This is a genomic window from Aerococcus sp. Group 1 (assembly GCF_000193205.1).
Classification (GTDB): Bacteria; Bacillota; Bacilli; order Lactobacillales; family Aerococcaceae; genus Aerococcus; species Aerococcus urinae_A.
Genome location: NC_015278.1, coordinates 346,029 through 403,699 on the forward strand (window position 1 = coordinate 346,029; position 57,671 = coordinate 403,699).

The following is a 57,671-nucleotide window of genomic DNA, read 5'->3' on the forward strand; positions in this document are numbered from 1 at the left end:
ACACAGGTGCCGCTGGAACAAATGGTAAAGACGGTGTAGACGGCAAATCCCCAGAAATCTCTACTACTGAAAACACTGATAGTAGCCACACCATCACCATCAAGAATCCAAATGGCACGACCAACTCATTTACTGTTAAGAATGGTGAAAATGGGGTTGCTGGAACTAACGGTAAGGATGGTATCGACGGCAAATCCCCAACTATCTCAGCCAAAGATAACGGTGACGGATCCCACACCATCACTATCACAAATCCAGACGGCTCAACCTCTACCGCAACCATCAATGATGGTAAAAATGGAACTAACGGTAAAGATGCCGCACCATTTACTGTCACCAAGACCGAAAAAGACAAAGATGGCAATACCATCGTTACCTTATCTGACGGCACAGTCCTTAATATCTCGAAAGGTGATAAGGGAGACCAAGGTCTTCCAGGTGAAAAAGGCGCCAAGGGCGAAAAAGGTGACACAGGTGCCGCTGGAACAAACGGTAAAGATGGCAAGGACGGCAAATCCCCAGAAATTTCAACCGCTGAAACGCCAGATGGTCACACCATCACCATTAAGAACCCAGATGGCAGTACCACTTCATTTGAAGTGAAGAACGGCGAAAAAGGCGATAAAGGAGACCGTGGCGAAACTGGCGCTCAAGGAGCCGCTGGTATTAACGGTAAAGATGGCAAGGACGGCAAGACCTACCTGCCAGTTGTAGAAAGAACCTCCTATGGTAATCTGATTAAATTTTACCCAGTAAACCCAGGAACGGGTAAGGTGGACACCAGTAAAGAACCGGTTGCCAAAGCTATTGTGAAGGATGGTCTCGATGGTTTAGCGCCTAAGGTTACAGCCCGCCGCAATGCAACTAACGATGGGGTCATCATCACGGTAACCCCACAAGTTCGTGGTACAGATCGTGCGGTTTCTGATGCGACACCAGAAGTCACTGAAGTGAAAGACGGCAAATCTCCAGACGTCGATTTGACCACAGACACTAATGGCAACCATGTCCTTACCATTACCAAGACAAACGGCAAGCAAAAAACAGTCACCATCACTAACGGTAAGGATGGCAAAGCCCCACTTGTTGAAACTGTGTCAGACAAAGATAGCGAAGGAAACAACGGAACCAGAATCCTGGTCAAAAATCCTGACACTGGGGCCGTCATCTCTGAAAGCTTTGTCAAAGACGGTAAAGATGGAAAAGACGGCAAGGATGGCAAGGCTCCAATTGTTGCGACCAAGCCAGGCCAAGACCGAGCAGGACAACCAGGTGCCTACATTCTTGTCAAGAATCCAGAGACCGGAGCAGTGATCAGCGAGACCTTTATCTCTGATGGTAAGGATGGCGAGTCACCTAAGGTTGAAACCACGCCAGCGGTCAATGAAAAAGGTGAAAAGGGCCATGACATCAGCTTTATCAATCCAAAGACTGGCCAAGTAATCAGCAAGGTCTTCGTCAAAGACGGTAAGGATGGTCAAGACGGTAAAGATGGCTTAACTCCTGATATTAAAGCGGTCTTCGATAAGAAGGGTAAACAAATCGGAGTTGAAATTTCCTTGACCGACCGTCATGGTAAGCTCTTAAGCCGAGAATTTATCTATAATGGTGAAGATGGCCAAAGTCCAATCATTGAGACCGAACCGAGCGACAATCCAAATCAACCAGGCACCAAGATTATCTATAAGAATCCTAAGACTGGGGAAGTGATCCGCCAAGTCTTCGTTCGTGACGGCAAAGACGGTAAAGATGGCAAGGATGGTCGCGACGGTCGTGATGGTAGAGACGGTAAGGGTGGTCAAGGAGTTGAGAAGATCACCGTCAATAATAACGGCGATCTTGTGATTATCAACAGTAACCACACCACTCAAGTGATCCCTCGTCCAAATAATGGCGGCATTAAAGAGGCCAAGGTTGACGACGCCGGCCACTTGATCATCAGCCTTGAAGACGGCCGGACCATTGATGCCGGTCTTGTCCGTGGCAAAGATGGTAAGGACGGTCGCGATGGCAAAGACGGCAAAGATGGTCGCGGCATTAAGAATGTGAAACTTACTGATAATGGCGACTTCATTGTGGTTTATACCGACTACAGTATTGAGATTGTGGGTAATGTCTGTGGGACCTGTCCAAACCCAAGCAAGCCAGTTCAACCTGACCATCCAAGTTCAGATCAACCGGGGAACTCAGAAAAACCTGGTAAACCAGTCCAATCAGAAACCCCAGATAAACCATCTGACCAACCAGGCAAGTCTGATAAGCAAGAAAATCCAGAACAACCAGGAAATCCAGATAAGTCTGGTAAGCATGACCAACCAGGAAATCCAGGTAAACAAGATAAACCAGAGAACCCAGACAAAGCATCCGATCAAGGCGACCAACCAAAACTTGAGGACAAGGAAAAAACGCCAGAAAGTCCTCAAGAGAAGCCAAGTCCAGCAGCTCCAGAAGGCCCTCGCCCAAGTGATACAGAGGAACCCAAGGGGAGCGAAGTCCAAGAAGAAATTCCTGTTGAAGCTTCAGGCGAAGTGAAGACTACCAGCCTTCACAAGAAGAATGTTGCTCCAGTGAAAACCTATAAACTCAATCATCCAAAAACTCTTAAGACTAGTGAAAATGCGCCAGTAAGTGGTCAAGATTTCAATGCATTGCCTAGTCAAGAAGCCAAGCAAGAAGTGGCTAAAGCTAAGGGCCAAGCAGCTAGCTTACCAAAAACAGGTTCACAAGCTGACTTTGCTCTTCCAGTCTTATTAGCAGTTGCCTTGCTAGTCACTGGAACAGGACTAGTTACAATCAGTAGGAAAGATGAATCCCTACAATAAAAGCGGTCGTGCTTAACTAGTTAAGAATTGACCAGTAAGAGAAAGCTACCATGTCCTGTAAAAGAGGCCAAGACAAAAGTCGCGGCCTCTTTTTTAATGGGGAAAATCAAAATTTCCAACAAAATCCCAAATAACTGGTATAGTAAATAAGTAAAGTCTATTAGAAATGAGGAATTCAATGAAAGAAAATAAGTTATTCTATGGTTGGTGGGTCGTCCTCGGCGCCATTATCATGCTAGCGGTCATGGGACCAGCTTCAGTGGCGGTGGCCAACCTCTTCCAACCTTACGTCGTTGAAGAATTCGGTATTGCCAACTCGGCCTTTGCTATTGTGAACTCCATTGTGCTGGGGATGGGGATCTTTGTCTCACCCTTTGTCTCCCAACAATTTGCTAAGAAGGGTAACTTCAAGCGCTTTTACCTAATCGGGGTGCTTGCTTATGCCATTTCTTACGGTTTATACGCCTTTGCCCCTAATATTTATGTTTTTTATTTGCTCTCTATTGGGGTAGGTTTTGGTTATACAGCGACTACCATTATTCCAGTGTCCATGCTGGTCAATAATTGGTTCGTAAAAAGTCGGGGGACAGCTCTCAGTCTTTCCTTTGCCGGACTAGGGATTGGGGGGATTATCTTCAGTCAATTACTAACCTGGTTAATTGGTGACATGGGTTGGCGGATGGCCTACCTGGTTTACGCCATTATCATGTTAGTGGTCGGGATCCCAATTGTGATGATGCTCTTTGTGGAACACCCTGAAGCGAAGGGTCTCCATGCCTTGGGAGCAGCTGAAGTGGATGACACGGCTGACCATCAAGAAGAGGACCAGACGGGGGTGAAATTACCCACCAAAGCAGCCTTCAAGAAGCCTTTCTTTATCATGTTATTAATCGGTACCGTCTTTATCGGTATCTCGAATAACGGGGGCTTGGGCCAATTCCCACCTTACGTCCAACAACTCCACGGCGCTGGTAAGATGGCCCAAATGGTGTCGATCTATTCTGGGGTCGGTATTCTCGGTAAGTTAGTTCTAGGTGTGGTTAATGATAAGTTTGGTGTTCGGATTGCAACGCTATACGCTTCCTTACTCTGCGCTTTAGCTTACTTCTTGATGCTCTTCAGTGGCAACTACACCTTTGTCTTCCTGATGGCCATTTTCTTTGGTTTAGGGAATGCCATTGGTACCGTCTTACCGCCATTGATGACCTCATCAATCTTTAACGCTGCTGACTATCCTAAGGCCTACGGTATCGTCCAAAGTGCCTTGATGTTAGGAATGACTTCTGGCTCACTCCTGGCAGCCACCCTAGCGGATGTTTCCGGAACCTATCAAACCGCCTGGGTCTTCCTAGCAGTCCTCTCAGCCTTAATCGCTGTCTTCTGGATCGCTGCCCACAAACAAGCAGAAAAATATATGTAGGATTAGTTAATTCCTTTACCTCTTGGTCTCTTGATGGGAGACTAAGGGGTATTTTTTATTTCAAGCTTGAGGCAATGTTTTTAACACTAAGAGAAGACCAGAGCACGCTTGCTATTCCTTAAAAATTATATTCCCCCAGTCAAGGGGATGAGACCGCTTGTTTTAGGAGAAAGGGGAGCAAAGCTAGGGTAAATTTGGTACAATAGAATTACGAAAAATGAAAGAGGAGTGATCCCATGACTTGGAAAGATGCTTATGAGCAATGGAAGAATTTTTCCGATTTAGATGCTCAGGTTCGTGCTGAATTAGAAGAATTAGAAAAAGACGAAGACGCCCTCCAGGAAGCTTTCTACAAAGAGGTAAACTTTGGGACGGCGGGCATGCGTGACTTAATGGGTCCCGGGACCAACCGTTTGAATATTTATACCGTACGCCAAGCCACAGAAGGTTTAGCCCGGGTGATGGAAGAGTACGGCCAAGAAGCTGTTGACCGTGGGGTAGCCATTGCTTACGATGGTCGTCACCATTCTCTAGAATTTGCCCAAAATGCGGCCCGGGTGCTGGGCCAACATGGGATTAAATCCTATATCTTTGAAGGGGTTCGCCCAACGCCAGAACTCTCCTTTACCGTCCGTCACTTAGGGACCTTTACCGGGATCATGATTACAGCCAGCCACAATAATGAATACTACAATGGCTACAAGGTTTACGGGGAAGACGGCGGGCAAATGCCTCCTCAAGATGCTGATGCCTTGGTCAACCACGTCAAAGACGTGAATATGTTAACCATCCCGCTGGCTGATTTGGATGAAATTAAGGACAAGGGGCTCTATCAAGTGATTGGTAAGGAAGTCGATGAGGCTTACTTAAAGAACCTGGAAACCGTGACGGTGAACCCAGACATTATCGACAAGATGAAAGACAAGGTCACCATCGTCTACACCCCTCTCCAAGGGACGGGACAAAAATTGATGGAAGAAGCCCTAGACAAGGCTGGTTTTGAAAACATTGTCTACGTGGAAGAACAAAAAGAACCTAATGGGGACTTCTCCACCTTGGATGAGCCCAACCCCGAATACCCGGAAGCCTTTGAATATGCTATGCGTTACGGCAAGGAAAGCCATGCGGACCTCCTGATTGCGACCGACCCGGATGCGGACCGTATGGGCGCTGCAGCCTTAATGCCAGACGGGTCTTACAAGATTATTTCTGGTAACCAAATTGGGGCACTATTAACCCACTATATCCTTACTGCTCGTAAGGAAGAGGGAACCCTACCTGAAAATGGTGTGATTGTGAAATCTATCGTGTCCAGTGACCTGCCCGCTAAGATTGCAGAATCTTTTGATATTGCTACCGAAAACACCCTGACTGGTTTTAAATTTATCGCGGAAAAGATCCAAGAATACGAAGAAACTGGGGAACACAGCTTCCTCTTTGGTTTTGAAGAAAGCTATGGCTACTTGATTAAGCCTTTCGCCCGTGACAAGGATGCGGTCCAAGCTGCTCTCTTATTTGCTGAAGTGGGGGCCTTCTATAAGGACCAAGGTAAGACCGTTTATGACGGACTCTTAGACCTCTACAAGGAATATGGTTACTACCTGGAAAAAACCATTTCCCTTAAATTCGAAGGTCAAGCTGGAGCTAAGAAGATTGAAAGCATTATGGCTAACTTGCGCCAAGAACAACCCCAAGAAATTGCTGGGCAAAAAGTCCTATTAACGGAAGATTTCCAAACTGGGAAACGGATTGATGACCAAGGTCAGGTGGAACACTTTGACATGTCCCGGTCCAATGTCTTGAAGTATCAATTAGCAGATGGGTCATGGATTGCTGTACGCCCAAGTGGGACGGAACCTAAGATTAAGTTCTACATTGGGGTTAAAGCAGATTCTGAAGACCAAGCGGCTGAAAAAGTTGATCAATATGGCCAAGTGATGCAAGCTTTGGCAGAATAAAAGTTTTTAAAGACACAATTCAAAAGCCTACTGAATGCTCATTAAGGCTATATGGTAAAGATCATACAAAAGGCAATGATTTAAAAAAGGAGCTGGGAATGGATCCCAGCCTCTTTTGCCTTATTGACCAACTTGTGGAAGAGTCGCTGAGTTTATTTCCGTTTTCTTCAGCGCTTTCGTCCTTTGCTGTGACTGTCACACTTTAGATTTTTTAGGATTTATTTAATTGCTGGCCCGATTGATGCTTGCTATAATGAGAAGGATTAGGTCTGTGTTCAGACAAAAGGAGACATTATGTCAGAAAATAGTGAATTAAATATTGTAATTATTACGGGAATGAGTGGGGCCGGGAAGACGGTTGCCTTACAGAGTTTTGAAGATATGGGTTACTTTTGTGTGGATAACTTACCGCCTTCTCTCTTACCAACTTTTTCCGAGCTCATCAAGAAGTCCAAAGATATCAACCAAGTCTGTTTGGTGATTGACTTACGGTCACGGGAATTCTTTGATGAATTTGTCCATGCCCTCCAACTCTTGGATAATAACCCTAAGATTCATTCTCAATTGGTCTACCTAGATACCAGTGATGCGGCCTTAGTGGCGCGTTATAAGGAAAGCCGCCGTAACCATCCCTTGCAAAAGGGAGGCACGATTTTAGAAGGAATCCAACGGGAGCGGGAAGAGTTGAGTCCAGTTCGGGCCCTTTCTCACTTGACCATTGATACCACCTCCATCACGCCTAAAGAATTACGAGCCGCCTTGATCCGGGAATTCCATGTCTCTGATGCCTCAGGCTTCACCATCGAAGTCATGTCCTTTGGCTTTAAGTATGGGATCCCTATTGATGCTGATATCGTCATGGACGTGCGTTTCCTGCCAAACCCCCACTATATCGACGAATTGCGTCCCTTAACTGGGGAAGACGAGCCCGTTTATAACTATGTGATGGACCAGGACGATACCGAAATTTTCTACCAAAAATTTGTCGACCTTTTAGACTTTACCCTGCCCCTCTATGAAGCCGAAGGGAAGGCCAGCTTGACCATCGCCATTGGCTGTACCGGGGGTCAACACCGGTCCGTGGCTTTGACCCGCCGGATCGGTCAACATATCATGGACACAACCAATTACACCACCCATATCAGTCACCGTGACCAGAACAAGCGCAAAGGAACGGAGCGAAATCAATGAGTGAGTCAAGGAACTATTACCCTAAAATTACCGTGATCGGTGGCGGGACCGGCCTCCCCATACTCTTATCCGGTTTGAAGAGTGCCAACTGCGACTTAACCGCTGTGGTGACCGTCGCAGATGACGGGGGCTCTTCGGGCAAATTGCGGTCGGCCTTAAATACCATCCCCCCAGGCGACTTGCGTAACTGCCTGGTGGCCTTATCGGACTCCAATAGTCTCTATAAGGATGTCTTCCAGTACCGTTTTGCTCCCGAAGATCAGGAGTTTTCGGGCCATGCCATTGGTAATTTGATTATTGCCGCCCTTACGGAAATGCGGGGGAGTATCTATTCGGCCTTGAAATTATTATCCGTCACCATGGCGGTCAAGGGCCGGGTCCTGCCTGCCTGTGAAGAACCTCTCATCTTACAAGCCCACTACCAAGAGGGCGATATGATTGAAGGGGAGACCACCATCGTTGAAGAAAAACGTCCCATCCAGTCGGTCTCAGTTCGTTTGGCTAATCAGGCAAGGTCTGACCAAAGCGTCAAAGCAGGTCGGGGTGTGGTTGATGCCATTATGGGAGCTGATATGGTGGTCTTAGGACCCGGTTCCCTTTATACCTCGATCTTACCCAATATCGTGATTCCTGAAATCCGCCAAGCCCTACAGGAAACCTCGGCGACGGTGGTTTATATCTGTAATATCATGACCCAGCTAGGGGAAACAGAGGGCTTTTCCGATGCGGACCACTTACGGGTGATTAATGATCATTTACAAGGCCACTATGTGGATGCCTGTCTCTTGAACCGGACCACCGTGCCTTATGAATACATTGAAAACAACGAGGTCTTAGATTATCTCGTCCAAGTCAGCCACGACCGGCAAGGCTTGAAAGACCAGGAGGCTGAGATTATCGGCTGGGATTTCTTAAACCTCAAAGATTCTGGGGTTTACCACGATAAGGATAAGCTGGTCCAAGCCCTGATCCAGGTCTACCGTGACTACCACCAAGATTAATGATTAAGAAGAGAAAGTAGGCGATCATGTGGTTTCTTTTGCAGCCAGTGTCAAGAAAGAACTGACCCAATTAAAGCTTGACCAAGAGGAAGCGCGTGCAGAACTATCCGCCATTATTCGTATGAACGGTGCTTTGCAGATCGTTGAAGGCGAACTCTCACTGAATATTCAAACGGAAAATGCGGCCATTACCCAAAGAATTTATACCCTCTTAAAAACTTACTTCCAAGTCCACGGGGAAATCCTGGTCCGGAAGAAGATGAAGTTAAAGAAAAATAATGTCTATATTGTCCGAGTAAAACAAGCCGTTGACCTGCTCTTAGACCAACTGGGTATTCTCGGCGATTCCAGTATCTTAGAAACGGCTCCAGCTGAGATTATTTATAATGATCCCACACGGCGGGCGTATTTACGGGGAGCCTTTCTGGCTGGGGGGTCGGTTAATAATCCGGAAACCTCCTCCTATCACTTGGAGATCTATTCCAGCCATGAAAGCCATGCCCAACAGCTGGCAGAATTGATGAATCGCTACCATATGAATGCCCGAACCACCAATCGGCGCAAGGGGGTCATTACCTATCTCAAAGAGGCAGAGAAAATCTCTGACTTCTTGGCGCTCTTAGGGGCCTCTAGTGCTATTTTGCGCTTTGAAAATGTCCGGGTGACTCGTGACATGCGCAATTCGGTCAACCGCATGGTCAACTGCGAAAACGCCAATATGAATAAGACCATTGACGCCGCTGCCAAGCAAATCCGAAGCATCCAGCACATTCAAAACACCATTGGCCTTGATAAATTACCGGAAAAACTCCAGGAAGTCGCCCAAGCCCGCCTCGATAACCCCTCGGCTACCATTAAAGAACTCGGCGAACTCCTCCCCTCCGGCCCCGTCTCTAAATCCGGTATTAACCACCGCCTCAGAAGACTCAACCAATACGCGGAAAACCTTTGAGGATGTGAGGAAGGATCAGGGAGGGCGATTCCTTGGAAGAAAAGATGAAAAGGTCAGTAATCTGACCGTTCAACTTTTCTGAAAGGACATCCCCTACCCCTTCCGAACTCAACTTGTGATGTGAGCTGACAACAAAAAGTGAAACGCTGGAAGAAATATGCGGAAATCCTTGAAAAGGATTGACAAATATTTCTGAAGCGGAGTTCACTTTTGTCAGCGAACAGGTTATCTTTAAATGCGGCTAGCGCAAACAGAGGCAAGACCATTTTCTGAAGTGGACGCTTGTCTCGCGCTGGGAGCAGGTTATGATGCGACAGTCACAACAAAGGACGAAAAGAGCTCATTTTTATCACTACAAGCTGAAATAAAATCTTGGCAAGTTCCCTTTTAGTCACAGTTGACTAGGAAGAGCTTACCAAGATTTTTTATTTTCTTTGGCTGGCAACAGCTTGTGCAAGAACATACAAACCGTCTTATTTGTGCTAATATATGAGAAAAGAAAGGGGTATTATAATGGTTGAAAAGTGGAGCGGAACAGCAGCGGGCATGCACGGAGACATTGAGGTGGAAGTCGCTTTAGCGGACGACCGACTCTTGAGTATCGAAGTTTTAAACCAGCAGGAAACGGCCAACTTGGCGGACAAGGTCTATGAGACTATTCCCCAACGGATTATTGACCAGCAGTCTTTGAATGTTGATACGGTGTCAGGGGCCACGGTTTCCAGTAAGGCCATTATTAATGCCACAGCGGCTGCCTTAAAAGCAGCTGGGCTCGATCCTGAAAACTATCAAAAAATCACTTCAGTCCAAACAGAAAAAGTTACTACGGAGGTCATTGACGCCGATGTCCTGGTTGTCGGTGGTGGTGCAGCAGGTTTAGCGGCAGCCTTGGCCGCAGAAGAAGCGGGCGCCAAAGTAGCGATTTTAGAAAAACAAGCCCAGTTCGGTGGCTCGGCCAACTTTGCTGAGGGAATTTTTGCGGCGGAAAGTCGCCTGCAGGAAAATGATTATATCGACATCACGAAAGATCAGGCCTTTAATTTTATTATGGAGTATTCCCACTGGCGGGCTAATCCACGCATTGCCCGTGCCTTTGTGGAAAAGTCCGCTGACACCATTAATTGGTTATTATACCATGGGATCACTTTTGAAAAGGTAACGACCAATAACCCCGGTGGCTTAAGAACCTGGCACATATTCGATGGCCATGGGGCAGGTTATATCCAAAAAATGTCAGCCCTTATTAAAGACAGAGACATTGCCTGCTACTATGAAACAGCAGGAAAGGAATTGATTATGGAGGGTGACCGAGTAATTGGGCTCAAAGCCAAACAAGGTCAGAAAAACCTGGTTTTCCGCTGTTCAGCCGTCATTATTGCTAGCGGGGGCTATGCCAATAACGCTGAGATGATGGCCAAATACACCGGTCAGACCAATATCTATCCTGTGGGAAATTCCAATAAAACGGGTGAAGGCATCCAGATGGCCTGGGAAGTGGGGGCTGGTGAAGAAGGGACAGGCGTGCTCCAACTTTACCGTCCAGGAGTACCCGGTCAATCCTCAACTTCCCTACTCAATGCGGCAGCCCGTCAACCCCATTTGTGGATTAACCAAAGAGGGGACCGCTTCTGTAATGAAGAAATTGTTTCACTTTGGCCTTTTGCGGGCAATGCCTTGGCTAATCAACCAGACGGCGTCATGTACTCCGTCTTTGACCAAGCGACTAAAGAAAAGATGGTTGAGGAAGGCATTAAAATCGGTGTCGGGGTCCTCGTACCAACCGGGACAAAGCTCGTCGGGATCGATGACGAATTAAGCCAGGGCCAAGCCAATGGCGATGTCTTTATTGCCGATAGTATTGAAGACCTGGCAGAGCAACTGCAGCTTTCCCAAGCAGAACTCCGTCAAACCATTGCTGACTACAATAAGATCTCTGAAAGTCGTCAAGATAATCTCTTTGCCAAAAACCCTAAATATGCAGCGCCAATTGAGGCGGGACCTTTCTATGCCATTCGTTGTGCTAACCACTTCCTAGGGACTCTTGGTGGGATCAAGATCAATGAAAAGGCTGAAGTGGTTACTTCTGAAAACCGTCCCATTGCTGGTTTGTATGCGGCTGGCAATGACGCTGGCGGAATGTATGGGGACAGCTATGACCTCAACCTTCCTGGCGGGACCTTTGGCTTTGCGGTTAACTTTGGTCGAATTGCCGGAGAAAAGGCCGCTAAAGGCTTTTAAGTAAGGGTTGGAATATTAGAAGATCGTCGGACGTCTAAGTGAGGAGGGGGTAGTTAAACCATGTCAAGTCAATATCAAATCTGTGAAGTAACTCCTAGGGAGGACTATATTCCAGAGCTCCTGGCGATTTGGGAGGCGTCGGTAAGAGCCAGTCATGACTTTCTCTCGGAAGCTGCCATCGAAGCCATTAAAGCAGAGGTGCCGGGCGCTTTAATGGCGGTTGACGACCTAGTGGCGGTCAAGGCCCATACGGGAGAAATTGCTGGTTTCATGGGAATGGCTGGCGAAAACCTGGAGATGCTCTTTCTTCATCCGAGGTATTGGGGCCAAGGCCTGGGCCGGGCCTTGCTTGAGGAGGGGATGACTTCCTATGGGATTAGCCAGCTCACCGTGAATGAACAGAATCCCAAAGCGGTTGGCTTTTATCAAGAGATGGGATTTGTTCCTTATCGTCGGACGGCCATGGATACTGAGGGCAGGCCCTATCCTTTGCTTTATATGCACTACCAAAATGAAGCCGAGGGAAGGGAAGAATAAAAGGGCCAGTCGAGTGGCTGACTTTTGGAACACGTTTTGATTAGATAGTTCGTATTTTGAAAAGAGTCTGAGGCTTTTGTCCCAGACTCGTTGCTCCTCTATATTTCAAAAGTAGCCCGCCTGCTCACTAAGCTATTTGCTTAAGAAAACTATTTTTCCTTGAAACGAATGATTAAATCAATACAGCCAGCTGACTTTTCTAAAGGCTCAGCTGGCTGTCTATTTTTGGCTTTAAACCTTAGTCACTTCAATGTTAATATCTTGGACTGGCTTATCGCCTTGTTTCTTACGTAAGAAGAAGACTTCGCGGACAATGACTTCCAATTGGTAAACCTTCACTTGGTCTTTATTGGTATAGTGGTTCATATGTAAGTTACCTACAATGCCAATTTCATCGCCCTTGTCCAGGTATTTATCAATCAGTTGGGCGGTCGCATTCCAAGCTGTAATGGGAATAAAATCGGTCTGCTTCTCTCCACCAACAAAGCGGTTGACAGCCAGGGCATTGTTTAGGACTTGGTGTTTACTTTCCGTTTGGGTCATTTCAATGTCCCGGGCTAAGCGGCCAATCAGTTGAACTTGGTTCATCACTTCACCTCCTCTCTTCCTATTAAGCCGCAAAGGGGAGGTCATTTTCTCCTTTAAGAATTATTTATCTTTTGCATTCTTTGACAAATTTTTCCTAAAATTGCTTATAATAGGTAAGGAATAGGTCCTGCTGATGAGGCAGTGACCATCATCGACGCCTTATTAACAGGTGCATGAGAAAAAGGAGGGCCGTGGCGTGAAAATTTTGATGATTGAAGATAATACCAGTGTGGCAGAAATGCTATCCATGTTCCTTGACCAAGAAGCGGGTTGGGAGAGTCATTTTTCCTATGATGGCCAAGAAGGGTACGACTATTTTAAGGCCCATGAAGATGAGATTGATATTGTGATTTTGGATTTGAATTTACCGTCAAAGGATGGCATTAGTATCTGCCAAGATATCCGTAAAAGCAACCAAGATGTGATTATTATTATGTTAACCGCCCGGGATAGTGAGAGTGACCAAGTCTTGGGATTGGGATTGGGGGCAGATGACTATATCACCAAACCCTTTAGCCCCTTGACTCTGGTGGCTAAGATGCACGCGCTACTGAGACGGCGGGATGCCAATGACAACCGGGAAAGCCAAGACCAAGAAGAGAAGAGCCTGATTAAGACCAAGTACTTAACCATTGACCCCAATACTCGGGAGGCTTCCTTTCACGGTCAAGCCATTGCTAATTTGACGCCCAAGGAATTTGATATTCTGGCCCTCTTAGCTTCCCACCCTAAGCAGGTCTTCACCCGCGACCACCTCTTGACCAGTTTGTGGGAAGACCCTTTCTACGGGGATGAGCGGACCGTGGATGCCCACATCAAAAAACTCCGCCAAAAGATGGAAAAGAACGGCCCCCAAGCCATTCGAACTGTCTGGGGTGTGGGCTATAAATACGATGAAAGTGGGGAGAAGTAAACTTGCGTTACTTATACCAACAATTAGCATCCTTTGCGATTTTGGTCTTGGTGACGGTTTGCGGACTCTCCTTTACCTTTTTTCGTTACACGGAGAGTCAGATCTACCAACAGGTCTTTGATGATTTAGAGACCGTCTATTCCGAAATCCAAGGCCGGCAAGTGTCTCGCGAGATGCTAGAAGAGGCCCAGAATTGGTTTGAAGATTCCTTTCAGATTAAGATTTTCTGGTATAACGCGGATAACCAACGCATCTATCCCCAGTCCCTCACTGACAAGGATAATGGCGACTATGCCGAACAGGGCTTGCCTCAAGATGACATTGTTTCCATGAAAGAAAAGGGCCGCTTAGGCTTATTCGACTTCGACCTGGGCTTTACAGGGGATAGTCCCGATGCCTATGCCATTACCGTCCCCTTAGAAGACGGCGATTCGGGCGACTACTCGGGTTACTTGGTGATTGGCCAGGCCGCGGGTGGGATTCGCCAAACCATTAACAAGTTAAAGGCCAATATCTTCCAAGGTGTGGCGATTTCGGTGGTAGCCGCGGTAATCCTAGCCATTATGATGGCCCGCTACCAAACTTCGCGGATCAACCGTCTGCGTCAGGCCACGCGCTCGGTGACTCAAGGCCATTATCTGCAAATCCCTTCCGCCCACCGCGATGAGTTAGATGACTTGGCTGATGACTTCAACGACATGACGGCCTCTCTAGCCGAATCGGAAGTAGAGATCGAGCGCCAAGAACGCATGCGCCATCAATTGATTATGGATATCGCCCACGAATTGCGGACCCCGCTCACCACCATGAACGGTCTCTTGGAGGGCTTGCGCTACCATATCTTCCCCAAGGACAAGGAAGAACGGAGCTTGGAGCTCTTGCATAAGGAAACCCAGCGCTTGATCCGTTTAGTTAACGATAACTTGGACTATGAGAAAATCCGGGCCCATGAAATTGTCCTCAACCAGGTGACTTTTCCCGTTAAATCGGTTCTTGAAGAACTGGTGATCCAGGCCAAGGAACTGACCGATAAGAAAGATGACCGCATCGTCTTGCATTGTCCAGACCAATTGACAGTCTTTGCCGATATGGACCGCTTCCGGCAAATTATCTTTAACTTGGTCCATAATGCTATTCAGTTTACCGAATCTGGTACCATCACCATTGATGCTGACCTTGGCGAAGACCAGTGGACCACCATTCGCGTGCGTGACACCGGGATCGGGATGACCGAGAGCGAATTAGCCAATATTTGGGAACGCTTCTATAAGGTTGACCAATCACGTAAGGCTTCAGCTTACGGCGAATCGGGCCTGGGACTGTCTATTGTGAAGCAACTTATGAAAGTCCACCAAGCCGATATCCGGGTGACTAGCGAAGTGGATAAGGGCACCCAGTTTACCCTACGTTTCCCACCTGAAAGTCAAATCAAGGCTAAAAATGAAAAGCAAGAGTCAACGACCAGTGACTCGAAAAGCAGTGACGACGCCTCTGACCCGACTGATACCAGCTAGATCCTCAAGCGGGACGCGCCAGGGGCGATCAAAAAATTAACCAGAAGGAGACCTTCTACATGTCTACCTATTCCTATCCAGATAGGATGTCAAAAGCGATACTGATAAAGATAAGCTGTTTCCCTGACCCCCATAATAACCTGCTGGTCAAGAAAAGTAGCTGGATTAGTGGGGAGTGGGATGCCCGATGATTTTTCTTGGCCCCCTCTATCACTTACTCGCTTACTTACTGGCGGACCGGGTGAATCATTTTCCCCTGATCCGCCTCTTAGTTTTTTCTCTGGATAAAACCATCCTTTATACTTTAATTTTTCTGACTATTTCCGCCCTAATCGCCCATGTGAAAAAGCGCCGCCAAGCCCAGTGGCAGGTCGATTGGTCCAAGTACGGCCACATCTTAGCCCTCTTTGTTTACTTGGTCCTCCTCCACCTCACCGTCTTACGCTACGACTGGCAGTGGTGGCGTTTATCCCTAGTTCCTGGAGTAACTTTACGGGACTTCCACTGGCTGCCCTTGGTGGATACCATCAAACTGGCCTATGGGGATTCCAGTTTTTCCTATTGGTATAACTTTTTTGGCAATGTCTTGTGGTTTATTCCCTTTGGCTGGCTGCTGGCTTATTTCTTTTGCGGGCAACGGAGTTTCTTCCGGGTCCTCTTTATGGGGATGGGCTTTTCCTTTATGATTGAATGTGGTCAGCTCTTCCTGGGCACGGGTTTGGGCCATATTGATGACGTGATTTTTAACAGTATGGGCGTGGTGATCGGCCATTTTGCCTATGACTTTAAACATTTCTTCCTAATGAAACATGAAAGCAGGTAAAGTATGCGAACACTCACTCTGAAGAAACGCGCCAGTCAAGCGGCTCGCGCGGGACGCTTATTATTAAAAGAACAGGACTTCGTTAAGCCGCCTCACTTTGAAGAGGGCGACTTGGTCCAAGTCCAAGACCAAGCCGGTGACTTTCTTGCTTTAGCCTACTTGGCCCGGCAAAATAAAGGCATTGGTTGGATCTATAGCTATGACCGCCAGACCAAGTGGGGGCAAGACTTCTTCCAGGAAGTCTTCCAAGTAGCCAAGGATAAACGCCAGGGGCTCTTCCACGATGACTTGACCACCGCCTTCCGGGTCTTTAACGGCGAGGGCGATGGTTTAGGCGGTTTGACGGTGGACTACTATGCCGGCTACCTGCTCCTGCAATGGTATTCTCTGGGCATTTACCAGAACCAGGCAGCCATTATTGAAGCGCTAAAGACAGTCTACCCTGAAGCCATCGCCATGGAAGGGAAAAACCGCTTCAAGAGCCAAGCCGTCCCTCATAAAAATGAAAGACTCTGGGGCCAAGCGACAGACCAAGCAATAATGATTAAGGAGAACGGAATCAATTATGTGACCCGGCTGGCCGATGGCTGGATGACCGGGATTTTCCTGGATCAAAGGTTGGTCCGCGACTATCTCATGTCAAGACTAGCCCTAGGAAAACGAGTCCTCAATACCTTTTCCTATACGGGAGCTTTTTCTCTGGCGGCTGCTATGGGTGGGGCCTTGTCAACCACTTCTGTGGACCTGGCCAACCGAACCAAGGAACTGACTGCGGAACAGTTTGCCGCCAACGGGATTGACTTAGGAGATAGTCATAAGGTTTATGTTATGGATACCTTTGACTATTTTGCCTATGCTAAGCGCCATGACCTGACTTATGATGTGATCGTGATGGACCCGCCAAGTTTTGCTCGTAATGGTAAGCAGATCTTCAAGGTGACGGAACAATACCCCCAACTGGTCCACGATGCCTTGGAAATTCTCAGCCCGGGTGGGTATCTGATCTGTTCCACCAATGCGGCCAACTATTCGCCCAAAGCCTTTCAAGCGGATATTAACCAGGGAGCTAAGGCTGATGGACATCAGATTAAATTAGTAGAAAGCTTCCAGTTGCCGGATGATTTTCCGGTACCGCCGCTTAGTCCTGAGAGCGGTTATCTAAAGGTTAAGGTCTACCAAAAGCAGAAATAGACTGGTAGTTTGAGGAAAGTTATAAATAAGTAAATAGTTATGGTAAAAATTTCAAAAAAGTATATGTAAGCCCTTACATATGTTAGAATATCGTGTTACAATAGATGCGAAGCAATCGAGAGATTGCATCATCCTTTCATTTTTGTTTTTTCCTTTACAACCCACTCAGACTATGGTGACCCCAATAAGTTGGACTTTATATATAGTGAGTTGGCCTTTGGCCAGCTCTTTTTTGTTGCTTACAGTTCTTGCTTATTTCTTGCCGACACATTTACTCAGAAATTTAAACTTGTCAAGAGGAAGAGCGTAGCGGCTCTTGATAAGTTTAAAGTTTATGTGTAATCATTAAGCGGCGAAAGAAGCGTGATGAAGACGAAATTCTATAGGACTCCTAAAATCTAATTTTTCTTTGATTCTTTCACCATTGTAATAGATTATAAAATCTTCAATCGCTTGTGCTAATTCTTCAAAGGAATGATAAGTCCGACCATAGTAGACTTCTTGTTTTAGTAGACTAAAGAAATTCTCCATTGGCGAATTATCTAAGCAATTTCCTTTACGAGACATACTTTGAAAAATTCGGTGATCCTTCAAGAGCCGGGTGTAACTTTTCATTTGATAGGCCCAGCCCTGATCAGAATGAAAGGTTCTTCTGTATGGACATAATTTACTTGCTTCAATGGCAGCTTGTAGCCCCTCCAACATGCTTTGTCCATTAGGCTGATGTGTTATCTTAAAAGAAATAATTTCTCGATTAAATAGATCCATGTAAGGATCTAAATAGAGTTTTCCAGTTTGATAATTCCCAGAATCATCGGCATAGTAGTATTTAAATTCTGTTGTGTCTGTTGTTATTTTTTGATAAGGAATGGTCGAATCAAACCGCCGGTTGATACGATTTGGCGCTATCTCTCCAATCGTTCCTTTGTAGGAATTATATTTTCTTGTCTTTCTAGTATAGCTAGTGACCTGTATCCCCATAATTTTCATTAGGCGTTGAACTTTGTTTTTACTGACCTTATAACCACGGGAAAGCAGTTCAGCTCGCATTCTTCGATAACCATAATCCTTATGGGTTTCTCTGATGTCTTTCATTTCCTCTTTTAAATCGGCATCCTTATCAATTTCCTCATCTTTATTTTTCCAATAAAAGTAGGTCGATTTAGGAAACTTTAAAACGCTAAGAATATCTTTTAAAGCATATTTTTCATCATGGAGACGTGTGATTTCGGTCACTATTTCTTCTTTTCTCGCTTGACTCTTTGAGCCACACGTCTCCTCAATCCTTTTAAAAATTTGTTCTCAATTTCTAAATCCGTAATCCGTTGTTCAAGTTCCTTTATTTTTGCTTCACTTAACTGATTGGTTTCGCTGCTATCCTTTATTTGATTGATTTGTGATTTCTTTTTAGACACTTTAGGTGGCCTTCCTTTCCTCGCGGAAAGGCCATCAAGTCCTCTTTCATGATAAGCTCTTCGCCAATTAGCGATTAGACTTGGATTATTCATGTTTAATGAATTGGCCAATTCGCGATAACTCATTTCCGTACTTTCATACAATTCTATCGCATTTAATTTGAATTCAACAGTATAAACCTGTTGAGTCCGCCTTTTCTTTAAACCATCTACACCAAATTCATAATAGTTATTAACCCACCTTCGTAAAATAGAAGGATCTATTCCTGCTTTATTAGCTAAGGTTCGATAACTTCCTTTTTTCGCAATATAGTCTCCTACTAAATTCAGTTTAAATTCTAATGAATATTTAGACATAAAAATAACCCCCAAAAGTTGAATTCTTAGTCCAACTTTTGGGGGTCACTACAGACAGTGGGTTGTTTTTTGTACTTAATTTTTTATTTTCTTAGTTGGATTCCCTATAATAGGGTTAAGTATAAATTGTGAGGAGGCTAGTGATGCGGATTGTTGATTATCTCAAGGTGAATAAGGGCCAAAGTTTTACTGATTTGGCGCTTAATGAAGTGGATATTGCGGCTTTAACCGAGTTGAGTAATCTGCCTATCGCTGGGCTTTTGCCGAATGATTTGAGTGGGGAGGACTATTGGGATTTACCCACCCTCTACCAGGCTTTAAAGGACCAAGACTATTCCTTTCAAGGCTTGTGGCAGTGGATTATGGACGGCCGCTATGCGCTTTTGGAAGCCATGGTGGGTAGCCAGCGTTTTCAAGACATCCGTCTCTATGGCTTTGATTCCCAGTTGAATCGGGAGGCGGTGCTTCAGTTTGCGGCCTTGGTGGTGGAAGTGCCTGATCATTTTAAGATCATTGCCTTTCGAGGAACTGACGACCACTTAGTTGGCTGGCGGGAGAATTTCAAACTGGCCTATCAAAAAGCCATGCCCTCACAAAAGTCAGCCACAAACTACCTGCGTCAAGTGCTTGATTATACGACCGATTCTGAGCAAACCATCATCGTTTCCGGTCATTCCAAAGGTGGAAACTTGGCTATTGTTGCTTCTATTCAACAAGACAAGTCCTACCAAGACCGTCTGAGCGCGGTGTACGCCTTTGATTCGCCCGGTATTCACCGTGAAACTCTGGCCCAGGAAAATTTTCACCGGATTCAAGGGCGGATCCATGAATATGTGCCCGAGGATTCCCTGATTGGGATCATTCTCTATGCGGCGGTTAAGCCTGTGGTGGTGAGAAGTTCGGGGATTTCCCTTATGCAACATCTGATGGAAATGTGGGAGGTGGAAGAGACCCACTTTAAGCTGGCTCAAAGCACCACCCCAACCAGCCAGCTGGCCCAAGCCACCATGAATGTCTGGATGCAATGGCAGGGGCAAGAAAATATTGAGCGCTTCTTCTTCCTAGTTTTTGAACTTTTAAACCAAACCGGTATCGATAGTTTCAAGGATGTTGACCAGGATTTCTCCGGCTTTATTGGTAATTTGTATCGGGAAGGCAAGTCTTTAGACCGATCGACCCAGCGCTTTCTGATGTCAACCTTGAATGACTTGGTATTGATTGGGCGGGCCTTGAAGCGTAGACGTCAGACCAGTGAGGACTCTTACTATCCCCAATCTATCAAGAATGAAGTCCTCCAACAAGTTAGTCACTGGCATCAAGACCAACCCTGGGTGAGCGTCTTGGTTGGGGGTGCCTTAATTTTCTCGGGGCTGGTTCTTTTGGTTAAGCCCAGTTATGACTTAAGCTTTCTAGCAGGGTTTTTCCTTTTAGTCATCTTTATTTCGGGGCTCTGGGATCTGCGTTACTTTTGGACCCAGCCGGAGTCGCGCTTGCGTGGGACTTACTTATTGGCGGCTATTTTAGCCTTTGTCCTCTCAGGAGCGGGTATTTATTTTGGCGGCCGCTTCCTGCCTATTCAGGTAGGGGTGTGGATGATTGGTCTGAGTCTGATCCGGATTTGGCAATTTTACCGCATCCATACTGACCATTGGGATATTCCAGTGAGCGGGATTGTACTGTCGCTAGCGACTTTTGCCATGGGCATCCTCCTCATTGGCCACCCCCGGCTTTCTGCCTACCTGCCCATCCTGCTGGCCCTGGGTTTCATTCTCCTGGGCTTAGTCATGGTGGTGTCCGTAATTATCTACCAACGGGAAAGTGAACTCTATGACTTCATCGACCACTGGGAAGAAGAAAAATAGAGAGGAAAGTTTTTAAATTTGGTGGACTTGTGGCATCGTCAAAGTGCGGTAAGGTGAAAATTTCTGCTTTGAAAAGCATAACAGCCATCCCATGATCGTGGGGTGGCTATTCTTTACCTAGCTTAATAATCTTTTAGTAAAATGTTTTTTTATTATTTATATGAGCTAATTATTTGTATGCTATTTAAATACTTGTTAGGCTGAAAATGTCAAGAGCTGTTAATCAAAATTATCTATACTCGTAAGTGATAAGTGACATCATTATCGGAAAGAAGGATTTTTATGAATAAAGCAGTTAATGAAACCTTGACCGTTTTAGGTGGAGTCTTTTTACTTATCTTGTTACTCAATTTGTTTTTACCTATTGATTTCTTTAACTACGGCGCCACAATTACCTACTTTGTTTTTGCGCTGGTTTATTTTGGGGTGAGGACTTATATGAAGAAATAGCTCGCTTTTGTGGATAAGTTCTACCTATAGACCTTTAGCTTCTAAACAAACAAAAGACTTCCTGTATGGTATATTGAAAGTGCTCAGCTCTAGAGCAGGGGCCATTCATTTATCAATAGGAAATAGAAAAGCCGACGCTCTTCGAGAACGTCGGTTTTTTTGTTGGTTTATCAGCAGCTTTATTCTATTCGCCACCGGTAATGCCGATGGCTTCGCCGGTAATCTTAGCGGCACCGTCAGAAGCTAAGAAGACTGCCAAGGCACCGATTTCTTCAGGTTCAATGAGTTCTTTCATCCATTGAGCCCCTAAGATATGGGTTTCCAGGGCTTCTTGTTTAGAAGTGCCGTCTTTTTCGGCTAAGTCACCTAATTGATTTTGGATTAAATCAGTATTGGTGGCGCCTGGTAGGATAGAGTTAGCGGTAATGCCAGCTTGGGCGTATTCCATAGCTACGGTATTGGTGAAACCGATTTGACCATGTTTAGCCGCTACATAAGCTGACTTGTATTTATCTGGACGACGACCATGACCGGAAGAAATGGTAATGACCCGGCCCCATTCGTTTTTAGTCATGTAAGGGAGGGCATATTTGGTCATGAGGAAGGTTCCGGTTAAGATGGTGCCGATCACTTGGTTCCAGTCAGAAAGTGGGAAGTCTTCGACAGAGTGAATTCTTTGTAAACCAGCATTATTGACTAAGACGTCAATGTCACCAAGTTCTTTGGCGATCGCTGCGGTGGTTTCCTGAACTTCTTCTTCGACTTGGATGTCACAAGGGAAGCCGTAAAGATTTTCATGCCCCTCAGCAGCCTTGTCTAATTTTTCCTTGGTCCGACCGAGGATAGCTACCTTGTCACCATTTTCTGCAAAACTTTTTGCGATAGCAAGGCCAATCCCTGACCCGCCACCAGTAACAACAACAACGCGATTGGTATTTGCCATAAATGAGTCCTCCTTATGCATATTAAAAAATTATCTCTACAATACGATCAGATGGGGAAGTCGCTTACCTTTTATTCGTGGGGTTCTACGCGTTCCCATTTGAGTTGGTCTTCGGGGTGGAGTCCGTTATAGATGGATAGGATCTTGCCGTCAATTTGACCGACCCGGGGTTGGGCTTGGCCTTCCCAGGTTGGGTTCATGGAAACGTCCATGTGGTGGGTGACCTCTCCTTTTTCTTCGTCTACTTCAAAGCGACCGGAATAGGCCATATAACCATGGGCAGCTTCTGCCATTTCTTCTTTAGTTCCGGTGTGGATATCTCCCGATTCGTAGGGGGTCCGGCCAACTTTAGATAGTTGAGCAGACATATAGCCGTCAGGATTATACATAATGAAGCCCTTAGCGTCTTCGCCGAAAGGATAGACCTTTTCGCCGTCTTTTTCGGTTTCATAAGACAGTAAACGCCAGGTACCGATTAATTGATCTCGCATCGACATAGTTCTTCCTCCTCATATTTTATTCTTGGTGGCCAGATTTTGACCACCTGATAATTTTATTATAAGGGTAATAGTCAGAAAAAGCTGGAAATTCAACTTAAGGATTTATCGACGTAAAAAATAACAGAGAATAAAAAAGCCCTGACTGCCACTTTAACTAGGAGAGTGGCGGTCAGGGTTAACTTCTTCAGATTGTTCTAGTCTTTATCGAGGAGTTGGTTGAGTTGGTCTTGGAGTTTTTGGGCGACCTGGTCACGTTCTTGGTGGAAGCTTTTCTTATCCCCTTGGAAGGACACGGCTTGGCCGCAATAAATGGTATGGGTTTTCCGGTTGGCGTAGAGGGGGATAAACTGAATATGACTTTGATGTTTACGGTAGTAGAGTTTTTCCAAATGGAGGAAGCCTTCGTAGATTTTTCCCACAGGTTGGTCCTTACTTTGATAGTCCACATCAGGGAAGATAGTGACGGGGACGCGCTCTTCTAGGGCTTGGAGGCTAGTAGTGAAGGTTTTCTTAAGCTGGCGGCTCCCCCGATAAACGGGAATGACCCGAGCTTGCTTAAGGAAGAATGCCACGATCCATGCCGCTGGAAAAGCCAAGAGCTTGGCGAGGGCTTTAGGAAGATGGAAACGTTGGGTAAAGGTATAGTCCACAAAATGTTGGTAGCAATCCTTAGGGTCGGTCAACTTGGCCAGGACCCAGATCCGCATAAAAATGGTGGTCCAGATAATAATTTTAAGCGGGCCTCTGAGGTTCTCATGGTGGGAGACAAAGACGGTCGGTTGGCTCAAGTCGGGTATCGTGTCTTGGTCGAGTCGGTATGTGGGTATAAATAGGCGAACAATTCCTCTCAAAAAGCGTAAAACTGGACCAAATTCTTTTTCCATTTTCCTCTACTCCCCTAAAAACTGATAAAAAAACCATAATATAATTCGACTTTTTTGTCCAATAAAAGTTATTTTTATAAACTATAAAAGTCAGGGTGCGACAAGCGCGCCAAAGAGCAAGATCTCTGGAAGAAAAAGGCGTAAAAATTCTTGCAGAGAATTTGTCGCCATTTTCTGAAGAGGACGCTTGCTCTGCGCTTGGAGCAGGTTTGGTTAGAGTGCGACAGTCACACCAAAGGACGAAATCGCTGGAGAAAACTGGGATAAGCTCAGTAAAGCTGAGCTTATCCCAGTTTTTGAAGCGGACGTTCGTCCTGTGACTGGAGCAGGTTTGGTTAGTGTGCGACAAATGCGCCATAGAGAAGACCACTGCGCCTATCATTGCTCGCCTCTATGGTAAAATAAAGCCAACAGACCCAGTGTAAAGGAGATTATTTATGAAGATTATTTTTTCCCCGGCCAAGGAAATGTCCTTCGACCAGTCTCTTAAGGAAGACTGGCAACTTAGCCCTCAAAGTCAAGCAGTGGTCCAGGCCTTGAAGTCCTTGAGTCCAGAAGAAGTGGCGAAAACTTTAAAGGTGAAGGACAAGTTGCTAGAGACTAACTTAGCTTATATAGAAGATTTTGACCAAGGTAAGACTTACCCGGCCATTAGCCTCTACCATGGCTTGGCCTACCGGCAGCTGGACTTGGATTTACAAAAACCAGCGATCCAAGCTTATCTAGGCCAGCAAGTGCGGATTTTGTCCGCTCTCTACGGCCCCATTCCTGCCACCCAACCGATTAAGCCCTACCGCCTGGACCTGTCCATGCCGCTGAAAGTGGAGGGACAGTCCCTCAGAAAATTCTGGCAGGGGACTTTTGACCAGGCCTTTGCGGCGGGCGAAAGGATTCTTAACCTAGCCAGCCAGGAATTTGCTAGCTTGCTGGATGCGGACCGCTATGACTGGATCGATGTCGATTTTTACCAACTTAAAGCTGGCAAAAAGAAACAGCACTCCACGATTGCCAAGAAGGGCCGGGGCTTGATGTTGAACTACCTGGTTAACCACCAAGTCACTGATCTGAGTCAGGTTCAAGCCTTTTCTGAAGCGGGCTACCGCTACTTGGCTGAGGAGTCGGATGACAAGCACTTAACCTTTGTCCAAGATCTTGATTAATAGCTTGGGCAAGGCACTGTTTCTTTTCAGAAAACAAATCTTCCATAGTGTGTTCCAGTTGCTATAGCTGTTCGAAGCGCAAGCGAGTTACAGATATAGTATGCCTAGCTCTTCTGGGCTCTTTTGACTTTGTCACACTCTCTTGAAAATTAATCGAAAAGCTCTGTTATTCCCACATGTTCATGGTAAACTATCCCTAAAATGAAATGCTGGTTGACTAGCCAAAAAAGGAGCAGAAAAAATGTTTGGATTCTTAAAGAAAAAAGCAAAAAACACCTCAGTAGAACTTGAAGCCATTGCTAATGGACAATTAGTGGCCTTAGAATCAGTCTCTGACCCCGTATTTAGTCAAAAGATGATGGGAGATGGCTATGCTATTGAGCCGGAAGACGGAGTGATTCATGCCCCAGTCAATGGAACGGTCACGACCGTTTTCCCTACTCAACATGCCATTGGGATTGAAAGTGATGAAGGCCTGGAGATCCTCCTCCACTTAGGGTTTAATACCGTTGATTTGGACGGTAAACCCTTTACCTCCCAAGTAGCTGCGGGTGACCAAGTCAAAGCCGGCCAAGTCTTGACCCAAATGGACTTAGACGCTGTTCGCCAATCCGGCGCAGAAACTACCTGTGTGGTGGTCTTGACCCAAGCGGACCAAGTTGAAAGCTTGGAAGTGGAAGACCCTAAAGTGGTTAAAGCCGGGGATAAGGTCGCCCAAGTGACCTTAAAGGGCTAAAGTGAAGCTTTGATGGCTTGATGAATCACTTTAGGCAGCTTGATCTAGCCTGAAAGACAATTTTTACCTGCATTTTGGCCCATTCGTTTTAATGCGGGGGCAAGTTATGGTAGAATAGAAACGATTGAAATCTTTACAGACAAGAGGAGATGGCTAAATTTATGTCCGATAAGATCAGAGTGCGCTATGCGCCAAGTCCAACAGGCTACTTACACATTGGGAATGCGCGTACCGCTTTGTTTAACTACTTATTCGCCCGTCACGAAGGTGGCGACTTCATTATCCGTATTGAAGACACCGATAAAAAACGGAATGTGGCTGATGGTGAAAAGAGCCAAATTGACAACTTGAAATGGTTAGGTTTGGATTGGGACGAAAGCCCAGAAAATCCAGGCCAATACGGTCCTTACCGCCAATCAGAACGTTACGATATCTACCAAAAATATATTGACCAATTGATCGAGCAAGGCGATGCTTACTATGCCTTTGATACCGAAGAAGAATTAGAAGCAGCTCGCCAGGCTCAAAAGGAAGCCGGTACCATGCCTCACTATGAAGGCACCTGGCGTGATCGTTCGGATGAAGACATCCAAGCTGCCCGAGACGAAGGGCGTCCTGAAACCGTCCGTTTCCGGATTCCAGAAGGGGAAACCTATACCTTTGATGACATGGTTAAAGGTCAAGTCAGCATCCATTCTGAAGATATTGGAGGCGACTTTATTATCTGGAAGAAAGATAAGTCTCCAACCTATAACTTCGCTGTGGTGGTTGATGACCACTTAATGGCAATTACCCATGTCTTACGTGGAGATGACCATTTGTCTAATACGCCAAAACAAATCATGATCTACCAAGCATTAGGCTGGGAACCACCAGTATTCGGCCACATGTCCTTGATTACCAGTGCCGAAACCGGGAAGAAATTGTCCAAGCGTGATGGGTCCATTATTCAATTTATTGAACAATACCGTGCCCTGGGTTACCTCCCTGAAGCGATCTTTAACTTTATCGCCTTACTGGGCTGGTCACCAAAAGGGGAAGAAGAAATCTTCTCTAAGGAAGAATTTATCGAAATCTTTGACCCTAACCGCTTAAGCAAGTCACCGGCGGCTTTTGATAATAAGAAATTGGAATGGATCAATAACCGCTACATGAAGGCAGCCGACGAAGAAACCGTTGCCCGCCTTGCCATTCCTCACCTGCAAGCGGCTGGTCGGGTATCAGACGACCCCAGTGAAGAAGAATTGGCTTGGACCAAGAAATTAGTCTCCTTATATAAGGATGAAATGTCCTACGCCAAACAAATTGTCGACTTGTCCGACATGTTCTTCCACGATTCCCTAGAAGTGGACGAACGCGGTAAGGAAATCTTGTCAGCGGACACCGCCTATGAAGTGGTCAATGACTTTAACAATAAGTTGGACGCTATCCAACCTTTCGATGAAGAACACATCATGGCGACCATTAAACAAGTTCAAAAAGACACCGGCATCAAGGGTAAAAATCTCTACATGCCACTGCGTGTCGCGACTTCCGGTAAGGAACACGGTCCGTCCATCGGCTTAACTATTGAAGTCATGGGTAAGGAAAAGACCAAACACCATCTCGAAGAAGCCTTAAGTAAGATGGGAAAAGCTGAATAAGAGAATTTAGTAAAAAACTTAGCTGCCTGATGGGGTAGCTAAGTTTTTATTTTGTTTAGCTGCTTTTGTTATACTATATTTATAATATTGATAAGTTTAGAAATGAGCGTGTGTTTGATGGAAATTGCAATTAAGCGGGCTTATGCCGATTATGATCCTAACGATGGGGAACGGATTTTAGTGGACCGTTTGTGGCCGCGTGGGGTCAAGAAGGAAGATGCCCATGTGGACGAATGGGAGAAGGATGTGGCGCCAAGTGACGACTTGCGTAAGACCTTCCACCAACACCCCAACCACTTTGACCGCTTTAAGTCAGCCTACAAGCAAGAACTCAACCAAAACCGAGATGCCCATGAGGCTTGCCAGCGTTTGTGTCGCAAGGCGGCTGACCATAAGATAAGCTTAATCTATAGTTCCAAAAATGAAAGTGAAAATAATGCTGTTGTGTTACGTGAGCACCTGCTAGCCATGCGGGTCTATTAGAAAGAAGTGAGGCCGATGAAGCGATGGCTTAGAATAGCCTTAATTGGTATAGTGATGTCTGCTTTACAGCTGGTATTTGACCTGTTTTTACCCAACCCCTCCTTTCAAGGGATCCTCCCGCCTTCGCCCTTATTGGAGTCGGGAAATTATCCGATCCTGGCTTTTCTAGTGGGTTGGCTGGTGTTTACTTTGATGACGGCGGGCTATGAGCTGATCGACTTACGCTTGCCGGGAACCAAGCGCTATAAAACTTGGGTCTACCTGGCCTGTGAGCTGGTCGTCTTCATCCTTTACCTGTGTGAACCCTTGCCCCACCGCCTGCCGGTTGATTATTTCTTAAATTCGCTCAAGGCGGTTCTGGTCTTCATGGTCCAAGGGGCTCTGATTGAGAAATTATTGGCCACCAAACGTCAACATTACCAACGCAAGCCCTTTATCTATAACCGGGCCCTCTTGGTCTATACCTTGTCCATGGTGATTTTTCGTTTCTTTGCCTACCGGGGTTTGGATATTTATAGTTTAGGCGATGACAACCTAACCATTTCTCTAGTCTGGTCAGCCATGTTGGGACTGACCATGGGTGGCGTCTTTTGCGTCTTGCAACGTTATCTCAGGCGCCAAGATAAGAAAGGCAAAAACTACCAGTTTACCTGGGGCTTTTTTGCGCCGGCCGTTTTGGCCTACCATGCCTTCTTTGCCTTACGCTATGAGATCGCCCTGGTTGATGTAGTGAGCCGGGCGGGAGTGGATATTATAGCGGTCTTCTTGGCCACCTGGATTGTTCTCCACTGGCAAATCGATGAATTAGCCGGCGTCAAGCAAAATCCGACCGTGTCGGGTGAAATTTAATGAATCAGAAAGGGGAAGGCCATGGAAGCCGTAAAATTAGTTGAATTAATGGGAACTGTGATTGAAATGAAAGTTGGCCACCCGGAGGCAGAGGCTCTCTTGGAAAAGAGCGAGGCCAAGTTACGCGATTATGAGTACCGCTTTTCCGCTAACCGTGATGACTCCATGTTGATGCAGGTCAACCAGGCAGCGGGGAAGGCGGCTGTTGCGGTGGATGATGACCTCTTTGATCTGATCCAACTAGCTAAGAAAGTCTCGGTCTCAACAGAAGGCCGCTTTAACTTAGCTATTGGCCCCTTGGTTAAGCTCTGGCATATCGGCTTTTCCGATGCCCGGGTGCCTAGCCAAGAAGAAATCGACGAACGTCTGGATTTGGTTGATCCCCATAAGGTCCAGCTTGATCCGACCACCCATAAGGTTTATTTAGAAAAGGAAGGCATGGAGATTGACCTGGGTGCCATTGCCAAGGGCTATTTTGCTGACCAGATTGTGGCTGACTGGCGCCAGGCCGGGGCCGACTATGGTTTGATTAACCTGGGCGGCAATGTCCTAGTCATGGGAGATGCTCCCAACCGCGCGGACGGCTTTTGGCGGATCGGTATCCAACGCCCAGACGCCATTCGAGGTGAAATTATGGCCACGGTCCCGGTCAAAAACCAGTCCGTGGTCACTTCAGGAATCTATGAACGCTCATTTAAGCAAGAAGGCCAGTCCTACCACCATATCCTGGATTCAAAGACCGGTTACCCTATTGAAACCGACCTGGCTTCTTTAACTATTATCGCGCCCCAATCAGTTTTTTGTGAGATTTGGACCACGGCGCTCTTTGCTTTGAATTCAGAAGAAGCAGTGGCTGCCATTGATGACTTAAAAGGGATTGAGGGCTTAGTTGTAACCCAGGCTGGTAAAATATTGGTCAGCCGGGCCTTAGCCTAGTGGTAGAGAGAAATTAAGCGCTTTTTTAGGCCCTGATGTGATATGATAAAAGCGACTTAGGAGAGGTGTAGGCACTTTCAAAAAAGGAGCGTGACATGAACCGATGGCTAAGGTAACCAATTTGACCTTAAGGCATAAGTTAGCTTATAAAATTTTTATCCGAAATTATACTGAAGCAGGGACTTTTCAAGCAGTCATCCCTGACTTAGCCCGCCTCAAGGACTTGGGCGTGGATATTTTAATTTTGGCGTCAATTTTTCCCGTGACCGACCAACATCCAGAAGGTGAGGTTGGCAATCCGAACTTTGTCAAGAATTTTATGGATGTGGACCCGGCCTATGGGACCATGGAGGATTTCAAGGACTTGGTTCATGCCGTCCACCAGGCGGGAATCCAGCTGGTGATTGAGTTCCCCATGACCCAATTGGCCAAAGATTCAGAGGTCATTCAAGACCGACCAACCTACTTCTTACGCAATAAGGAAGGCCAGGTCTATACCCGCTTTCCAGGTTATGAAAAGGGGGTTGACCTCGACTTTTCTAACCCTAAACTTTGGGATGAATTGATTGCTACCTTGAAGGAGTGGGCCCTCTATGTGGATGGTTTTTCCATTCGCGATGCCCAATTGATCCGCACCGAGTTTTGGAATAGTGCCCGGGCTGAAGTGGAGGACGTCCATCCTTATTTCTACTGGATGGGCAACCTCCTGACCGACAATACCATGTTTCGTTTGCGGATGAATAATGTCCACTATTCGACTGAAGGGGAGCTTTATAGTAACTTTGATGTCCTGGACGAGGGCAATTTAGCGGAATTTTACCTGCGTTTCTACCACGGAATCTTAGATTTGGATAATCTGATCTATGTTCTGAATTTAAGCGAGATTCAGCTGCCCTTTACCGCCGTGAAAAACCGGGCCCTGGAGTTTGCTAACCACCCCCGGGTCGCTTCGCAAGTCAAGACCAAGGCTGATTTGCGGAATTGGACCGCCTTTTCTCTCTTTAAGAAGGGGATGGCCCACTTGATCATGGGACAAGAATACGGCCTAACTGATTCCATTCCCTGGGACAAGGCGGAAGGTATGGACTGGACTCCCAATGAAGATATGACTGAGATGATCCAACGCCTCTCTTTGATTAAGAAGCGCGAAGCCTGCAAGAGTGGCTATTTCTTCTACCGGGGCGTCAAGCCCAATATCATTATTTGTGGCTACCATTATTACAAGCAACACTTGTTTGGTATTTTCAAACTGAAGACTGATGACCAAGCGCCCTGTGAGGTGGAGCTCTCCCTGCCTTCAGGCGACTACACTAACTTGTTGAACGACGACACCTATATGGTGACTGATGGCCGCTTGTGCTTGGGCCAAGACCCTGTCATTATTTCCTATGAAGGCGATATGGAGGTTCAGGTCAATAGCCAAGCCAATGACTTCTTAATCCATTAGAAAATGAAAGGAATTTAAAGCAATGTATCGATTAGCTGCTTTTGACGTTGATGGCACCCTGTTAAAGAGTGACTCCAGCTTGAGTGAGGCCACCCACCAGGCCCTAAAGACCATGAAGGAGTCTGGCATTGAAATCGTAATTTCTTCCGGCCGGCCCCTGCCTGGGGTGGAGATGATCCAAGACCTGGTCGGTAAGGACTTGGTTCGCTATTTATCGAGCTTCAATGGCGGTAGGATTGTGGACACTTGGTCAGATAACCAGGTGATCTTTGAAGCGATTCTTCCCCCTGCTGAAGTTGGGGAAATTTGTGACTTTCTAGCCGACTATGATGTGGATATCAATACCTACGACGACCACAATGTCCTCGGCCTCAAGGAACCCAACCATCAATACATGGCTCATGAAGCCCAGTTAACCGGGATGCCCATTAAGATTGAAAACTTCGTTGAAAACGAAACTAAGGTCAATAAACTGATGGTGACCGGAGATCCGGCCTACTTAGAAACGGTTCGCCAAGATCTGCCAGAAGATTGGTTTGACCGCTGGAATATTGTGAAGTCTGCGCCTTATTTCTTAGAATTTAACCCGGTTGATGCCAATAAGGGGGCCGGGCTAGCTCATTTGAGCCAAGAAATTGGGGTGGATCAAGAGCAAACCATGGCCTTTGGGGACCAGGAAAATGACCTGACCATGATTGAATGGGCGGGCTTGGGTGTTGCCATGGGCAATGCGGTGGCCAGCGTTAAGGCGGTGGCTGACTTTGTCACCCACACTAATGATGACGAAGGGATCAGCCATGTTGTCGACCAGTTTATTACCAAAAACTAGCTAGCGAATGGATTCAGTGAGCGGTAAAATAGGCGCCGAGGAGGAAGAACCATGTTAAAAGACTACCAAGCCTTTTTCAGGGACTATGAGGGCCAGCCTCTGGGGGTAGAGCGCTTTTATGCGGTCTTAATTCCCATTGTTTCCCTTAAAGGCCAAGGACCGGCCTTGCTCTATGAACATCGGGCTCCGGGCATCTCCCAAGCGGGCGATGCCGCTTTTCCGGGTGGCCGGGTGGAAGCAGGCGAAAGCTTTGCCCAGGCGGCGGTTCGGGAAACTCAGGAGGAGCTGGGACTGGGGCGGGATAAGATCCAAGTCCTGGGCGAGATGGACTATATTGTCCAGACTAAGCGGGTGATTGCGGCCTATGTGGCTTATTTAACCATCGATCACTTGGATGACTTAGCCCTTAACCACGATGAGGTCAAGCATGTCTTTACCGTGCCTTTAGCTGATCTGGACTTGGACCAGCCGGAAATTTACCGGATGGAATCTAAACTTGACCGTGGCCATCACTTCCCTTATGATCGTATTCCAGGAGGGAAAAGCTACCGCTTCAAGAACTATGTGGAAGAAATCCCTTTTTATAATATTGATCAAGAAAATCTTTGGGGGTTAACGGCCCAACTGACCCAGCGCTTCGTTCAGTTGACCGCTCACTTACGGAAAGGAGCTAGCGATGGCTAGAAGAAAAATACCGCCCTACAAAATAAAACCATCAGTAGTTTATTTATTGCGATTTTAATCATGCAGACCTTTGTCCCCTGGATCGGCTACATTCCCTTGGGTCCAGCCAATGTGACCATCATCCATATCACTGTTATTGCTGGAGGCATGGTCTTGGGACCAGCTTCAGGCGCCATGTTGGGCTTAGTGTGGGGCATTTTGTCCCTCTTCCATAACATGATCCAACCCACCATCCTGTCACCGATCTTTTTAAATCCCTTGGTGTCGGTGCTGCCCCGGGTCAGTGTCGGTTTTTTGTCGGGCTGGGCAGCCAAGTTCTTAGGCAAATGGCTGCGTCCTGAAATCAGCCGGGTGATTGTGGGAGCTTTGGGGACCATTACCAATACTTCCCTGGTTATTATCATGACCGCTCTCTTTAGTGCCGAAGGCTATGCTAAAGCCTTGATTATTCCCGAAACAGCCGTTTTAGGGACCTTTGTGGGGGCCTTAGGACTCAACTTTATTTTTGAAATCATCGCGGCAGCTGTTTTGGTGCCTATCATCGGCAGTGTCTTTGACCGAGTGAGAAAATAGGTCTTTTTTATTTTGTATCAATTTAAGCTAACGTCCCGCTTCTTACTTTTTGCGCTGAGTAGGAAGGGACGTTTTTTAAAGGAGTTTTTATGCGTTTACTGGATCTTATTCAAGCAGAATGTCACTTATCAGCCACTAAGGCCAAACGCCTCATCCATGCCGGGGAGGTCTTCTATAAGGGCCATCCCCTAGTCGATATTAACCAGGCCCTTGATCCCGACTTGATGGCGATTGATTACCAGGGCAAGCGGATTGGCTTGGGCTTAGGCCACCACTATCTGGTCTATAACAAGGCGGCAGGGCAAGTTTCCGCCAAAAAAGACGCCCATTGGCCCACGCCATACGACCACTTACCTGAATGCTACCAGGGAACGTCAATTGTAGGCCGCTTGGACCGGGATGTGGAAGGTTTGCTCTTGTTAACCGATAATGGCCAGCTCCATTACTTTCTCGAGCATGCCCGCTTCCACATACCTAAGACCTATCAAGTGACCGTCAATGGCGACTTGGGAGCTGACCTGGTGGAAAAATTTCAGGCCGGGGTAACTTTTGCGGATGGGACGACTTGCCGTCCTGCCCAACTCGAAATTATTGGTCCTCGCCAGGCTTACTTGACCATTGACCAGGGCATGCGCCACCAGGTCAAGAAGATGTTTCTCGCCAATGGACTCAAGGTCAGCTACTTAAAACGTCTGTCTTTAGGCCCACTCCGGCTGGACCCTGACCTGAAAAGGGGCCACTTCCGCCCCTTAACTGGAGAAGAAAGCGAACGAATTGTTAAAATTATGGAAAATAATTCGCGAAATCACTTGATAACTGACAAGAATTCCGTATAATAGGAATGTATGATTTAATAATGTTCGTATTTAAGAAAGGAAACGCTAGCAATGTCAAGCACGCCTCGTAACTCGCACTTAGAAGCCGGTATTGATGACAAGATTCCTGCCTCTGAAGCGCTAACCCTGGGTTTACAGCATGGCCTGTCCATGAATGTTTATATTGGCCCCATGATTATCGCTGGGATTGTCGGCCTGAGCACCGGTCAAATGTCAGCCGTGATTCAATCGACCTTTATCGCCTGTGGCTTGGCCATGATTATCCAAACTAAGCTCATGCACCTGCCTGTAGCGCAAGGGGCTTCCTTTATCCCCATTGCGGCTATTAGTGGGATTGCCTTGGCCAATGGCGGTGGTATTGACGGTTGGGGTGTCGCCATGTCGGCAGCCTTAGTGGGAGCCTTGGGATTACTCTTACTGGGTTTTTCCGGTTTGATGGATAAATTTGTTAATTACTTTATCCCGCAAATTGTGGGCGCCGTTCTCTTACTCTGTATTGGGCTGTCTTTGATGCCAGCAGCGGTGAATAACATCTACACCGCGCCCCAAGCCAGTGTCGGTCAAAATTTAATCCTGGGTTTGGTAGCCATCACTAGTATGGTACCCGCCACGCTCTTAGGAAATCGCCTGACCGGTTTTGCAGGTAAGATTTGCCGGATTGGCTCGATTTTGATTACCTTCTTAATTGGCTGTGTCCTGGCCCAGTTTATGGGAGTCTTAGATCTGAGTCCGGTGGCGGACGCGCCATGGTTTAGTTTACCCATGGTTATGTTTAAAGATTTTTCCTTCCAATTTGACCTCCCATCGGTTCTGACCATGCTGGTGATCTATTTACTGCTCTTGTCCGAGTCGACTGGAGCCTGGATTGCCCTAGCTAATGCTTCAGAAAGCCCATTAAGCAAGGAACGGATTAATAAAGGGGTGGTGGGGGAAGCCTTGGGTTGTCTCTTGACCAGTTTCTTGGGGACCAGCCCGGTAACAGGATTTTCATCCAATGCAGGGATTATTTCACTCACCCGGGTCGCCAGTCTCCCTGTTTTCTACTATGCCGGCGGACTCTTTATCCTCTTTGGCCTGTCTGGAAAATTATCAGCCTTGATTTCAGTCATTCCTGGTGCCGTTATTGGTGGGGTCTTCCTGGTCATCTGTGGAACGATTTTCCTAGCCGGTCTGCAAAGCTTACAAAACGTGGAAATCAAGGAAAAGGAAACCTTCCTGATTGCCTTATCGGTAGGGACAGTGGTCTTGATCCAATACATGCCTAGTGACTTTCTCTTGAGCCTACCTCCTGTCCTCCAATATTTCTTCGGTTCACCAATTTCAGTGGCCTCCATTGTAGCTATGGCCTTAAATAAGGTCTTACCGGAAGGCTAATAACTATTCAAGCTGTTGAAGCATTCTCTTTGGAGGATGCTTTTTTATTTTTCTTATAGCCATTTTTGTAAAAAATTCTTAAAATGGCTGTATTTGCGGTAAATAAATAGTAGAATAAAGACTAAGTGTCTAATGAATGCTAAAATTTAGTAAGTACAGTTGAGACTTTGATCTCAATCAATGAATAAGTAATGAGGAGCGGAGAAAATATGAAGAAACGGCTGAATTGGAAAGCAGTCATTGTTGCCTTACTTTCCGTGGTGGTCGTCTTGGGTGGCGGTGTTTACGCGGTCATGCAGAACCAAGACATCAAGCAGGAAAAAAGTGATGGGAGCGTGGAGGCCGCTGAAAAGGCAGTTAGCGCCCTGTACTATGATGACCATAAAACTTTCCTAAAAGAAAATATCGCTAAAACCGAAATTGAAGCAGTGAGAAGGCAAGTGGAAGGGTTAAACCGTTATTCCGGTGCGCGCAAGGACCTGAATAAGCAGGTGGACCAAGTGGAAGAACGCTTTAAGGCCCAAGAAGGGGTTAACCATCTCTTTGAGAAAATTAAGGATAAACCGGCCTTGAATGGGGCAACGGTACAGAAATATGTCTTGCTCAATAAAGGCCTTAAAGAGGATGATCTCAACCAATTTAAGGAAGACCAAGTCAAACACTGGCCCAGCCAGGCTGACGAATTCTATCAAACCCTCAGTGGCTTAGTTGACCAAGCGGATAAGCAAAGCCAACGTTTTAAGGCCTTTGATGAAGAAATTCAAAAGCTCAAAGACAATCCTGGTTTGACCTATGACCAATTAGACCAAGCCATGGAGGACATGGAGAAAAAAATTGAAAAAGAAGAAAATCCTTATTTGAAAGCGGAATTATTAGATCGCTTAGGCAAGGCTCATCAAGAAGTGATCGATGTTATCCGCAATCGCAAGCTACAAGCGGCTAATGATGCCAAGGCAAGCTCAGAAGAAAAAGAAAAAATTGAGGCGGAAGCTAAGCGTGAAGAAAGTCGGGTAGAAGAGGAAAATAAAAACCTACAAGCAGAAAGTCAACGCTTGCGCCAAGCAGCTGACCAAGCTAATGCTCAGCATGAACAACAAAGCCGGCAAAACCGTCCGGCTAGACAGGTGCAACAAGCAAGAGAAGAGCAGCCTGCAAATAATCAATCACAATCTCAATCTCAAACTCAAGCTTCCACTTCTCAAGGCCAATCCTCTAGTCAACCAGCTTCCAGTAGTCAGACCGGCCAATCCTCTCCGGCTGATAAACCTCAAGAAGCTAGTCAAAATAGTCAAACCGGTTCAGAAAATAGTCAAACAAACACGCCATCAACCAGCCAACCCGCTCCACAACCAGAAGGGCAACCCAACCAACCGAGTGTGGACCCAAGCCCGCAACCCTCTGGGGGCGAGCAAGGATCTCATCCAGGCGAAAGTGGCGTGGTTGAAAGCACAGCACCCACAACTACGGAGAGTGGTGCGGCGAATGGCCAGTAAGATTTAAATGAATCTTAACAGGGCAGCTATTCTCATTGCCTGCTTTTGTGCTAAAATAGGCCTAATGAACTAGGAAAGAGCGGTTCAGCCGCTCTTTTTTGATGGAAGAATCTACAGAGGAGGCTTTAAGCCATGCAAAAAAATGGAGAATGGACCAATTGGTACCGCATTGTCATTTGGGCAACTGAGGCGCTGATTTTATTTCTTTCCTATCTGATTTCCTTTTTAATCCGCTATCAAAGTCGCTATATTCCTTTAGAAAATGGGGAGGCCTTCCAGAGTGTCTTTCCTTGGATCATGCTGATTTTCTTAGTGATCAACCTCTTGTCCGGGGTCTATGTCCTCTACAATAAGACCCGGGGGGACTTATTTTTCATTACTTTGATTGACCAGGGCTTGATTGCAGCCATGACCATGATCTTGAGTTTTATCGGCCGTTGGTTTGCCTTTCCCCGTCTAGTCATCTTGATTGACTTCTTTGTCAGTGTCACCCTCCTGTATTTCTTTAGGAGTTTGGTCTTTAGTATTTATCGCCGCTACGCTTCAACTAAGCGGGTTATGATTATTGGTTACGAAGATGAGGTTTTTTCCGCCATTTATAACTTTAAAAATAGTAAGAGCTCTCGCCACTTGGTGACCCATGTGGTCTTATCGGATTTTTATAATAATATCTGTAAACGCCTAGACGATATCGATATTGTTTATATGGCTTCGTCGATCCCAGAAAAAGAGAAATTAAAAATTTATGGGCTCCTCATGCAGAAAGAGAAGAAACTCTTCCTCAATTCCAAGTTTGAGAACTTGGTCATGGTCAACCCCAATATCATGAGCTTTGAAGATGAATCGATTATTGAGACTTCTGACTTTCGAATTCCTGCTGACCAGGCCTTGATCAAGCGGGGCTTAGATATTATTTGTTCCTTGATCCTGTTAATCATCGCTTCACCAATCATGCTCTTAACCGCCATTGCCATCAAGCTAACTTCTCGTGGCCCGGTTTTCTACCGTCAGGTGCGGATTACTGAGAATGGCAAGGAATTTGAAATCCTAAAGTTCCGCTCCATGGTGGTGGATTCTGAGGTCCAATCTGGCCCAGTCATTGCCCGTAAAAATGACTCGCGGATTACCCCAGTAGGTAAGTCTATCCGCGCGGTTCGGATTGACGAATTACCCCAATTAATCAATATTTTAAAAGGGGACATGTCCTTAGTCGGCCCCCGTCCAGAACGGCCTTTCTTTGTCGACCAATTCCAAAAACAAAACCCCCATTACTACTTGCGCCATAATGTCAAAGCCGGCCTAACCGGTTACGCCCAAGTCTATGGGAAGTATGCTTCTGACTTTAATAGTAAGTTGAACTTTGACCTCATTTACATCAAGACCTATTCCTTGATATTGGATATGAAGATCCTCTTACAAACCATCAAAGTCCTCTTCGAAAAAGTCTCTTCCAGTGGGATTGACGAAGACAACCTACCAACAGAAGACCGCGAAGACATCGAAAAAATGGGGATTGAATTAGTTGAATAAAAAAGAGTGTGACAAGCGCGCTAAAGAGCAAGATCATTGGAAGAAGTACGCAGAAAATCCTCAAAGAGGATTTGCAAGGACATCTGAAATGGACGCTTGCTCTGCGCTTGGAACAGGTTTGAAAAGGATGTGAGGAAGGATATCCCCTCACCCTTTCGAACTCGACTATAGAGCGTGACGAGCGCTCCGGGCTGGGAGAAATCCCAGTCTTTTTTGTTTTAGGCGGACGACTGGATCGCCTATTTGATAAAGTAGGAAGGTTAAGCGCTTACTGATCGTTAATTTATGTTACAATTGGGGTTAAATCTATGGCTTTGGCTGGTAAAATGGTATAATAGAAACACTCAAATAACGCTATGTTGAAGCAAATTTAAGAGAATGTGGAGTGAAAAAAATGACAATCTATCCAGATGATAGTCTGGCCTTACACACTGACCTTTATGAAATTAATATGATGAAGACCTACTGGGAAGCAGGGAATGCTGACCAACGTTGCGTCTTTGAAATGTATTTCCGTAATAACCCCTTTGAAAACGGTTATGCCATCTTTGCTGGTTTGGAGCACTTGACCCAATACCTGGATAACTTAAAGTTTAACGAAACAGATATTGCCTACCTGCGTGAAACCCAAAATTATCCGGAAGAATTCTTGGACTATTTAGCCAACTTCCAATTTAACGGAACCATCCGTTCCATGGTGGAAGGAGAGGTCTGCTTTGCCAATGAGCCCCTGCTTCAAGTGGAAGGCAGTTTGGCTGACTGCCAACTGATTGAAACCGCCCTCTTGAATATTATTAACTTCCAAACCTTGATTGCCACTAAGGCTTCTCGGATTCGGAACGTGTGTGGCAGTGACGCCTTGGCTGAATTCGGAGCACGCCGGGCCCATGAACTGGATGCCTCCATTTGGGGCGCGCGGGCTGCTTATATTGGTGGCTTTGACTCGACGTCCAATGTCCGGGCTGGGAAGATTCTTGGCGTTCCTGTTTCAGGGACTCATGCCCATGCCATGGTCCAAGCCTACCGGTCTGACTATGAAGCCTTTAAGCACTATGCGGAGTCCCACAAGAATTGCGTCTTCCTGGTTGATACCTACGATGTCTTGAATTCAGGAGTTCCTAATGCCATTCGAGTAGCCCGGGAAATGGGGGATAAAATCAACTTTGTTGGTGTCCGTATCGATAGTGGAGACATTACTTACCTCTCCAAACGCGTTCGTAAGATGCTGGATGAAGCTGGCTATCCGGATGCTATTATCGTGGCCTCCAATGACTTGGATGAAAAAACCATCCTTAACCTGAAAATGCAAGGGGCTAAGGTCGATTCTTGGGGTGTCGGGACTAAGTTGATCACGGCTTATGACCAAGCTTCCTTAGGTGGGGTTTATAAGTTATGTGCCATTGAAGACGAAAAGGGTGACTTGGTGCCAACCATGAAGCTTTCCTCTTCCCCTGAAAAAGTCACCACCCCAGGTAAGAAACAAATTTGGCGGATAACCAATAACTTGGATGGTAAATCTGAGGGTGACTATGTGACGGTTGAAGATGAAGAGCTTGATACCAGTCAACCCCTCTACATGTTCCATCCTACCTATACTTACATCAACAAGACAGTCGAAGACTTTTCTGCCCGTCCACTCCTGCAAACCATCTACCAAGATGGTAAACGGGTCTACGACCTACCGGCTTTAGAAGCAGTCAAGGCCTATGCTGAAGAAAGTTTAGCGGCACTTTGGGACGAATACAAACGGATCCTCAACCCCGAAGCTTACCCAGTTGACTTGTCACAGGAACTCTATGACTTGAAGATGGATAGTATCCACGCCATCCATGAACGGGTCAAGGCTGGGGCCAAAAAGAACCAAGTCAATGCAGATTAGTTCGACCAGCGCCGACTGAAGCAGGAAGATGAGGAGAATAAGACTATGCGACAACAACAAGCAGAGATTATCCAAGCCTTAAAAGTTGCCCCGAGTATCGACAGTGATGATGAAATCGAGCGAAGCCTGACCTTTATTACTGACTATCTCAAGCGCTATCCCTTTTTAAAAACCTTAGTGCTAGGGATCAGTGGGGGGCAGGACTCCACCTTGGCGGGGAAGTTGTGCCAAATGGCCATTAAACAAATCCGCCAAACGACCCAGGACCAAGCTTATCAGTTTATTGCGGTCACCCTGCCTTATGGCCAACAGTCCGATGCCCAAGATGTTAAAGATGCCCTGGCTTTTATTCAGCCTGACCAGGTCCTGGATGTCAATATTAAAGGGCCCGTTGACCAACAAGTGACCGCCTTAGCGGAAGCGGGGCTGGAGCTCTCCGATTTCAACAAGGGGAATATTAAGGCCCGTCAACGGATGGTGGTCCAATATGCCATCGCCGGCCAATGTAGTGGGGTCGTGGTAGGGACTGACCATGCTGCTGAAGCTGTGACCGGTTTTTATACCAAGTTTGGTGACGGAGCCTCTGACATTGTTCCTCTCTGGCGCTTAAACAAGCGTCAAGGCAAACAGTTACTCAAGGCCCTGAATTGTCCGCCCCACCTCTATGACAAGGTGCCCACCGCTGACTTAGAAGATGACCGGCCCCAATTGCCGGATGAGGAGGCTTTGGGGGTTTCCTACCAAGCCATTGATGATTATCTGGAAGGTCAAGACGTCAGTGACCAAGACGCTCAAACCATCGAAAACTGGTATCAAAAATCCCAACATAAACGCCACCTGCCGATTAACCTTTATGACACCTGGTGGCGGGAATAATTGGATAAAGAATGGAAGAGGCTGCTGACTAAGGTCAGGGCCTTTTTTCTTGGCCTGGCTTGATTTGTCTTTCGCTTTATTTTTTATTAATCGAACTTTCTTTTTTAAAAATGATAGTTAAGTGGATAATTTCCTTTATGTATAGCCAAGCCGAGAGGAACTTTAATTTCCTGTTAGCTGATTCTCATGAGATCGTTTTCATTTCTTGGATAAGATATGTCTTTTTAATCAGGACTGATCAAGAGAAACTCGGGACATCTTGTATTGCAAAGAAGTGAATTTTTATAGCTGAAAATGATAGCTAATTTTAGAGTGAAAAAGCCTGGAAACAAGGGCTTGGTTGACAGTTTCTGAGGGGATTGGCTTTAATGAAGGGGCAGTGAGAATTTTACGGATTCCCTGCTAAAAAAGATTCAGCTAGGGAGAGGAGGATGCCCTCGGTCACGGCGTATTAAGGAGAGATTGTTAAAAAGCGGCAATCAATGGTAAAATGGACCTAAGATTCTATTTGAACTATTGAATTTAATGCTGAAGGGATTTTAAAAATGTTAACAGTTTACAATACCTTAACCAAAGCGAAAGAAGAATTTCACCCCATTAACGCCGGTAAGGTGAATATGTATGTGTGTGGACCAACTGTCTACAACTATATTCACATCGGTAATGCCCGCAGTATCGTGGCCTTTGACGTGATCCGTCGCTACTTAGAATACCGCGGCTATGAAGTGAACTTTGTCTCTAACTTCACCGATGTTGACGATAAAATTATTAAACGCAGCCAAGAAGAAGGCATCACTAGCCGTCAAGTTGCCGATAAGTACATTGCGGCCTACTATGAAGACATTGACAAGCTCAATGTCAAACGGGCGACCCTCAATCCCCGGGTTCTGGAAAATATTGACGCTATTATTGAATTTGTCCAAGACCTGGTGGATAAGGACTATGCCTATGTAGTGGACGGAGATGTCTATTACCGGGCCCGGAGCTTTTCTTCTTACGGCAAATTGAGTGACCAATCCATTGATGACTTAAGAAGCGGTGCCAGCGAGCGTGTGAGTGCCGATGAACAAGGAAAGAAAGAGGATAGTGTGGACTTTGCCCTCTGGAAGGCGGCTAAGGCCGGCGAACCTTCCTGGGATTCCCCTTGGGGGGCAGGACGGCCCGGCTGGCATATCGAATGCTCAGTCATGTCTACCCGCTACCTGGCCGATACCTTGGATATTCACGGTGGCGGCGCAGACTTAGTCTTCCCTCACCATGAAAATGAACGGGCCCAATCGGAAGCCCGGACCGGCAAAACCTTTGTGAACTACTGGTTACATAACGGTTTTGTGACTATGGGTGACGACGGGGAAAAGATGAGTAAGTCCCTAGGTAACTTTGTCCTCGCTCATGACCTCTTGAAGGAAGTTGACCCGACCATCGTGCGTTTCTTCCTAGCCAGTGCTCACTACCGGGCTCCGCTCAAGTTCAGCCACAGCAACTTGGAAGAAGCCCAAAGAAACTTGGAACGCTTGCAAACGGCCCATGACAATATCAACTATCGTTTACAAGATGCTAAGGAAAGTCTAGCAGATGATGAGAAACAATTAGGTGAATTACAGGCCCTGGATGAACATTTTATCCAAGTCATGGATGATGATTTCAATGTTCCTAACGCCTTAACCGTGATTTATGAAGCCCTCAAACGGATTAATATCTATATGGAAGCTCCGCAAGTCTCCCAAGCAGTTCTTAAGGCCTATGACCAACAACTTAGCCAGTGGTTAGCTATTATCGGCATTGAATTCCAAGAGGCATCTATCCTGGATAGTGAAGTCCAAGCCCTCATTGAAGAAAGAGACCAAGCCCGCTTGGATAAGAACTATGACCGTAGTGACGCCATCCGCCAAGAGTTACTTGATCAAGGGATCATCTTAGATGACACCCCTCAAGGAACCCGTTGGAGAAGAAGTAAATAATGGATAAAAAAGCAGTCAAACAATTAAGCGGCCTGACCCTGGCTTACCTGGGGGACGCGGCCTGGGAAATCCAGGTGCGCACTCATTTAGTGGCTAGTGGACTTACCCGCCCCCATGATCTCCATGAGCGGGCCACCCACTTTGTCAGTGCCAAGGCCCAAGCCAAACTGGTCAAGCACTTGTTGGATAGTCAGCTTTTAACGGAAGCGGAAGTAGGAATTTTTAAACGGGGACGTAACAGTCAGAGCCACAGCTCGGCGAAAAACGCGGATATCCACTCTTACCGGCTAGCGACGGGTTTGGAAGCCTTGATGGGCTACTTATACCTGGTGGATAGCGACCGCTTCCAGACCTTGACCCAAGCTAGCTTTGCATACTTAGAGGAGGATAAGGATGAGTCCTAAATCAAAAAAAGGGGCAAGAGACTTAGTCCTGGGCTACCATGCAGTCCAAGCCGCCCTAGACAGCTCACAAAAAATCTACCAAGCCTACCTGCAAGAAGGCCAACATTCTAAACGCCATCAAGCAGTCGAAAAGGGTTTGCAGGACCGTCAGATTCCCATCAGTTACCGGTCTAAGCGCGACTTGGACCAGCTGACCCAGGGGGCTAACCACCAAGGTTTTGTTTTGGAAGTGGCAGCCTACCAGTATTATAGTGTCGATGATTTATTCCAACGAGCCAAAGAGCTGGGGGAAGATCCTTTCTTTATCCTCTTAGACGGGATTATGGACCCCCATAACCTGGGCAGTATCTTACGGACAGCAGATGCCTGTGGGGCACATGGCATTATTATTCCTAAGCACCGGGCAGCTGGCGTGACCCCGACCGTGGCTAAGATTTCGACTGGGGCCATTGAATACCTGCCCGTAGCCCGGGTGACCAATATGACCCAGACCATTGAAGCTTTAAAAGAAAAAGGGGTTTGGGTATTTGGTACTGACATGGAAGGCCAGGACTATTGGGATATGGATGCCAGCTTACCAATTGCTGTAGTCATTGGTAACGAGGAGAAGGGAATTTCTCCTCGGGTCAAGAAGGCCTTAGACGGGGTCTTAACCATTCCCATGCGGGGCCATGTCCAGAGCTTGAATGCCTCTGTGGCGGCTGCCTTAGTCATGTATGAAGTCTATGGGAAACGGCGGCTGACCCCTTAAGAAATGCCAAGGTGGTGAAAAGATATATGCGCAGGGAAGTACTTATTGTGGATGGTTATAATATGATCGGGGCTTGGCCAGAACTGGTTAAACTCAAGGGCCAAGACGACATAGAAGGTGCCCGCGACCAATTGCTACAGCGCTTGTCTAATTATGCGGCTTACCATGCCTTGGCCTGTTGGGTGGTTTTTGATGCCATGTTTGTCCCGGGACTCTCCAAGTCCTATAAGAAGTACCGCTTGAATGTGGTCTTTACTGCTGAAGGGCAGACGGCTGACTCTTACATTGAAGCCATGATCCAGCGGCAAGTGGGGGTCTTAACCAATGTCACGGTGGCCACCTCTGATTTGGCTGAACAGCGACTGGTCTTTCAACAGGGAGCTATCCGCCAATCCGCCCTGGAACTCTTAAAAAATGTTCAACAAACCGAAAAAAATATCCGCCGGGGCGAAAAGAATCACGACCGGCTCGCCTTGAATTACCAAAGGCGGAATCCTTGGACCTATCACCAATTACAAACGCTCAAGAATCTGCTGGATGATCTCAGTCAGAGTGAGGAGTAATGGAGTGATACCGTGGAAGAAATGCTTTCCTATGAGGAAATGGAAAACCAAGATTTAATTCATTTGTTAGTGGAAGGCCGCGATGATCAGGCCTTTGAAGTTTTATATGAGCGCCATCGTTCAACCGTTTATTTCTTTTTGCGTAAGTATTATGGCCATATTGAAGATGTGGATGACTATTTTCAATTAGCGGCCATCAGTCTCTATGAAGTCTGCCAGGACTACCAGGCCAAGACCCTGGGCTACAGCTATAGTCTCTTTACTGCCTTAGGACGACGGATTGAAAGTCGGATCATTGACCAAATGCGTAAGCAAGGCTCCAAAAAACGCCTCCCCAAAGCAAAAACGGTCTACTATGACGGGATCGTCTGTGAAGACGGGGGACCTGCCTTCCTTAACCAGATTCCCCAACGGCATTATTCCAGTCCGGACCAGGCCTATTTATTGAAGGAAAGCTACCAAGCTTACCAGCTGACCCTGTCTCCCCTAGAAAGGGCAGTCTTAAATGGTCACCTAGCTCAAAAAAGTGATGAGTCCTTGGCCCAAGACTTGGGGGTGTCAGTCAAGCAGGTGAGGCATGCCTATTACCGCTTGCGGGCCAAGTGGCGCCGTCACCAGGCTGAAGAGGATTAACTGCCGGGCACTTTTCCTAATAAAAAGTTGACTTTGACTCCTAAAGTCGTTACCATGTTTAAGATGGAAGAGAAAAGGAGCTTGACTATGGCATCCAATAAAATCATTTTAGCTTGTTCTGAGTGTGGTTCGCGCAATTACACCATTAAGAGTAATAACACGGCCCGCACCGAGCGACTTGAAGTGAAGAAGTACTGTCGCTTCTGCAACAAGCACACCTTGCATAAGGAAACCAAGTAGGATTAGTTATTGAGGAGAGCATATGATTAACGCATTTAAAGAACTAAAAAAGGTCACCTGGCCCAGCGGACGTGAATTACGTCGCGATACCGCTATCGTTATCGTTACCATCATCATCATGGCCTTCTTCTTAGGGCTCACTGATGAAATCGTTACCCAATTATTTAACCTCTATATCCAACTCTAAAAGAGACCCTTAGCTGGGCTTACGGGGCGCTTGCCTCTCTTTGTGAGTGTGGTATAATAACAGCAAGTAAACAAGGACCTTTCCCTAGCGGAAGGTTTTTTCATTTAGGATAAAAAGGAGAGACTTATGGCGACTGAAATTGAACCACAAAAACAATGGTATGTCCTGCATACTTATTCAGGATACGAAAATAAAGTCAAAGAAAACTTGGAAAGCCGGATCACTTCCATGGATATGGAGGAATATATCTTCCGCGTGGTCGTTCCAGAAGAAGAAAAATTACAAAAAAACAAATCAGGCCAAGAAAAAGTAGTGAAGACCCAAACCTTCCCGGGCTATGTCTTCGTAGAAATGATTATGAGTGACGAAGCCTGGTTTGTGGTCCGCAATACCCCTAACGTGACCGGTTTTCTCGGTTCTCACGGTCAAGGGTCTAAACCCGTCCCCCTACTTCCAGATGAAGTTCACCGCCTCTTACGTTCTCAAGGCATCTCTGCGCCTAAACGCGATATCAGCTTTGAGGATGGGGAAGTGGTGGAAGTTATCGATGGCGCCTTCCTTGGTTTAGAGGGTCGGATTGAAGAAATTGATGAAGAACACCAAAAACTCAAATTAACCATTGAAATGTTTGGCCGGGAAACCATCGCTGAAGTGGACTTTGACCAAGTGGATAAGCTAGACGCTTAAGTCTAGACCTTGACGAGGGGAGGTATGGGACATGGCCTGGTTATGGCTATTTTTATTGGCGGTTGTTATCGGTAGCCTCTTGGGTCAAGTGCTCAACCACAAGGTCAAGACGGGCGCCATCCTGCCTTGTATCTTCTGGACCTTGCTGGGAGCCGGACTGGGCCAAGTCTTAGTGAGCGGCTGGCATCTCTTTGTGGTCTCGCTCTCCTGGCTGACTGTCCTTCCCCTAGCCCTCCTGTTTGGGATGGCCTATAGTGCCTACTATAATTACCGACACCGCTACCGTAGTGAACAAATGGATAAAAGTTAAAATATCACTTGCAAAGCGTGTTGCTTTGTGCTTTAATAATGTATTGTGTACGTCCTCTTAGAAGACGCTACAACTGTGGGAGGAGAAATCTTTAAACTCCACTAAACCACAACACGGACAAGAACTAAGGAGGAATGTTTCGTGGCTAAAAAAGTAGACTCAGTTGTTAAATTACAAATCCCTGCTGGGCAAGCAAGTCCTGCACCACCTGTTGGTCCTGCATTAGGTCAAGCGGGTATTAACATTATGGGATTCTGTAAAGAATTTAACGCTAAAACTCAAGAACAACAAGGATACGTTATTCCTGTTGTGATTACTGTTTATGAAGACCGTTCATTTACTTTTGTTACCAAGACCCCACCAGCAGCAGACTTATTGAAGAAAGCCGCTAATGTGGAAAAAGGTTCCGGCGAACCTAACAAGAACAAAGTCGCTACCGTAACAAAAGATCAAGTACGTGAAATTGCAGAAACCAAAATGCAAGATCTTAACGCAGCCGACGTTGAAGCTGCTATGCGTTTGATTGAAGGTACTGCACGTTCAATGGGAATCGTTGTAGAAGGCTAATCCCTAGCAAACGTTGTCTAGATCGCTCAGTCAATCGCCATAATACCTTTTTGGTGTTATGAGTGGGAGGACTATCCGTTAAAACCACATAGGAGGAATGAAATAAAATGGCAAAACAATCTAAGAAATTAAAAGCAGCATACGAAAAAATCGATGCGAACAAAAAATACGATGCCAAAGAGGCTATCGAATTATTAAAAGACATTGACTTCGCTAATTTTGATGCTTCCTTTGAAGTATCTTACCGTTTAGGGATTGAAGTGAAGAAAAACGACCAACAAATCCGTGGGGCTATGGTTCTACCTAAGGGAACCGGTAAGAGCCAAACTGTTTTAGTCTTTGCCCAAGGGGAAAAAGCCCAAGAAGCTAAAGATGCTGGCGCGGATTACGTTGGTGACGACGACTTAGTTCAAAAAATCAACGATGGTTGGATGGACTTCGACGTTGTTGTAGCAACCCCAGACATGATGGGTAAAATTGGCCGTTTAGGTCGGGTATTAGGGCCTAAAGGTTTAATGCCTAACCCTAAAACGGGTACCGTTACCCAAGATGTCACCAAAGCTGTTAACGACATCAAAGCTGGTCAAATTGAATACCGTGCTGACAACGGTGGGAACGTGCATACCTTAATTGGTAAAGTTTCCTTCAGCACTGAAGACTTACTTGAAAACTTCAAGGCAATTCATGAAACCTTAGTACGTGAAAAACCAGCTGCCGCTAAGGGTCGTTATATTAAGAACTTAGTAGTTACAACAACCATGGGCCCTGGTATCCAAGTGGACCCAAGCTCAATCGGTGAAGACATCTAATTCAATGAATAAAGAAGAGAGTCTGGGACAAAAGTCTCGGACTCTTTTTGCTTACAATTAGTCTTAAAACAAAATGGACTTGGTAAATCATTATGAGCAGGAGTGGCGCTTTGAAATGGGTCCTTAGCCATGAATAAGCAAGTATTAGGGTGCGAGGACTAGCGCGGGGCTTTCGTTCACTGGAGCAAGTCACCAGAGCAGTCTATAAGACTGCGGCGGGGACTTGTGAAGTGACACGCAAGCTGCTAGGCCGAACCCGACTCGATGTGAATTACCGGCTAGTAGGCATCAGCCGTACTAGCCCTTTGAAGCTCGCTAAGTGAGGGACCTTGGCCCGAACTGCTGCCATGGCTTTTCAACGACCACATTTCAAAAGCAGAGCAGATGCTCATAACGATTTACATTTAGGTCTATATTTTTTCAAAAAAAGTGTTGACAAGTTCAAGTGATTTCAGTATTATATTCAATATGTTGATTATTTAAATCAAAGCGAACCGAAGACAGTTAGTGGCTCTGGGCCTTAATTTCTAACCGAGGGAGATAATAACACTATAAGCCTTATAGTGTCTGCATAATCTCTGTGTCTTTTGGGGACATGGAGTTTTTTATTGCTTATAAAAAACTCTATCTTATTTTATCGGAGGTGAAACTGAGTGAGTGAACAAGCTATTGCTAAAAAACAACAAGAAGTTGATGCAATTGTTGAACGTATTAATAATTCAATTTCCTTCGTGGTAGTTGACTATTTAGGTCTTACAGTTTCTGAGGTTACTGAGTTGCGTAAACAATTACGTGACGAAGATGTTTTCTTCAAAGTAATTAAGAATACCATGATGCGTCGTGCTTTAGACCAAGCTGGTATTGAATACCATGAAGAAGTCTTCCAAGGACCTACTGCTGTGGCTTTCAGTGCTGAAGATGCTGTTGCACCAGCACGTATCTTAGCAAACTTTGCTAAGGATGCTGATGCCCTAACACTTAAGGGTGGGGTTATCGATGGTAAGATCATGTCTAAAGAAGAAATCCACAAGATTGCTTCCTTACCAAGCCGCGACGGTTTACTATCTATGTTACTTTCTGTATTGCAAGCACCAGTCCGCAACGTGGCTTATGCTGTTAAAGCAGTACAAGACAAGATGGAAGAAGATGCTCCAGCTGAAGCAGCTGAATAATCAGTGGCTTTTAGCTTAATGATGTAGAATCCCAAAGAAATCACTTAAATAAATGGAGGAATTTAAAGATGGCTTTAAATATTGAACAAATTATTGCTGACTTAAAAGAAGCAACAATCTTAGAATTAGCTGACTTAGTATCAGCAATTGAAGAAGAATTCGGCGTTTCTGCTGCAGCTCCTGTAGCAGTTGCAGGTGCAGGTGCTGGTGAAGCAGCAGCTGAAGAAAAAACTGAATTTGACGTTGAATTAACCGAAGCAGGCGCAGCTAAGATCAAAGTGATCAAAGCAGTTCGTGAAGCAACAGGTTTAGGCTTGAAAGAAGCTAAAGACTTAGTTGACGGCGCTCCAGCAGTTGTTAAAGAAGGTCTTCCTAAAGAAGAAGCCGAAGCTCTTAAAGCTGCTATCGAAGAAGCCGGCGGTAAAGCTGAACTTAAATAATCATCTTAATGATGAAAAGAGTTGTAACATCAGTTACAGCTCTTTTTTTATTAGAGTGTGACAAGCGCGCCAAAGAGCAAGACCACTGGAAGAAAAAGACGCAAAAATTCTCAAAGAGAATTTGTCGTCATTATCTGAAGTGGATGCTTGCTCTGCGCTTGGAACACGTTTTAAGTAGAGTGCGACAGTCACACCAAAGGACGAAACCACTGGAGCTAAAGAGAGAAAGAATTCTTGAAAAGAATTCGTCTCCCTTTAGTGAAGTGGACGTTCGTCCTGTGACTGGAGCAGGTTTGAGTAGAGTGTGACTGGAGCACGTTTTAGATATATTCATAACTCAAAGAGTTTAAGATGTTTTGTCTTAAGCTCTTTTTATTTACTGGGGAATTGTCATCAGCATGGCTAATAAGCTCCTTGAAGGGTGATGAAAAAGCATATTATCTTTCAAAAAATCCCCTCTAGGTCTGCTATAATAGATAGGACTAAATAGGAAAGGGATTAGTAATGAATAAACGCGTGACTATCCAAGAAGTAGCCGACCAAGCCGGGGTATCTAAGACCACGGTGTCGCGCTATCTGAATAAGAAATACCATAAAATGTCGCCCGCTACCAAAAAGCGGATAAAAACTGTCATTGAAGAGCTCGACTACCGACCCAGCCGTCAAGCTCAGGCACTCAAGTCCAAGCGCTCTTATTTAATTGGTGTGGTCATTGCTGATATTTCCAATATGTATGCTTCCTTATTGCTCAAGGGGATGAGCCAGGTCTTCAACCAGGCCAAGTGGCAGATGATCATCTTGGATTCCTTAGGGGAGGTCGACTTGGAAAGCCAATATCTGGAGCGCCTAATTGATCAAAACGTCGATGGGATTATTCTTCAACCAGCGGCTATAAGCAGTGAGAATTACCAGTTTATTGAAGACATGCAGCTCCCTCTCATCCTGGCTGACCGAAAAACCTATCCAACCCAGTGGCTAACCATTGGAACCGATAATGAAGCAGTGATTAGTCGACTCTTTGAACAGGTTCATTTAAGCGACTACCAGGCTTTTGTGGTGGTCAGTGAAGTCCTGGCTCCAGTTTCTACCCGACAAGACCGCTATCAAGCGGTTGTTACTGCTTGCGCCCCCGCTCCCGTCCACTTAATTGAAGTGGGCCAGGGAAATTGGCAGGAAGCGATCTTAGGCTTTGCTGGCCAACAAAAGACGCTATTTTTCTGCAATAATGGCCGGGTCATGATTGAAGTTTTACGGATTTTGAAGCTTGGCCACTTCCAGGTCCCTGAAGAAGTAGGGGTGACGGGCTTTGATGACTGGCACATGACCGATATGATTGGACCAGGAATTACCAGTATTGAACAACCTACTGAAAAAATCGGGGCCAGCCTAGCAGAAAATTTACTGGCTGCTATTCAAGGGAAAAAGACCCTTCAACCCGGTTACCAAGCCATCCCTTCCCATATTTCCTTACGGTCTTCAGTATGAGGAAAAAGAGCCGGTTAGGAAGTAAACTACAGAAATAAGATATACAGAAGTGTCTCTAGGAGGCACTTTTTTCTAAACAAATTATCTAAGCGCTTACATTTTTACTTGACTTTTCCTGCTTTTGTCTTTATTCTTTAATTAGGAAACCGGTTAACCTATTATCGAAAAGGTTAATTTGACAGTGTAGTGAGAAGACTTAGAGGAGGCAATCGATATGCATTTAGATTTTGTAACTTTTGGTGAACCTTTATACATGTTTTATGCTAATGAACCGGGCGCTTTAGAAGACGTCAATAACTGGTCTCGGGCTCTAGCGGGAGCGGAAACCAACGTGGCTGCGGGCTTATGCCGTTTAGGCCACCAAACGGGTCTGGTGACCAAGTTAGGTGAGGACATGCTAGGCCGCTTTATCACCAAGGCCATGGCTAAGGAAGGTATTGATACCACGGGTGTTCAAACCACGGACCAACGCTTTACTGGCTGGTACATTAAGGAAAAGAATGAAGAAGACGACCCTGCTATTGAATACTTCCGTAAGGGCTCAGCGGCGTCAACCATGAGCGTGGAAGACTTTGACGAAGATTACTTTGGCTCAGCAGACTATATGCATGTAACTTCAATCTTTGCGGCTTTATCAGAGGACTGCTATAACTTCTCCAAGAAAGCAGTGGAATACATGCACAAGGCGGGCAAGGTGATTTCCTTCGACCCTAACTTGCGTCCACAATTATGGGACCATGACCGCATGGTTGAATTTGTAAACGAAACTGCTAAATCCGTCGACATCTTCCTACCTGGTTTAGAAGAAGGCAAGATCTTAACGGGCTTAGACAAGGCTGAAGATATCGCTAAATTCTACCTGGACTTGGGTGTGAAAATTGTGATTGTTAAAACCGGAGCTTCCGGAGCCTACTATGCAACTAGTGAGGGCAAGAGTGGCCAAGTAGCTGGCTACCAAGTGACGCCAATTGATACCGTTGGCGCCGGCGATGGCTTTGCGGTCGGTGTGATTTCTGGTTTGAAGGAAGGTCTATCCTTAGAAGACAGTATCTTACGCGGTAACGCTATCGGAGCCCGTCAAGTGACCTTTGAAGGCGACAATGATGGCTTGCCTAACCAAGAAGAATTAGAAGAATTTATGGCCAATACCAAACGGGCTTAAGGAAGGTGGTCTAAAATGAAAATTGAAAAAACCATTGCTAAAATCCCGGGCGGAAATATTATTGTGCCCCTCTTAGCGGGAACCTTACTTAACACCCTCTGGCCCACTGCCCACGAATATTTTGGTGGGGTGACGGGGGCCTACCTGACCGGGTCATCCGCTGTCTTGTTCTGTTTCTTCTTCTGCGTGGGGGCCTCAGTCAACCTCAATGCTTCTGGGGGCTACATTGCTAAGAAGGGCTTACTCCTATCAGGCGGCCGGCTCTTAATCGCTTTGGCTCTGGGTTTAATTCTTGGTGCCATCCTACCAGCAGAAGGTATTCAAAGTGGCCTCCTCACTGGGGTATCCACTTTGGCTGTGGTGACCGCCTTTAGCCAAACCAACGGCGGGCTATATGTATCTATTATCCCAGAAGGGCGCGAATATGACCTGGCCGCCTTTCCGATGATTGCTATCCAATCGGGGCCTTTCTTTACCATGTTGATTTTAGGTTTGACCGGGGCTAGTTTCCCCTTTGGTTCCATTATTTCTACTCTCTTACCTTTTGCTTTAGGCTTAATTGGGGGGACCTTGGACTCCGACGTGCGCGATAAGTATGCGCCTGGGGTAGGGATTTTGATTCCATTCTTTATCTTTGCCTTAGGTTACACCCTGAACTTTAAGACTATCTTCCAAGCTGGGCTGAGTGGGGTGCTTATCGGAGTGGCTGTTGTCTTAGTGACTGGTGGCCTGCTCTCCTTCTTAGACATTAAATGGCTAGGTTCAGACGGGGTAGCGGGTTGGGCCCAATCCTCTACTGCTGGGGCTGCTGTTGCCGTTCCAGCCGTGATTGCGGGAATCTCTGAACAGTTCCAACCGGTAGCTGAATCAGCCACCGCCATTGTCGCGACTTCAGTGATCGTGACTGCTATCCTTACTCCATTAGTCACATCCTGGGTGAGAAAACAAGCAGAGAAGAAAAATCTTCCCGAAGCCCCCAGTGAAGTCTTAAAAGAAGTAAAAAATAAATATAAGTGGCCGAGGCCCTAGTAGTAAAGTAAAGCAACAAGCGATGGTAGAAAACCTGACCATCGCTTTTTTACTGGTAAATTGTCCTTGTCGCTAGAAAGATCTACCAGTAAAATAGGGAGGAAGGATGTGAGGACTTCTGAAACGGAGCTCACCTCGCGCTTGGAACAGGTTTGAATAGAGTGTGACAAGCGCAAAAAGAGGGGAGACCATTGGAAGAAGTACGCAGTAAATCCTCAAAGAGGATTTAGAAGGACTTCTGAAATGGAGCTCACCTCGCGCTTGGAACAGGTTTAGAAGGATGTGAAGTGATGAGCCATCAATATTTTGAAGATAACAGCCAATTGGCCCACGATAAGAAGACCTGGCAGACTGTGGTCGATGGGCGGACCTATGAATTTATCACCGATAGCGGGGTTTTTTCGCGGGGGCGTTTAGACTATGGCACCCGGGTCATGCTGGAAGCCCTCTTAAAGGAAGGGAAGACTTATCATAAGATCTTGGACTTGGGCTGTGGTTATGGCCCAGTAGGTGTGGTTCTCGGCGACCATTATCCCGAAGTCCACTTGGACCTGGTTGATGTCAATGAACGGGCCTTGGCCTTAGCCAAGAAAAATTTAGCCCTCAACCAGGTCGACTCAGCTAATTTTTACCTGTCCTCGGCCTATGAAGGCCTCAGCGACCATGATTATGACCTGATTATCACCAATCCTCCCATTCGAGCCGGGAAGAAAGTGGTCCACGCCTTTATTGAAGGGGCCTATGACTACTTAGAGGCAGGAGGCGACTTAGTTGTGGTCATTCAAAAGAAACAAGGGGCTCCCAGTGCCAAAAAGAAAATGGAAGAGGTCTTTAATAACGTGACTGAGATTGACCGCGATAAGGGTTACTGGGTCCTGGTTAGTCAACGTTAAGCGAAGCCAAGGCCAGAATTTAGGCTGAAATTTTAAAGAAAATAAAAATTCTTAGAAAAGCCTTTACATTGTATTAAAAATAAAAAAGATTAGAAAAAACACACCGCTTATGTAGTGACCCCCAAAAGTTGGACTAAGAATTCAACTTTTGGGGGTTATTTTTATGTCTAAATATTCATTAGAATTTAAACTGAATTTAGTAGGAGACTATATTGCGAAAAAAGGAAGTTATCGAACCTTAGCTAATAAAGCAGGAATAGATCCTTCTATTTTACGAAGGTGGGTTAATAACTATTATGAATTTGGTGTAGATGGTTTAAAGAAAAGGCGGACTCAACAGGTTTATACTGTTGAATTCAAATTAAATGCGATAGAATTGTATGAAAGTACGGAAATGAGTTATCGCGAATTGGCCAATTCATTAAACATGAATAATCCAAGTCTAATCGCTAATTGGCGAAGAGCTTATCATGAAAGAGGACTTGATGGCCTTTCCGCGAGGAAAGGAAGGCCACCTAAAGTGTCTAAAAAGAAATCACAAATCAATCAAATAAAGGATAGCAGCGAAACCAATCAGTTAAGTGAAGCAAAAATAAAGGAACTTGAACAACGGATTACGGATTTAGAAATTGAGAACAAATTTTTAAAAGGATTGAGGAGACGTGTGGCTCAAAGAGTCAAGCGAGAAAAGAAGAAATAGTGACCGAAATCACACGTCTCCATGATGAAAAATATGCTTTAAAAGATATTCTTAGCGTTTTAAAGTTTCCTAAATCGACCTACTTTTATTGGAAAAATAAAGATGAGGAAATTGATAAGGATGCCGATTTAAAAGAGGAAATGAAAGACATCAGAGAAACCCATAAGGATTATGGTTATCGAAGAATGCGAGCTGAACTGCTTTCCCGTGGTTATAAGGTCAGTAAAAACAAAGTTCAACGCCTAATGAAAATTATGGGGATACAGGTCACTAGCTATACTAGAAAGACAAGAAAATATAATTCCTACAAAGGAACGATTGGAGAGATAGCGCCAAATCGTATCAACCGGCGGTTTGATTCGACCATTCCTTATCAAAAAATAACAACAGACACAACAGAATTTAAATACTACTATGCCGATGATTCTGGGAATTATCAAACTGGAAAACTCTATTTAGATCCTTACATGGATCTATTTAATCGAGAAATTATTTCTTTTAAGATAACACATCAGCCTAATGGACAAAGCATGTTGGAGGGGCTACAAGCTGCCATTGAAGCAAGTAAATTATGTCCATACAGAAGAACCTTTCATTCTGATCAGGGCTGGGCCTATCAAATGAAAAGTTACACCCGGCTCTTGAAGGATCACCGAATTTTTCAAAGTATGTCTCGTAAAGGAAATTGCTTAGATAATTCGCCAATGGAGAATTTCTTTAGTCTACTAAAACAAGAAGTCTACTATGGTCGGACTTATCATTCCTTTGAAGAATTAGCACAAGCGATTGAAGATTTTATAATCTATTACAATGGTGAAAGAATCAAAGAAAAATTAGATTTTAGGAGTCCTATAGAATTTCGTCTTCATCACGCTTCTTTCGCCGCTTAATGATTACACATAAACTTTAAACTTATCAAGAGCCGCTACGCTCTTCCTCTTGACAAGTTTAAATTTCTGAGTAAATGTGTCGGCAAGAAATAAGCAAGAACTGTAAGCAACAAAAAAGAGCTGGCCAAAGGCCAACTCACTATATATAAAGTCCAACTTATTGGGGTCACCATATTATGCCTATTGCTAAGCGGTTTTTTAATTTTATGAGAAAAAGATGAGAAAAATGAGAAAAACTCTCTTCAGACAGACGGGCTAGCCATAAGTTTTGAAATATGGTCAAGCTTTTGATAGGTTTATTATTGTGTTTTTTATTATCAAGTGCGAGAGAGGAGAAATTATGGCGTCAATAAAAGTAGAAAATTTGACTAAAATATTTGGCTCAGCCCAAGCCATAGATAAAGCAAAAAAATTAGTGGAAAAGGGTGAATCCAAAGAAGAAATCGTTAACCAAACCGGTGCTACTGTCGGGGTTTACGATGCTTCTTTTGAAGTCAATGATGGCGAGATCTTTGTTATTATGGGGCTTTCTGGTTCAGGTAAGTCGACCTTACTGCGGATGCTCAACCGTCTGATTGAACCGACCCATGGCCAAGTAAGTATTGACGGGGAAAGTGTCACCCAAGCCAATGACGAAGAATTGCGCAATATCCGCCGCAAGAAAGTCAGCATGGTTTTCCAAAGTTTTGCGCTTTTCCCTCATAAAACCATTCTCGAAAATACCGAATTTGGTCTAGAAATTCAAGGTGTTGACGGAGAAGAAAGACGGAAACGGGCCCAAGATGCCTTAGAAACCATGGGTCTATCTGCCTACCAAGACCAACTGCCCGAACAACTCTCTGGTGGGATGCAGCAACGGGTAGGTTTGGCTAGAGCTTTAGCTAGTGATACCGACATTCTCCTAATGGATGAGGCCTTTTCAGCCTTAGACCCCTTGATTCGTGCTAACATGCAAGACGAACTGATTGAACTGCAAAGTAAGCTCAATAAGACCATCGTTTTCATTACCCACGACTTGGATGAAGCCTTACGTTTAGGTGACCGCATTGTCTTGATGCGTAATGGTCACATTGAACAAATTGGTACCGGGGAAGAAATCTTAGAAAACCCTGCCAATGACTATGTGGAAACCTTTGTTGGTGGTGTGGACCGGTCCAAGGTCTTTACTGCAGAGAATGCCATGGAAGCTCCTGGTTATGTCTTCAATAAGGATCGGGTAGGCGCTCGGGTGGCCTTGAAGATTATGCAAAACGAACATACCTCGACCTTATATGTGATTGACGGTGACCGCAAAATTCATGGTTATGTGACTGATAAGGACCTGGCTGATCTCATTCGCAAAAATAAACAGACTAAGAATATTTATGTCGATGACATTATCCGTACTGATAATCCTCTGGTCAATCAGAATACGCCAATTAACGAAATGTATGACCTCATGAGTGATACCAATATGCCGATTGCGGTGGTCGATGATGACCAACGCTTACTGGGTTATGTGGACCGGCGCTTAGTCATTGACCAATTATCTGGACAAGGAGGCGATAACAATGAATAATATCCTATTATTTCCCTTAGAACCCCTACCAGTTGCTGAATGGATTGAAGCAGCTACCTCTTGGTTAACCACGACTTTCTCAGGACTCTTTGATGTGGTCCAAAGTATCGGGTCAACCGTGATGAACTCGGTGAATGATGTCTTACTATGGTTCCCGCCCTTCCTCTTCATTCTCTTAGTGGCTGTTTTAGCCTACTTTGCCACCAACCGCCGCTTTGGCGTTCCTGTCTTTGTCCTACTTGGCTTAGGCTACGTTCTTAACCAGGGTTTGTGGAGCCAGTTGACCCAAACTATTACCTTGGTGCTGATTTCTTCCTTGGTTTCCATTATTATTGGGATTCCT

The 57,671-nt window shown here is 45.8% G+C and carries 54 protein-coding genes, 1 pseudogene and 1 other annotated feature (2 of these 56 cut by a window edge); of the genes and pseudogenes, 50 read left to right on the plus strand and 5 right to left on the minus strand.

The features are described from left to right. The 8 genes from HMPREF9243_RS01615 to HMPREF9243_RS01650 all read left to right on the plus strand — a co-directional run. Window positions 1-2,822, plus strand: the 3' portion of a protein-coding gene (locus tag HMPREF9243_RS01615) for a hypothetical protein (protein ID WP_041705841.1). It extends 2,611 nt beyond the left edge of the window; the window shows 2,822 of its 5,433 coding nt (coding positions 2,612-5,433); its start codon lies beyond the left edge, outside the window; the stop codon is at window positions 2,820-2,822. Between the two features lie 178 nt (window positions 2,823-3,000). Further along, complete coding sequence (locus HMPREF9243_RS01620) at window positions 3,001-4,242, plus strand: MFS transporter (protein WP_013670133.1); 1,242 nt, start codon at window positions 3,001-3,003, stop codon at window positions 4,240-4,242. Between the two features lie 236 nt (window positions 4,243-4,478). Then, window positions 4,479-6,200: a phospho-sugar mutase gene (locus HMPREF9243_RS01625; RefSeq protein WP_013669350.1), complete on the plus strand. Its 1,722-nt coding sequence runs from the start codon at window positions 4,479-4,481 to the stop codon at window positions 6,198-6,200. A 294-nt stretch (window positions 6,201-6,494) separates the two neighbouring features. Next, a complete protein-coding gene (gene rapZ, locus HMPREF9243_RS01630; RefSeq protein ID WP_013668578.1) occupies window positions 6,495-7,391 on the plus strand; it encodes an RNase adapter RapZ in 897 nt (298 codons plus the stop codon). Then, a complete protein-coding gene (gene yvcK, locus HMPREF9243_RS01635) occupies window positions 7,388-8,392 on the plus strand; it encodes a uridine diphosphate-N-acetylglucosamine-binding protein YvcK (RefSeq protein ID WP_013669637.1) in 1,005 nt (334 codons plus the stop codon). Before rapZ ends, yvcK begins: the two co-directional genes overlap by 4 nt. Window positions 8,393-8,420: 28 nt before the next feature. Further along, window positions 8,421-9,344 (plus strand): DNA-binding protein WhiA, encoded by a 924-nt coding sequence (whiA, locus tag HMPREF9243_RS01640; RefSeq protein ID WP_013668613.1) that lies wholly within the window; start codon window positions 8,421-8,423, stop codon window positions 9,342-9,344. A 513-nt stretch (window positions 9,345-9,857) separates the two neighbouring features. Then, window positions 9,858-11,582 (plus strand): FAD-dependent oxidoreductase, encoded by a 1,725-nt coding sequence (locus HMPREF9243_RS01645; RefSeq protein WP_013669848.1) that lies wholly within the window; start codon window positions 9,858-9,860, stop codon window positions 11,580-11,582. Window positions 11,583-11,642: 60 nt separating this feature from the next. Further along, window positions 11,643-12,119, plus strand: coding sequence for a GNAT family N-acetyltransferase (locus HMPREF9243_RS01650; protein WP_013668867.1), 477 nt, complete (start codon window positions 11,643-11,645; stop codon window positions 12,117-12,119). 231 nt (window positions 12,120-12,350) lie between these two features. On the opposite strand, the gene HMPREF9243_RS01655 is transcribed toward HMPREF9243_RS01650, so the two are convergent. After that, window positions 12,351-12,707, minus strand: a complete 357-nt coding sequence (locus HMPREF9243_RS01655) for a single-stranded DNA-binding protein (RefSeq protein WP_049776716.1) — start codon at window positions 12,705-12,707, stop codon at window positions 12,351-12,353. Window positions 12,708-12,903: 196 nt separating this feature from the next. Between HMPREF9243_RS01655 and HMPREF9243_RS01660 the strand changes: the two genes are divergently transcribed. From HMPREF9243_RS01660 to HMPREF9243_RS01675, 4 genes are all read left to right on the plus strand, one after another. Then, entirely contained in the window at window positions 12,904-13,620 is a 717-nt protein-coding gene (locus HMPREF9243_RS01660) for a response regulator transcription factor (RefSeq protein ID WP_013668862.1), read from the plus strand. A 2-nt stretch (window positions 13,621-13,622) separates the two neighbouring features. After that, a complete protein-coding gene (locus tag HMPREF9243_RS01665) occupies window positions 13,623-15,134 on the plus strand; it encodes a HAMP domain-containing sensor histidine kinase (protein ID WP_013669923.1) in 1,512 nt (503 codons plus the stop codon). A 187-nt stretch (window positions 15,135-15,321) separates the two neighbouring features. After that, a complete protein-coding gene (locus HMPREF9243_RS01670; RefSeq protein ID WP_013670064.1) occupies window positions 15,322-15,957 on the plus strand; it encodes a VanZ family protein in 636 nt (211 codons plus the stop codon). Window positions 15,958-15,960: 3 nt separating this feature from the next. After that, window positions 15,961-17,148 carry a class I SAM-dependent rRNA methyltransferase gene (locus HMPREF9243_RS01675; RefSeq protein WP_013669145.1) on the plus strand — a complete coding sequence of 396 codons (1,188 nt, stop codon included), beginning with the start codon at window positions 15,961-15,963 and terminating at the stop codon, window positions 17,146-17,148. Between the two features lie 345 nt (window positions 17,149-17,493). On the opposite strand, the gene HMPREF9243_RS10195 is transcribed toward HMPREF9243_RS01675, so the two are convergent. Beyond that, a protein-coding gene (locus HMPREF9243_RS10195) for an IS3 family transposase (protein WP_101560582.1) occupies window positions 17,494-18,920 on the minus strand; the annotation gives its coding sequence in 2 pieces (ribosomal slippage) (window positions 17,494-18,410 and window positions 18,410-18,920; 1,428 coding nt in all). A gap of 143 nt (window positions 18,921-19,063) precedes the next feature. Here HMPREF9243_RS10195 and HMPREF9243_RS01690 point away from each other — a divergent pair. Both HMPREF9243_RS01690 and HMPREF9243_RS10555 read left to right on the plus strand, forming a co-directional pair. After that, entirely contained in the window at window positions 19,064-20,782 is a 1,719-nt protein-coding gene (locus tag HMPREF9243_RS01690) for an Mbeg1-like protein (protein ID WP_013669503.1), read from the plus strand. A 282-nt stretch (window positions 20,783-21,064) separates the two neighbouring features. Continuing rightward, complete coding sequence (locus tag HMPREF9243_RS10555) at window positions 21,065-21,232, plus strand: hypothetical protein (RefSeq protein ID WP_013668795.1); 168 nt, start codon at window positions 21,065-21,067, stop codon at window positions 21,230-21,232. Window positions 21,233-21,416: 184 nt separating this feature from the next. Here HMPREF9243_RS10555 and HMPREF9243_RS01695 read toward each other — a convergent pair whose 3' ends face one another. From HMPREF9243_RS01695 to HMPREF9243_RS01705, 3 genes are all read right to left on the minus strand, one after another. Beyond that, complete coding sequence (locus HMPREF9243_RS01695) at window positions 21,417-22,175, minus strand: SDR family NAD(P)-dependent oxidoreductase (RefSeq protein WP_013669686.1); 759 nt, start codon at window positions 22,173-22,175, stop codon at window positions 21,417-21,419. A gap of 71 nt (window positions 22,176-22,246) precedes the next feature. Continuing rightward, window positions 22,247-22,672, minus strand: a complete 426-nt coding sequence (locus HMPREF9243_RS01700) for a lipocalin-like domain-containing protein (protein WP_013668951.1) — start codon at window positions 22,670-22,672, stop codon at window positions 22,247-22,249. Window positions 22,673-22,869: 197 nt separating this feature from the next. Further along, window positions 22,870-23,559 (minus strand): hypothetical protein, encoded by a 690-nt coding sequence (locus HMPREF9243_RS01705; RefSeq protein WP_013670101.1) that lies wholly within the window; start codon window positions 23,557-23,559, stop codon window positions 22,870-22,872. 437 nt (window positions 23,560-23,996) lie between these two features. Between HMPREF9243_RS01705 and yaaA the strand changes: the two genes are divergently transcribed. From yaaA to HMPREF9243_RS10675, 36 genes and pseudogenes are all read left to right on the plus strand, one after another. After that, window positions 23,997-24,719, plus strand: coding sequence for a peroxide stress protein YaaA (yaaA, locus tag HMPREF9243_RS01710; RefSeq protein WP_013669412.1), 723 nt, complete (start codon window positions 23,997-23,999; stop codon window positions 24,717-24,719). Window positions 24,720-24,960: 241 nt separating this feature from the next. Then, on the plus strand, window positions 24,961-25,455 hold the full coding sequence (locus HMPREF9243_RS01715) for a PTS glucose transporter subunit IIA (RefSeq protein ID WP_013669879.1): 495 nt from the start codon (window positions 24,961-24,963) through the stop codon (window positions 25,453-25,455). Window positions 25,456-25,616: 161 nt separating this feature from the next. After that, a complete protein-coding gene (gene gltX, locus HMPREF9243_RS01720) occupies window positions 25,617-27,098 on the plus strand; it encodes a glutamate--tRNA ligase (RefSeq protein WP_013669150.1) in 1,482 nt (493 codons plus the stop codon). Between the two features lie 117 nt (window positions 27,099-27,215). Then, a complete protein-coding gene (locus tag HMPREF9243_RS01725) occupies window positions 27,216-27,581 on the plus strand; it encodes a DUF488 domain-containing protein (RefSeq protein ID WP_013668836.1) in 366 nt (121 codons plus the stop codon). Between the two features lie 15 nt (window positions 27,582-27,596). Then, a complete protein-coding gene (locus tag HMPREF9243_RS01730) occupies window positions 27,597-28,430 on the plus strand; it encodes a hypothetical protein (RefSeq protein WP_013669782.1) in 834 nt (277 codons plus the stop codon). Between the two features lie 21 nt (window positions 28,431-28,451). Beyond that, the gene (locus HMPREF9243_RS01735; RefSeq protein ID WP_013668639.1) at window positions 28,452-29,366 is read left to right on the plus strand and encodes an FAD:protein FMN transferase; all 915 of its coding nucleotides are present in this window, start codon (window positions 28,452-28,454) and stop codon (window positions 29,364-29,366) included. 103 nt (window positions 29,367-29,469) lie between these two features. Continuing rightward, window positions 29,470-30,813 carry an alpha-amylase family glycosyl hydrolase gene (locus HMPREF9243_RS01740; RefSeq protein WP_013669529.1) on the plus strand — a complete coding sequence of 448 codons (1,344 nt, stop codon included), beginning with the start codon at window positions 29,470-29,472 and terminating at the stop codon, window positions 30,811-30,813. Window positions 30,814-30,835: 22 nt separating this feature from the next. Beyond that, on the plus strand, window positions 30,836-31,642 hold the full coding sequence (locus HMPREF9243_RS01745; RefSeq protein WP_013669275.1) for a Cof-type HAD-IIB family hydrolase: 807 nt from the start codon (window positions 30,836-30,838) through the stop codon (window positions 31,640-31,642). A 51-nt stretch (window positions 31,643-31,693) separates the two neighbouring features. Then, entirely contained in the window at window positions 31,694-32,326 is a 633-nt protein-coding gene (locus HMPREF9243_RS01750; protein ID WP_013669723.1) for a CoA pyrophosphatase, read from the plus strand. A gap of 30 nt (window positions 32,327-32,356) precedes the next feature. Continuing rightward, window positions 32,357-32,899: an ECF transporter S component gene (locus tag HMPREF9243_RS01755; protein WP_041705848.1), complete on the plus strand. Its 543-nt coding sequence runs from the start codon at window positions 32,357-32,359 to the stop codon at window positions 32,897-32,899. Window positions 32,900-32,988: 89 nt separating this feature from the next. After that, window positions 32,989-33,735 (plus strand): pseudouridine synthase, encoded by a 747-nt coding sequence (locus HMPREF9243_RS01760; protein ID WP_013668782.1) that lies wholly within the window; start codon window positions 32,989-32,991, stop codon window positions 33,733-33,735. Between the two features lie 51 nt (window positions 33,736-33,786). Further along, entirely contained in the window at window positions 33,787-35,109 is a 1,323-nt protein-coding gene (locus HMPREF9243_RS01765; protein ID WP_013669175.1) for a uracil-xanthine permease family protein, read from the plus strand. Between the two features lie 209 nt (window positions 35,110-35,318). Beyond that, the gene (locus tag HMPREF9243_RS01770) at window positions 35,319-36,602 is read left to right on the plus strand and encodes a cell division site-positioning protein MapZ family protein (protein WP_013669861.1); all 1,284 of its coding nucleotides are present in this window, start codon (window positions 35,319-35,321) and stop codon (window positions 36,600-36,602) included. A gap of 132 nt (window positions 36,603-36,734) precedes the next feature. Beyond that, window positions 36,735-38,132, plus strand: a complete 1,398-nt coding sequence (locus tag HMPREF9243_RS01775; RefSeq protein ID WP_013668530.1) for a sugar transferase — start codon at window positions 36,735-36,737, stop codon at window positions 38,130-38,132. A 394-nt stretch (window positions 38,133-38,526) separates the two neighbouring features. Continuing rightward, entirely contained in the window at window positions 38,527-40,011 is a 1,485-nt protein-coding gene (locus HMPREF9243_RS01780; RefSeq protein WP_013670136.1) for a nicotinate phosphoribosyltransferase, read from the plus strand. A gap of 45 nt (window positions 40,012-40,056) precedes the next feature. After that, on the plus strand, window positions 40,057-40,887 hold the full coding sequence (nadE, locus tag HMPREF9243_RS01785) for an ammonia-dependent NAD(+) synthetase (protein ID WP_013668471.1): 831 nt from the start codon (window positions 40,057-40,059) through the stop codon (window positions 40,885-40,887). 545 nt (window positions 40,888-41,432) lie between these two features. Beyond that, window positions 41,433-42,848, plus strand: coding sequence for a cysteine--tRNA ligase (gene cysS / locus HMPREF9243_RS01790; protein ID WP_013669508.1), 1,416 nt, complete (start codon window positions 41,433-41,435; stop codon window positions 42,846-42,848). Further along, window positions 42,848-43,252, plus strand: coding sequence for a Mini-ribonuclease 3 (locus tag HMPREF9243_RS01795; protein ID WP_013669604.1), 405 nt, complete (start codon window positions 42,848-42,850; stop codon window positions 43,250-43,252). The genes cysS and HMPREF9243_RS01795 overlap by 1 nt, the downstream gene beginning before the upstream one ends. Next, window positions 43,242-44,003, plus strand: coding sequence for a 23S rRNA (guanosine(2251)-2'-O)-methyltransferase RlmB (gene rlmB / locus HMPREF9243_RS01800; protein ID WP_013669353.1), 762 nt, complete (start codon window positions 43,242-43,244; stop codon window positions 44,001-44,003). The genes HMPREF9243_RS01795 and rlmB overlap by 11 nt, the downstream gene beginning before the upstream one ends. 26 nt (window positions 44,004-44,029) lie before the next feature. After that, window positions 44,030-44,566 (plus strand): NYN domain-containing protein, encoded by a 537-nt coding sequence (locus HMPREF9243_RS01805; RefSeq protein WP_013669408.1) that lies wholly within the window; start codon window positions 44,030-44,032, stop codon window positions 44,564-44,566. 21 nt (window positions 44,567-44,587) lie between these two features. Next, complete coding sequence (locus tag HMPREF9243_RS01810) at window positions 44,588-45,199, plus strand: RNA polymerase sigma factor (protein ID WP_231286965.1); 612 nt, start codon at window positions 44,588-44,590, stop codon at window positions 45,197-45,199. An 87-nt stretch (window positions 45,200-45,286) separates the two neighbouring features. Beyond that, window positions 45,287-45,439, plus strand: coding sequence for a 50S ribosomal protein L33 (rpmG, locus tag HMPREF9243_RS10200; RefSeq protein ID WP_060785005.1), 153 nt, complete (start codon window positions 45,287-45,289; stop codon window positions 45,437-45,439). A gap of 22 nt (window positions 45,440-45,461) precedes the next feature. Next, the gene (secE, locus tag HMPREF9243_RS01815; protein WP_013669091.1) at window positions 45,462-45,626 is read left to right on the plus strand and encodes a preprotein translocase subunit SecE; all 165 of its coding nucleotides are present in this window, start codon (window positions 45,462-45,464) and stop codon (window positions 45,624-45,626) included. A 126-nt stretch (window positions 45,627-45,752) separates the two neighbouring features. After that, complete coding sequence (nusG, locus tag HMPREF9243_RS01820) at window positions 45,753-46,313, plus strand: transcription termination/antitermination protein NusG (RefSeq protein WP_013669067.1); 561 nt, start codon at window positions 45,753-45,755, stop codon at window positions 46,311-46,313. Window positions 46,314-46,344: 31 nt separating this feature from the next. Beyond that, on the plus strand, window positions 46,345-46,623 hold the full coding sequence (locus HMPREF9243_RS01825) for a hypothetical protein (protein ID WP_013669801.1): 279 nt from the start codon (window positions 46,345-46,347) through the stop codon (window positions 46,621-46,623). Window positions 46,624-46,764: 141 nt separating this feature from the next. Continuing rightward, a complete protein-coding gene (gene rplK, locus HMPREF9243_RS01830; RefSeq protein ID WP_013669514.1) occupies window positions 46,765-47,190 on the plus strand; it encodes a 50S ribosomal protein L11 in 426 nt (141 codons plus the stop codon). A 107-nt stretch (window positions 47,191-47,297) separates the two neighbouring features. Then, complete coding sequence (gene rplA, locus HMPREF9243_RS01835) at window positions 47,298-47,999, plus strand: 50S ribosomal protein L1 (protein ID WP_013669988.1); 702 nt, start codon at window positions 47,298-47,300, stop codon at window positions 47,997-47,999. A gap of 476 nt (window positions 48,000-48,475) precedes the next feature. Next, window positions 48,476-48,615, plus strand: a sequence feature (ribosomal protein L10 leader region). A 37-nt stretch (window positions 48,616-48,652) separates the two neighbouring features. Further along, on the plus strand, window positions 48,653-49,171 hold the full coding sequence (gene rplJ, locus HMPREF9243_RS01840) for a 50S ribosomal protein L10 (protein WP_013668520.1): 519 nt from the start codon (window positions 48,653-48,655) through the stop codon (window positions 49,169-49,171). Window positions 49,172-49,239: 68 nt separating this feature from the next. After that, on the plus strand, window positions 49,240-49,611 hold the full coding sequence (gene rplL, locus HMPREF9243_RS01845; RefSeq protein WP_013669121.1) for a 50S ribosomal protein L7/L12: 372 nt from the start codon (window positions 49,240-49,242) through the stop codon (window positions 49,609-49,611). Between the two features lie 504 nt (window positions 49,612-50,115). Beyond that, window positions 50,116-51,096, plus strand: a complete 981-nt coding sequence (locus HMPREF9243_RS01855; RefSeq protein WP_013669170.1) for a LacI family DNA-binding transcriptional regulator — start codon at window positions 50,116-50,118, stop codon at window positions 51,094-51,096. A gap of 214 nt (window positions 51,097-51,310) precedes the next feature. Then, entirely contained in the window at window positions 51,311-52,258 is a 948-nt protein-coding gene (locus HMPREF9243_RS01860) for a sugar kinase (RefSeq protein WP_013669759.1), read from the plus strand. A 15-nt stretch (window positions 52,259-52,273) separates the two neighbouring features. Next, window positions 52,274-53,287: a 2-keto-3-deoxygluconate permease gene (locus tag HMPREF9243_RS01865; protein WP_013669005.1), complete on the plus strand. Its 1,014-nt coding sequence runs from the start codon at window positions 52,274-52,276 to the stop codon at window positions 53,285-53,287. A gap of 290 nt (window positions 53,288-53,577) precedes the next feature. Then, window positions 53,578-54,180: a class I SAM-dependent methyltransferase gene (locus HMPREF9243_RS01870; protein ID WP_013668669.1), complete on the plus strand. Its 603-nt coding sequence runs from the start codon at window positions 53,578-53,580 to the stop codon at window positions 54,178-54,180. 163 nt (window positions 54,181-54,343) lie between these two features. Next, a protein-coding gene (locus HMPREF9243_RS10205; protein WP_101560582.1) for an IS3 family transposase occupies window positions 54,344-55,770 on the plus strand; the annotation gives its coding sequence in 2 pieces (ribosomal slippage) (window positions 54,344-54,854 and window positions 54,854-55,770; 1,428 coding nt in all). A 340-nt stretch (window positions 55,771-56,110) separates the two neighbouring features. Next, the gene (locus HMPREF9243_RS01885; RefSeq protein WP_013669779.1) at window positions 56,111-57,328 is read left to right on the plus strand and encodes a glycine betaine/L-proline ABC transporter ATP-binding protein; all 1,218 of its coding nucleotides are present in this window, start codon (window positions 56,111-56,113) and stop codon (window positions 57,326-57,328) included. Next, a pseudogene (locus tag HMPREF9243_RS10675) lies at window positions 57,321-57,671 on the plus strand (ABC transporter permease/substrate binding protein) (it continues 1,396 nt past the right edge of the window). The gene HMPREF9243_RS01885 and the pseudogene HMPREF9243_RS10675 overlap by 8 nt, the downstream one beginning before the upstream one ends.

Coding starts and splice junctions, on each gene's coding strand:
- rplA (WP_013669988.1), top strand. CDS start 47,298: ATGGCAAAACAATCTAAGAAATTAAAAGCAGCATACGAAAAAATCGAT.
- HMPREF9243_RS10555 (WP_013668795.1), top strand. CDS start 21,065: ATGAATAAAGCAGTTAATGAAACCTTGACCGTTTTAGGTGGAGTCTTT.
- rpmG (WP_060785005.1), top strand. CDS start 45,287: ATGGCATCCAATAAAATCATTTTAGCTTGTTCTGAGTGTGGTTCGCGC.
- HMPREF9243_RS01750 (WP_013669723.1), top strand. CDS start 31,694: ATGTTAAAAGACTACCAAGCCTTTTTCAGGGACTATGAGGGCCAGCCT.
- HMPREF9243_RS01645 (WP_013669848.1), top strand. CDS start 9,858: ATGGTTGAAAAGTGGAGCGGAACAGCAGCGGGCATGCACGGAGACATT.
- HMPREF9243_RS01740 (WP_013669529.1), top strand. CDS start 29,470: ATGGCTAAGGTAACCAATTTGACCTTAAGGCATAAGTTAGCTTATAAA.
- HMPREF9243_RS01700 (WP_013668951.1), bottom strand. CDS start 22,672: ATGTCGATGCGAGATCAATTAATCGGTACCTGGCGTTTACTGTCTTAT.
- HMPREF9243_RS01760 (WP_013668782.1), top strand. CDS start 32,989: ATGCGTTTACTGGATCTTATTCAAGCAGAATGTCACTTATCAGCCACT.
- HMPREF9243_RS01690 (WP_013669503.1), top strand. CDS start 19,064: ATGCGGATTGTTGATTATCTCAAGGTGAATAAGGGCCAAAGTTTTACT.
- HMPREF9243_RS01765 (WP_013669175.1), top strand. CDS start 33,787: ATGTCAAGCACGCCTCGTAACTCGCACTTAGAAGCCGGTATTGATGAC.
- secE (WP_013669091.1), top strand. CDS start 45,462: ATGATTAACGCATTTAAAGAACTAAAAAAGGTCACCTGGCCCAGCGGA.
- yvcK (WP_013669637.1), top strand. CDS start 7,388: ATGAGTGAGTCAAGGAACTATTACCCTAAAATTACCGTGATCGGTGGC.
- HMPREF9243_RS01670 (WP_013670064.1), top strand. CDS start 15,322: ATGATTTTTCTTGGCCCCCTCTATCACTTACTCGCTTACTTACTGGCG.
- HMPREF9243_RS01860 (WP_013669759.1), top strand. CDS start 51,311: ATGCATTTAGATTTTGTAACTTTTGGTGAACCTTTATACATGTTTTAT.
- HMPREF9243_RS01695 (WP_013669686.1), bottom strand. CDS start 22,175: ATGGCAAATACCAATCGCGTTGTTGTTGTTACTGGTGGCGGGTCAGGG.
- HMPREF9243_RS01705 (WP_013670101.1), bottom strand. CDS start 23,559: ATGGAAAAAGAATTTGGTCCAGTTTTACGCTTTTTGAGAGGAATTGTT.
- HMPREF9243_RS01735 (WP_013668639.1), top strand. CDS start 28,452: ATGGAAGCCGTAAAATTAGTTGAATTAATGGGAACTGTGATTGAAATG.
- HMPREF9243_RS01745 (WP_013669275.1), top strand. CDS start 30,836: ATGTATCGATTAGCTGCTTTTGACGTTGATGGCACCCTGTTAAAGAGT.
- HMPREF9243_RS01775 (WP_013668530.1), top strand. CDS start 36,735: ATGCAAAAAAATGGAGAATGGACCAATTGGTACCGCATTGTCATTTGG.
- HMPREF9243_RS01870 (WP_013668669.1), top strand. CDS start 53,578: ATGAGCCATCAATATTTTGAAGATAACAGCCAATTGGCCCACGATAAG.
- nadE (WP_013668471.1), top strand. CDS start 40,057: ATGCGACAACAACAAGCAGAGATTATCCAAGCCTTAAAAGTTGCCCCG.
- HMPREF9243_RS01620 (WP_013670133.1), top strand. CDS start 3,001: ATGAAAGAAAATAAGTTATTCTATGGTTGGTGGGTCGTCCTCGGCGCC.
- gltX (WP_013669150.1), top strand. CDS start 25,617: ATGTCCGATAAGATCAGAGTGCGCTATGCGCCAAGTCCAACAGGCTAC.
- cysS (WP_013669508.1), top strand. CDS start 41,433: ATGTTAACAGTTTACAATACCTTAACCAAAGCGAAAGAAGAATTTCAC.
- yaaA (WP_013669412.1), top strand. CDS start 23,997: ATGAAGATTATTTTTTCCCCGGCCAAGGAAATGTCCTTCGACCAGTCT.
- HMPREF9243_RS01715 (WP_013669879.1), top strand. CDS start 24,961: ATGTTTGGATTCTTAAAGAAAAAAGCAAAAAACACCTCAGTAGAACTT.
- HMPREF9243_RS01885 (WP_013669779.1), top strand. CDS start 56,111: ATGGCGTCAATAAAAGTAGAAAATTTGACTAAAATATTTGGCTCAGCC.
- HMPREF9243_RS01655 (WP_049776716.1), bottom strand. CDS start 12,707: ATGAACCAAGTTCAACTGATTGGCCGCTTAGCCCGGGACATTGAAATG.
- HMPREF9243_RS01625 (WP_013669350.1), top strand. CDS start 4,479: ATGACTTGGAAAGATGCTTATGAGCAATGGAAGAATTTTTCCGATTTA.
- HMPREF9243_RS01795 (WP_013669604.1), top strand. CDS start 42,848: ATGGATAAAAAAGCAGTCAAACAATTAAGCGGCCTGACCCTGGCTTAC.
- HMPREF9243_RS01805 (WP_013669408.1), top strand. CDS start 44,030: ATGCGCAGGGAAGTACTTATTGTGGATGGTTATAATATGATCGGGGCT.
- HMPREF9243_RS01810 (WP_231286965.1), top strand. CDS start 44,588: ATGCTTTCCTATGAGGAAATGGAAAACCAAGATTTAATTCATTTGTTA.
- HMPREF9243_RS01770 (WP_013669861.1), top strand. CDS start 35,319: ATGAAGAAACGGCTGAATTGGAAAGCAGTCATTGTTGCCTTACTTTCC.
- HMPREF9243_RS01825 (WP_013669801.1), top strand. CDS start 46,345: ATGGCCTGGTTATGGCTATTTTTATTGGCGGTTGTTATCGGTAGCCTC.
- nusG (WP_013669067.1), top strand. CDS start 45,753: ATGGCGACTGAAATTGAACCACAAAAACAATGGTATGTCCTGCATACT.
- HMPREF9243_RS01650 (WP_013668867.1), top strand. CDS start 11,643: ATGTCAAGTCAATATCAAATCTGTGAAGTAACTCCTAGGGAGGACTAT.
- rlmB (WP_013669353.1), top strand. CDS start 43,242: ATGAGTCCTAAATCAAAAAAAGGGGCAAGAGACTTAGTCCTGGGCTAC.
- rapZ (WP_013668578.1), top strand. CDS start 6,495: ATGTCAGAAAATAGTGAATTAAATATTGTAATTATTACGGGAATGAGT.
- HMPREF9243_RS01725 (WP_013668836.1), top strand. CDS start 27,216: ATGGAAATTGCAATTAAGCGGGCTTATGCCGATTATGATCCTAACGAT.
- HMPREF9243_RS01855 (WP_013669170.1), top strand. CDS start 50,116: ATGAATAAACGCGTGACTATCCAAGAAGTAGCCGACCAAGCCGGGGTA.
- HMPREF9243_RS01730 (WP_013669782.1), top strand. CDS start 27,597: ATGAAGCGATGGCTTAGAATAGCCTTAATTGGTATAGTGATGTCTGCT.
- HMPREF9243_RS01780 (WP_013670136.1), top strand. CDS start 38,527: ATGACAATCTATCCAGATGATAGTCTGGCCTTACACACTGACCTTTAT.
- HMPREF9243_RS01675 (WP_013669145.1), top strand. CDS start 15,961: ATGCGAACACTCACTCTGAAGAAACGCGCCAGTCAAGCGGCTCGCGCG.
- rplL (WP_013669121.1), top strand. CDS start 49,240: ATGGCTTTAAATATTGAACAAATTATTGCTGACTTAAAAGAAGCAACA.
- HMPREF9243_RS01865 (WP_013669005.1), top strand. CDS start 52,274: ATGAAAATTGAAAAAACCATTGCTAAAATCCCGGGCGGAAATATTATT.